The sequence below is a fragment of the Shewanella sp. 10N.286.54.B9 genome (assembly GCF_041468565.1).
In the GTDB taxonomy this organism is placed as follows: domain Bacteria; phylum Pseudomonadota; class Gammaproteobacteria; order Enterobacterales; family Shewanellaceae; genus Shewanella.
The window spans coordinates 1-57,671 of the sequence record NZ_JBFRIY010000022.1; the positions used below are offsets into that span (position 1 = coordinate 1).

Consider the following 57,671-nt stretch of genomic DNA (forward strand, 5'->3'; position numbering starts at 1 on the left):
GATGCAGAAGGTAGAGCGAAGCAGGATGCTAGAGCCGAGAATAACTATTAGCTACAACCCACGTGCTTGTCTAAAGTGATTTAAATTCCCGCTGAATGGTCAACTCTTTAATGGAATTGGTATTAATCCTGATGAAGCCAATTATGCTGAAAACAGTCTTTGCCAAAGCTGGTTTATTGTTGCAGTATTGTTAATAGGTGCTTGCGTATTGGTTTGTCGTCCATGAAATTAAGTTTTAGCGAATTTACCATCGATAGTGAAGCTGCAGAGTTACAGGTAAATGGCAATGTTTTTGCCCTTGATGAGCGTAACATTGCGCTTATCCAACTGCTTGCTAACCATTATCCTGAACACTGTTCAAAGCAGGATTGTTTAGATAATATTTGGGTCGGCACCGTAGTATCGGACATGTCTTTGTCAAAGTTGGTATCTGATACACGAAAAATGTTTAGTAAGGCTGGATATTCCGGGCCACTTATTCAAACGGTTCATGGTCGAGGGTATCGGCTTGAACATACATTGGGTAAACAGTTGTCAAAAGCACAACCTGCGGCCAAAGCTACAATCACACCTCAAGATAAAACATCATCAGCTCCTTTTGTAGAGCGCCGTAAAAGTCCGGTAGCAACTTCTTGGTGGGAAGTTTTTGCTAAGGTGTTGGTTGCACTACTTTTAGTGCTCGGCTTATTATTTCAGTTTTGGCAAGGTAATGACCATCAACATGAGACAACAGCCACGGCGCGCGATCTAAATTATAGCGAACCCAAAGCTGCGCTAGGTCGAGTATTGTGGGTTGACGATCATCCTGAGAATAATTTAGTTGAGAAGGCTTATTTGGAGTCTAAAAACGTTGGTGTTTATACCACTGTTACCTCAGAAGAAGCGCTCATGTTGCTATCGATGTATAACTATCAAGCGATCATTTCCGATATGGGGAGACATGGGGATTCGTTGGCTGGTTTGAAATTGTTACAAGCGGTTCGTGCGGCTGGTTACGACATCGACTTTTACCTATACACCTATGTTGATTCCCCTGGGGTCAGTGATGCTATTTTTAAAAGTGGCGGACAAGCTGTTGTTATCGATAGTGATACACTGTACCAATTGGTATTAGCTCACTTTTAGACCTCCTTGCTTCACTTTGTTGCACTATTCACTATTCACTATTCACTATTCACTATTCACTATGCATTAGTGCTACAAACTCGATGCTGTTAATCATTAGTACAAGCGATAATCATTAACTATCAAATGTTTAAAGCTCGATTCAGACCATTGAGTTTAGCTTTATAGCAATTCCATTAGGGCTATGCTCAGTTCAGAGCTTCCTCAGAGCTTTCAATTCAAGGCGCATTGTGTCGTTTATTCAACTTGAATTAGCTTGCCAAAAACACGCTGAGTCGATCAACTTCTTATTCTGATTGCTATTAAACAATAAATTATAAAAATACCTTGTTCTTATTTCTTTGAATTTAAACGGTTTAATATCAATTCATAATATTTCAAACAAATTCAAGTTATCTCAATGGGCAATCATCTAAGCCTATGCTATCTATATGTTTAACAAGTGATTAAAGCTTTAGCGCAAAACCTTCCTTGATAGTTTCGTACGCCAAAAGTGATGGTGTATCAGGTTAAACAGTATTAATAGTTCTTCGATTAGCCACCTACGCTTAGGTGGCCTTTTTTTGTGTCGAAATTGGCTGTGGTTGAATGGCTTTAATGGCGTTAACTAGAAAAGTCCATTAATGATTGTTAATCAGAAAAACCATCTTGGATAAATAGATGCTTAGTTTGATTAAAGTTTGCTTCGCTACAGTTTACAAAATCAATTGCATACTGTGCGTTGTCTAAGCGAAACTTCTCTATCTTTGCAATCTCATATTCGTTCATCACGATATTCATTGCTTCTTGTGTCCACTCAGGCTCACCTTTACCGATCACAACTTCAGGCGGATCGTAATGAGTCACCATCCAGTTTTGTAGCTCTTCTGCTGTGATCTTGCCCTGTTTCCAAGAGGATAAAAGCTCGGTTAATTGCAGTTTGGTAATCTCAGATGTTGTCATGACTTGTTCCTATCAGTGCTAATGCGGCATAGCTTAGCCTAATTTTACCGAGCTCAACAGCGGGCTTGGGCGTTATTATGTCAGTTGCCATGAGTGCAATATTGGATACTCTACGCCATGTTCGCCAGCAAACGACTCAAAAAGGTGTAACGCGCTAGGTTGTATAGCCAGAGGCTTATAATGAACATTGGAGACTGCAGCTTTGGCTTTTCGAGAAAGAGTTATATGCGGGTTATATTGATGTTCGCTCTGATGTAATTCAAGCTGTTGCGCAATTGCTTGTCCATCATTTGCCATCAATAACAGGTTTGGATCTGACGCCGTACCTTTAAGGCAGAGTATTTTTGGCTTTTGCCAGTGTTCAATGCAATCTAAATAGACTGTGAAACGCGGTTTATCCATTGCTTCAATTTGATTGATAAGTGCACCGATAGTCTCATTGCTGGCGTAGCCTAAAAATGCCAGTGTCATGTGTAAGTTTTGACTAGGTACCAGCCTAACACTTGCAGGAAGCTGCAGCTGAATGGCTTCAATTTGCTTGGTTTGTTCCGTGGTAAGTGAGAAGCCAAGAAAAACCCGCTTTCCTGCCGCAGTACTTATGTTGCGTGTGCTGTTAGTCATCAATCGGTACCACAATAAAGATAAACACCTTTGAGAGTTTAGCCTGTTAGCGCTTTTAGAGTACACTGCTTGGCAAACATTACTTTAGTATGGTGCGTTTTATACGGCCATAGCGAGCCCCACTACAAACAATGCCAGTGACCTCATTACCCATTCATACTCTATTAAAGCCTATTCGAAGTGCTTTTAAACAAGCTAACCAAGTGATACTTGAAGCGCCTACTGGTGCAGGCAAGTCGACGGCATTACCTTTGGCGATGCTGGATTGGGATGAAATAGACGGTAAGATCTTAATGCTTGAACCGCGCAGAGTTGCAGCCCGAAATGTTGCCCAGTTTATAGCAAAGCAGCGAGGTTGTACGTTAGGTTCTGAGGTGGGTTATCGAGTTCGAGGAGAATCAAAGGTTAGTGGTGATACCCGCCTCGAAATTGTGACTGAGGGGGTATTGACGCGAATGATCCAGCAAGACCCTGAGTTGACAGGTATTGCGCTAGTCATATTCGATGAGATCCATGAGCGTCATCTAACCACTGATTTGGGGCTAGCATTGGCTTTAGAGATCCAAGCTAGCTTTCGTGAAGATTTAAAATTACTAGCAATGTCAGCTACTTTATCAGGCTTACCATTAAGCGACTTAATGCCTGATGCACTCACTCTTAGTAGTGCAGGGCGTAGCTTCCCTGTTGAGCTAGATTATCGTGCTGCTCCCACACAATCATTGTGGCTCGATCATATGGCTAAAGTGATTATCGATGCGTTAAATAAGCAACAACAAGGTTCACTGTTAGCTTTCCTTCCGGGACAAGGGGAGATAAGACGGTTACAAACCCTACTAACGCCGCGTTTAGATCCCAATGCATTTGTTATCTGCCCGCTATATGGCAGTTTGCCGGCTAAGGCGCAGGATCAAGCTATTGCGCCGCCAGCAACAGGCATTCGTAAGGTGGTGCTCGCTACCAATGTTGCTGAGTCGAGTCTGACGATTGAGGGGATCACGCAGGTTATTGATTCGGGCTATAAGCGCCAAGCAAGCTTTAATCCAAGAACTGGGGGCACTCGGTTGTCACTCAAACGAATAAGTCAGGCTTCTGCAGCTCAACGCAGTGGTCGAGCTGGTCGCTTAATGGCTGGCTTTAGTACGCGATTGTGGAGTCAAGAGGAGCATGGTCGACTGATAAAAGCCGATGAACCCGAGGTTATGCATACCGACTTGATTTCGATGGTGTTAGATGGGGCGTACTGGGGGGTTAAATCTCTCAATGAGTTGCCTATGCTAACCCAGCCGTCAAAAGCCAATGAAGAGGTAAGCTGGCAGTTACTCCGTTCACTTGAAATGGTTGATGATAAACGGGTGATTACCGCCCACGGCCGAGCTGCTTATGAGTTAGGTTGTCAGCCACGAATCGCCCACATGTTGCTTAAAGCGCAGCGTTTATCAAAGCAAGAGCGTGATGACAATCTAGTGATCTTAGCTGCTATTTTAGCTGGCACTTTAGAGGCAAGAGGCCACAGCCGTAAAGGCTGTGAAATCAGTCACTATTTCCAAGAAGCATTAACGTCGGAGCCTGCCAAACAGATCCGCCAGTGGCTCAATAACTTAGGCATTCGCAGTAGTTCGTCACAAACATTATCAATGGTGGCAAGCAACGCTGCGGGTGATGATATTGCCATGCTGTTAGCTTTTGCCTATCCCGATCGTATTGCTAAACAGCGTGGAGCAAGTGGCTATCAGTTGGCTGGCGGTAGCGGTGTTGAATTAGCAAACGATGATAACTTGTCTGGGCAGCCTTGGTTAGTGATTGCTGACTTTCAAGAGAGTGAAGGGCGAAGCAATGGCAAGGTGTATCTTGCCGCGACACTCAATGAACAATTATTTACTGATCAGCTCTCAGGCTTAGTGGATACTATTGAGTATTGTGGTTGGGATGACGCAAAAGGGCGTTTTTTCGCTGAAGAGCAGCGAAAAGTTGGTCAAATCTTATTGAGCAAGCTCCCGCTGAAGCAGTTGGATAAAAAGCTAATCAAAAATGCGATTTTAGAACAGGTTGTGCTTAATGGTTTAGGTTTGTTGAAGTTTGATGAACGCACAGAGCAGTTACGTTATCGACTGGCGATTGCGGCTGATCTGGATAAGTCACATGACTGGCCAAGCCTGGATGATGCTAGCTTGATCAGCCAGTTAGACGAATGGCTTAAACCCTATCTGGATGATGTGCGCAGTTTGGCACAATTACAGCAATTAGATTGTTATACTCTGCTGCTTAATTTAATGCCTTGGGCTACCCAACAGCATCTTGAGAGTTTGTTACCAACGAGGTGGCTTATGGCCACCGGCACCCATGCAAAAATTGAGTACGATGCACAACAACGTGGGCGTTTAAGCGTAAGACTGCAAGAGGCTTTTGGTATGCAGCAGAGCCCTAAAATAGCTAATTGTAAGTTAGTGCTTACTATGGAACTGTTATCTCCAGCTAGGCGACCTTTAGCATTGACAGCGGATTTAGCGAGTTTCTGGCAAGGGCCATATGATCATGTAAAGAAAGAGATGAAAGGGCGTTACCCAAATCATCTATGGCCTGATGACCCAGCGAATACACAACCCACCAAATTTACTAAAAAGAAGACCTTTGGCGCACAATGATGTCGCGCTAGGCAGCGGAACAGTAATGACAGATAAAGCGGCACCTAAACCGAAAACTAAAAAAACCACCAAGCGTCCAGCGGTAAAAAGAGTATCGTCGGGCAAAGGCGGTAAAAAGCGAGCTAATAAGAAATCACCGAATAAATCGGGTTGGGGCCGTAAAATTTGGTCTATAACTTGGAAGCTTGGCGTTATCGCAGCAGTCGTTGTTGCCGCTTATGGCATCTATTTAGATCAAATTATTGCGCGCAAGTTTGAAGGGCAGAAGTGGCATCTGCCCGCCCAAGTATTTAGCCGTTCAATGGCGCTTTATCCTGGAGCCGCTGTTAGCCACGGTCAGTTGATGTCTGAGTTAAAACTACTTGGCTATCGTAAAGTGGCTAATCCGCGTCAAGTGGGTGAGTTTTCAGCATCGAAAACCAAAATAGATCTTTGGCGTCGACCGTTTTTACACCCTAAAGGTGATCAAACCGAACAAAGAGTGATGATCACCTTTGACTCTAACGGCATAAGTTCTGTGGCAAGAAGTAGCGACCAACGTCAGCTCGCGGTATTTCATTTGGAACCGGTATTATTGGACAGAATTATTACCGGCGATGGCGAAGATAGGTTATTTGTAGCGGCCGATAAGATGCCGCAAGCGATAATCGATGCGCTTATCTTGGTTGAAGATCGCAGTTTCTATGAGCATCATGGGGTTAATCCTTTTGCCATTTTGCGCGCGGCGATGGTCAATATCAGTGCTGGGCGGACAGTGCAGGGTGGCTCAACCTTGACTCAACAGCTTGCCAAGAACTTCTTCCTTTCAAGTGAGCGCTCCTTGACGCGTAAGCTGCGTGAAGCCTTGATGGCGATTATTATCGATTTTCGTTATGAAAAGGATGAGATCCTCGAAGCTTATTTAAATGAAGTCTATATGGGGCAAGACAAAGCACGTGGCGTTCATGGTATGGGGCTCGCTTCACAGTTTTATTTTGGTCGACCAATAGGCGAGTTAACCCTGCCGCAACAAGCATTTTTAGTGGCCGTTATTAAGGGCCCTTCCTACTATAATCCGTGGCGTTATGAAGAGCGTGCACAGAAGCGTCGTGATCTAGTGTTGAGATTGTTGATGGAGGCTGGAGAGCTGAATGTGGCTCAATATGAAGCTGCAGTTGAATCACCATTAGGGTTAAGAAAGTCCGATAAACCAGTACACCAAAAACTGCCGGCGTTTTTCGCTGTGGTTAAACACGAATTGGCAACACGCTATGGTGATGCTCTGCTACAACAGTCTGGCATTAAGGTTTATACCACACTCGATCCTATGGCACAGGAAGCTGCTGAAAAAGCGGTTAAGCAGACCCTTAAGCAGCTGGGTAAGAATGATGAATCCTTGCAAGTAGGCATGGTGCTGACCGATAAGTACTCAGCGGGTATTGCCGCAATGGTCGGAGATAAGGTGCCAAGTTATCAAGGCTTTAACCGCGCAGTAGAGATAAGACGACCTATTGGTTCGTTGATCAAACCGTTTGTGTATGCCACCGCGCTTAATCAACCGAAAAAGTACACCTTAGCAACGCCTTTAAAGGATGAACCTATCACCCTGAAAAATGGTCAAGGTAAAACCTGGTCACCGCAAAACGTAGATAGAAAATTCCGCGGTCAAGTGCCGCTATTGACCGCGTTTAAAAAGTCGATGAACGTGCCGACCGTTAATTTAGGTATGGCTATTGGCGTCAGTAGTGTGGCAACTACCTTAGATAAAGCGGGCTGGAAAGATAAGATCCCTGAGTATCCTTCAATGCTGTTAGGCGCTGTTAATGGCTCGCCGCTCATGGTGGCGCAGGTGTTCCAGACTGTAGCTGACAATGGTCGTTATCGTCATTTAAACTCTGTCACTACGGTACTTGATGGGGATAACCAACCGCTAGTTGCACCTAAGCGCACAGCGACGCAAGCGATCCCAGTAGCAAGTAATTACTTAGTCAAATATGCCATGACTCAAGTGGTCGACAATGGCACCGCTAAACGCTTAGGTAGTACTTTCCCAAGCACGACATTAGCGGGGAAAACCGGCACTAGCAATGATTCAAGAGACTCGTGGTTTGCCGGGTTTGATGAGCGAAACGTAGCGGCGATCTGGGTTGGGCGTGACGATAATGGCAAAACCGGGCTTTATGGCAGCAGTGGCGCAATGGCGGTGTATCAAGCCTTCTTAAAAAATCGCCCTCCACTCAGCCTACGTATGGCACCTGTCGATGGTACGGTGCAAGGTTACTTTGATCGTAATAGCGGCGCAGCCAAACAAGCGGATTGTGGCAATGTGGTCAAGGTACCTGCTTTAAGGGAAAGCTATCAGCCGGTTGCTAATTGTGGTGAGCCGCTGCCGTGGTGGAAAAAGCTGATCGGTGGATAACTAGCACTGGTGATAAGGCTTGTTATTTGCTTTTTGGAAGGTTCATTTAACGTGCTTTTTATTAATAGCTTGAGGCGATGTGAGTGTGCTTTCCATAGGCGTATTAAATTGATTTTTGACTACTTTGCAGATACTTTCTGGTTTGACGGTATTAAGCTTTACGAAGGTGTCAACGCTGTCACCTGCAATGGGATAAAACATTTGTTGGGTAAATGAAGCACTGGAATGAGTGATAAGACGATCTTTTATCACTTGATTTCGTTCGACAAAAGCCGACGTACTTTCTTGAACTGTAAGTATTATGTCCCCGCGTACAAGCGAGAAATCACTTAAGAAGTAATCAACTTCAATGTCTTTATTGTTGTTAAATTGGTAACGGATGCTGCATTTTTGCCCTTCTTTAGTAAAGCCAATATGGCTAAACCAGTAACTTCCTTGGTCGTTGTATAGCAGTTCCCATGTGCCTACTAAATCATCTTGAATCACTTTTTCAGTATTAGTTGAAGAGCAAGAACTAAGCAAAAGTGTAGCGATTAAAATAAATACTCTCATTGATCCCCCTTGTTAATCAGCTATCAGCTTTTAAGTTGATACTCCTTTCTCTGGTGGGGAAGGAAACCTAGAACCAGCTTTGCTCAATAGCGGTTGAAAAAGCGCTAGAGAAGTTAGATAAAATGGCGCTATGCCCGGTCGTGAACATGTCAAATGATGCATCAACAGGCACTGTTTGATCACTGCTCGTGACGCTAACAACAAGTACCGGAAATAACACTGTATTGGCGCTATTAACAATATCTTGTGCTTCAGTTATTGAATATTGGTCATTGTTAAGAGAGGCCGTTGAGACATTGGTTAACTTGGAGTTTGTCACTCGCTTTATCACTGCGGAATTCTCTAATTTGGTCAGTGATTCATTAGCGTCATTGACCACAATCGCTGTTGTTATATCAGTGGGTTCCACCCAAGTGTATTCATAGCCATCATTAAATTGGTAACTGCGGTTATTTTCAAACTCAATTCTGGCTGCGGTATTGTCGACAGACAGGTGAAAAATAATACGACTAGCATCGGTACTTTTGGCGTAATCATTATTCTGCGTCACATTATTATAAGTATATTCAAATCTGACTTCTTGTTGATTAGTTTCACTATTTAAGACGCTAATACACTTTACACTTATCTCCTTTGTTGCCGTGCAGAGTTGAGTCACAATCGCTTCTGATAAGCCCAATTGCAGCGCATCATTTTTGAATTTTTCATCAATTACGGTTTCATCAGTATCGTCTGGATGTAATATATTATCGACGTATTCACAGCCCGCAAGATGTAAACATAACAAACTTGCGGTTAGCATTTTAAGTGTTGAATTCATTATTTGACTACTCTCTCTCTATCTCATCCATTAGATCACCAACATAATTTAACATTGTTTTTATTGGTTTTAATAGTGGAATTTACCTTGTTGAGCCCTTGGCTTTGCACATTCGTGTCGAGCCTTAATGAATTGAAAGTTGCAAGGAGAAAGTCTCTTCGATACCGCTATTTTTCTAACTAGATTTAGATAATCTGCGTCTTTTTTTAATTGGCAGCGTCTTAAGGGGGAATTGAAAAACAATTAATTTCTTCGGAGTCAAAAATGATCAAACTGATTAGCTTTAAAAACTGTCCTTTCGTGCAACGTGTTATGGGCGCACTGGTCACTAAAAATGTGCCATTTGAAATTGAGTATATTGAACTGAGTGATAAACCGCAGTGGTTCTTAGATATTTCACCCAATGGCCAAGTACCTGTGTTGGTAACAGAAGACCAGACCGTACTGTTTGAGTCTGATGCGATTGTTGAGTATCTAGATGATAAATATTCCCCAATCGAGCAGGTATCAGCAGAGCAAAAAGCACTCGACCGAGCTTGGTCTTATCAGGCTAGCAAACACTATATGGCTCAATGCGGCACCATGGGCAGCAAAGATAAACAGACCTTTGAAACTCGTTTGGCTAACCTGTCAAAATCATTTGCTAAGGCTGAAGCCAAGCTTGGCGACAGCGCTTTCTTTAAAGGCGACGCTATCTCTAATGTGGATATTGCGTGGTTGCCGCTTTTGCACCGAGCGGCGGTTATCAAAAACTGCTCAGGCTTTGATATGCTTAATGGTTTTCCAAAAGTGCAGAAGTGGCAGGCAGCGCTGATTGAATCCGGTCTTGCAGATAAAACGGTACCGGATGATTTCGTGAAGACCTTCAGTAATTTCTATTTAAAGAATACGTATCTGGCGAGTTTAGTTGATGGGGCTGAAATCGATGGTAAGGCTAGTTGCTGTGTGACCAGCTCATGCTGTGGTTAGCTATTGAATAATATCGCCCTGTTATTAAACAGAGCGATATTTTTACTTCACAGTCTTGTTGCGCAGGAGTGTTGTTTGCTTCAGCATAGACCTTGTTTCGACAAGCTGTGTGGAGTCGCTAGTGGGTCTTTTGAATGAGTATGAAAAACAGCAACTGTGGCGAAATTGGCCGCAATATCTGCAGTTAATTCCGTTAACGCCTAGCGATTCGGTTGTCGATCTCGGTTGCTCTATTGGTGAGGTTTCGCGTCATTTTTCTCAGCGAGTTAGCCGTGTTGTAGGTATCGATATTAATGACGAGTTTGTACGGCCTTGTCAGGCTAAAAGCGCTGATAATGAATCGTTTATCCATAGCGACTTTTTGGCTGTCGATTATCCTTCTCTGGGGCAGATTAATGGCATTTGGGCGAGTTACTCACTCTCTTATTTAGTTCAGCCGCAAGCATATTTACAACAGCTACATTCAATATTACAACCTAATGGTTGGATTGCCTTATTGGATATTTCCTGCTTTATTTCTGGCAACCTCAGCCAAGGTAGCCGCTATTATGAAAGGGTACGACAGTTTGAGTTAGCTTCGGCACAAAATTGCAAATATGATTTTAATTTCGGCGCGAAAATGCAAACCATGTTGCAGAATATTGGTTTTGAAATCATCCATGTTGATAATGATGTCACCGACGCGGAACTTAATTTTTCTGGTGCTGCGCCAAAAGAGATTATTCAAGCTTGGTCAGCTAGGCTGAGCCGAATGACAAAACTCAAGGCGTTACTTGATAATGAGTACACGGATTTCTGTAGTGAGTTGTTATCTAATCTGGCGTTAGACAGTCACGAACAACGCGCTAGTGTGCGATTTGTTGTAGCCAAGAAAACGGCTCGATTGAGAGAGTTGCTCTAAAACCTGTAGATTCAAAATTGAGATAAAGCACAGAGCTGACAAGCTCTATGCTTTATTGCTGTGCCTCTGCCTGAATTAGGCGTCGACGAAAATCACTTCACCGTTGATAAAACCGTCGACTGAACGCTCAAAAGCTTTACCAACCAATGCGCTGGGCACTGGCTCAAAACCAGGCATCATTTCACCGTACACATCCCATGCTTCGGCCAGTACCGTGGGGTTAACCACGTTAATACGCTGATTTCTTGGCATTTCTAAAGCCACACATTTAACGAATGTGTCTATAGCACCACTGGTGGTAGCATCAGCAATGGCATAAGGGATCGGCTTAACATTTAAAATACCGCTAATGAGCGTAAACGAGCCGCCATCGGTAATATATTCTTGGCCAATACGCACCAAGTTAATTTGTCCCATCATCTTGCTCATTACTGTGCTCATCCACTGCGTTTGTGTCATCTCAGTGAAGTTGGCGTATTCGCAGGCTCCGACAGTGTTCACCACTGCATCAAATTCACCAACGCTTTCATATAGGGCTCTGATTGATTGCTCGTTGGTGATATCAACAATGTGGTCAACATCGCCAGATCGCCCTGCGGTAATCACCTTGTGGTTGCCAAGACCCATTAATGCCGCTTGACCCATTTTACCCAGTGCACCAATTAAAATTACTGTTTTCATATTGCTCTCCAACCATCTGTTCTGTTTCGATGCGGAAATAATAGAGAACAGGTAAAACAAATTGAAACAAAGCTTATTTGTTAGTGATACAAGTTATACTTGTTTTAGCAGCGCAGTGAGTACAGTTATTTTCGGCTAATGCAGCAAGCAGGGGGAGCTAATGAGTAAGCTAGATCGATTAGACATAAAGCAACTAAGGGTGTTTCAAGCGCTGATCCGCGAGCAGAATGCCTCGAAAGCGGCGAGTCAGTTAGGCATGACGCAGCAAGCGGTCAGTGAGCACCTTAAAAAGCTGCGTGATGTGTTTGATGACCGGCTATTTTTGCGAAAAACCAATGGATTTATCCCCACACCTTATGCAGAAGAGCTGGCTATAGGCGTGGATAAATTGCTAAGTGACTTCAAGGCGCTGTTGACGCCGAGCCGTTTTGACCCTAAAACTATCAGCGGCACCTTTGTGATTGCGGCCACTGACTATGCGCAGCAGGTGGTGTTGCCTGCACTCATCGCTAAGTTAAGGCTAGCGTCACCGAAGTTAAAGTTCATTGTTAGAGATTTTGAAATCGATAAGCTGCATGAGCTGATGCAGAGCGGTAAAGTGAATTTGGCAATTGCTTTTCCTGACTACATTCCAGATAGCTACCCAATAGTTAAACTGTTTGAAGAGCATCATGTTTGTGTGGCATCGCCGAATGCATCGATTGCCCAGTCTAAACCCTCATTAGCTGAGGTCGCGAGTTACCCAAGCATTATAGCCTCACCTTCTAGGCCCAATTTTAAAGGCTCAATCGATGATTGGTTTAAGCAGTTTGGCTTAAGCCGCAATATTGTGGTTTCAGCGCCGTGTTTTTCAATTGTGCCCATGTATCTTGAAACCACAGACTCCATCGCGTTTTTACCATCTCGAGCGATTAAGAGCTTGGATCTGGTGGAAATTGCATTAGCGCAGTCGCCGGATAAGTTTGACGTCATTGCCGCTTGGCATCCGCGTTATAGTGATGATGCATTGCAAAAGTGGGTACTGTCTTTATTAACGGCAGAGCGTTACTAGTCAGGATCTACGTCCTTGATTTCACTCTTATCTGCCAGAAAGCTTGAGCTATTTTTTGCGTTTTCTTACTTTAGCAGGCTTTTGCTGTAACCAGATATAACAGCCTGTTAAAGACATGATGATGAGTGACAGGGCTACAAGATCCATTAGCCATGGGCCGAAGCTGCCGAAGAAGCGACCACTGTGTAGATCGAGTAGCACTCTTTCCCAGTGCAGCCTGCTGCTACGAATTTGCTCAGCGACTTCAGCGTTATTGGCGTTGTCTAACGCTTTAACCCACGGAATGGCAGCCAGTGGTTGGGTTTCAGACCAGTCGATAAGATCGCTATCAGCGACAAATAATCCAGATTGAGTTTTAAGCCAAAGGTGCTGTTGTAAGCCTAATGATTGTATATGGGGTGGCAGACCGGTGGCACTGTCTTGAGTTTCAAGTAGATCTCCTTGGGCTGACATTAAATACAGATGACTGGCATCGACTGCAACAAGCATGTTGTTATAGGCGGTTACCGCTAGCACTAGGCTATTGGCTTCCAAGATAAGTTGTTCATCAAGCCAAACCTGATTACCAGCGCTAACGAGTTTGTGGGGCGATTGTTGGTAAATGCTTATCTCTGTCGGTGCTTTAATGCCGTAATAATCAAGCAACCAGCTTTGTTTTACTTGGGCTGAATCAAGAGCTAGATGATTACTGTGATTGATTAATACCCCAGATATGGCAATAAACATCACTAGCAGAGTGGAAAATATTCCAATTCTGCGGTGCCAAGGGCGTAATTGTCGTAACAGTTTGACTCTAAAGCTTGGATGTTTGCGCGTCATTCTTTGTCTTTATTTATCACATAATCGTCGAGATACAGGGCAATGCGCGATAACTTTGTTAACGCACGAACTGATAATGTCGCACCTGTAATGCCATCGATATGTGTATCGAGTTGTAAGTCTTGCTTGAGTTTGGCTGATTTAAACTGATCAGTAAAGAAGTCATGTCTGACTTCATCGCCGCGACTTTCTCGATATACCAACACTTTTGTCTGCGCTATTGCGCTGTCTTTTACGTGTATTGCCACTGTGATAGGAGATTCTTTACCAATCTCATCCATTATCCACACGCTTTCATTGGCTTGTTGCCAGTAACGCAGGCGCATCTTTTTAAAACTGTGGGCAAGAATAGATTCTATGGTTTGTTGTGCGGTCTCATCAATCCAGAATACTTTTGCTTTAGGCACATCAGCGTTGAAGGCTTGGCCGATAAACTCTTCTGGTGTTTGGTAGGTCCCTCTAGCGTTTACTGCAGCGCTCATCAATGAGCAACATATAAAGACTGGTAATATAACTAGGGGTAATTTCATCTTGAACAGACTCTTTATTGAGAAGTAGTGAGTGCTGCAAAATAAGCACTCACTAGCGTTTTTATTTAGCTATTTGAGCTTAGTTCAAATTAGAACTGGTACCCAACACCTAAGTTAAAGCCGTCAGCGTCTTTAGCGCCACCCACTTTTTCGTAGTCAGCTTTAAAGACAACGTTTTCGTGCAACCAGTAGTTAATACCTACATTAGTTTGCTCAACGTTAGTGTCATCGCTGTTACCAGCGTTGTTGTCGTATTCATTATAACGGGCGAATATACCGAAGCTGTCATTGAACTTGTATGAAGGCTCAATGTACCAACCATTTTGCTCGTCACGTCCTAAAGCTTCGGCTTCTTTACCATCGATATCCCACTGTGCGTACAATGCTTTAACAGTGAAACCTTGGATAGAATAGATCGCGTGTGCAGAAAGCAATGTTGCAGATGCTGTATCAACGCCACCAGTACTTTGAGTTAGATCAGCTTGATATTGTGCCGTTGCAGCAAGCTCAAGACCAGGTACCGCTGTGTACTTAACACGTGCAGTATAAGCTAGATCTGAGGCATCAGCTTTGGCTACCTTTTGACGGCCGCCACGAATGCTATAAGTTTCATCAACTTTAAGACCTGAAGTAATCGCACCATCGAAGGCTAAACCTGGAGCTGCTTTTAAGTTAAGTGCAGCACCCGCTTCCCACCAAGTTGCTGGGATGATGTTTTTCTCAACTGGGTTACGCTCAACACCGTAGAATGCTGGTGGCTCGTGAGTTTCATTAATGATACCGACTGGCATCAAAAATAGACCCGCTTTACCAACGAACATGTCGTTAAAGTCATGCTCAATATAAGCTTGCTCTAGCTCGACTTCACCTGGCTTGTCGTCACCTGAAAGGGCGTGTTCAATCTCTAATTCTGAGAAGAAACGGGTGCTTTCTGTGAATTCATGACCAAAGAAAAGTACGAAACGATGGAAATCGATAGCTTTCTTATCTTTACCTGACTTGTTGTCAGTGATGTTGTTGTAATGCAGCTCACCGTAACCACCGATTGTTGTGGCACTCTTTGACTCAGAAGCTGACTCTTCAACTACGTCTGCGGTTTTTTCTACACGTTTTTCAGTTTCATCAAGACGCTTTTCAAGATCTTGTAAAACTTTTTGCTGTTGCTCAATAATCTTACGTAGCTCAGCAGTTTCATCGGCTGCATAAGCTCCTTGAGTTGCAAACAAGCTAACTAGCGCAGTAGCAAGTAAGGTTTTCTTCATCATCATTCAGTCCCTTTGTTATAGCGGGTTGTAAAATTTGTGAGGAGTTTACCAATTGATTAACATAATGCAAATTATTCTCATTTAAATTATGATTTAGATCAACATTTGTAAAGCGTTTATGTTTTTTATATAACCGCATTTGGATGGTGGTTATTGTAATTTTCTTTTTAAACAAGTAGTTACCGATTTTGTTGGGGGTGTATATTGCGATTATTTTCTTTACATTTAAGTGGGTGAGAGGCGTTTTTATTTTATTCGCTCTAAAAAATAGCGATTTCAGCCATTTTTAATATGAATTGGCTTAGAACAAGTTATTTTTGGTGAGAGTTTTTGGTTATAGAATGTGACTTAAATGAGCGTAAAAATGACTCGTTGAAGTCATCGGGTGAGTCAAAATTCAATCATGGTATACAATGCTCGGCCACTTTGAAGGCTAACAAGATTGTTGAGTGATTATGTTCCTAAGTTCTTTCTTTAAAAAAGCAAACCAGTCTGTTGTGATTGCTCCAGAACAAGCGAGTGAGTTTGCTAAAAGCGTTGCCCATGATTTCAATCCAATCCATGACGTTGCCGCAAAGCGTTTTTGTGTACCGGGCGATCTGCTTTTCTCTTTAGTATTAAATGAATATGGTCTAAGCCAGAAAATGACCTTTAATTTTGCAGGTATGGTGGGTGATGGCGTTAAGCTGCAGTTCCCAGCAGCCGTTGAAGAAGATTTCGATATTAGAGATGACAAAGACAAATGCTACCTAAATGTGCACCGTAGTGGCGATGTCCGTCATTGTGATGTGCAAATAGAGTCTTTTATTCGCAAGTATGTGGCGTTTTCAGGCCTTAACTTTATGCATATTTTGGTGCCAATGATGAAGCAGCGCCAAATGATGATTAACCCTGCCAGACCATTAGTGATTTACGAGAGCATGTCTTTTGACTTAACGACTCTCGATTTTACCGAGGTTGAGTTGACCTTGGTTGAGCAAGACTTAAAAATTGAAGGTAAACGTGGTGATGTGACGCTAACTTTCGAATTACACAGTGGCGATAAGTTAGTGGGTACCGGCATTAAAACTTTGGTGATGAGTGGCCTACGCCCCTATGTTGATGATCAAGCGCAGCAGATGTTTGATAAATATGAAGAGCGTCGCCTCAGTTATGCTGGCTAAGCAATAGCGCTTAACTTCCCATCGGACAGTCGATAACGATTGCTGATAAACCGACTAATGACACTGGTGATTAGTCGGTTTTTTGTTTTTAAGCGATGATTAAAACAGCAGCCAATCCGATTTGATCTTATGAGTGAATAAACTGTGAGCTGGCTCACTTGAGGCTAGAGGATAGATAACGCATTCTGTTTGACCCATTAGCTTTTATATCAAAGCTAATGGGATCCGTTCGGATGAAGGTAGCAGGAGAGTGGGGAGTAACCCCACACCGACGAGGCAACTTTGATTTAGCTAATCATGCTAAGCAAAGCACTCTTTCAGGTGCCACTTAATACCCGTTCTACCTGGAGATGCAGGATTCAGTGGGAATTTAATGGACTTTAATCACGGCATTGATTGCCACTAATGGTTATTCCCTTGGTAAAATCAATAACACTGAGTAAAGTCCATTAAAGCCCATCGCAGAAGGCTTTGTGTCAGCCCACTTCGTTGTTGCACTAATTTAAAAGGGAATAACCATTTCTACATTAATGCGCCTAGAATTGAACTGGCACAATGCCTCTGAAACGAGCAGCTTCAAGTAGAACGGGTATATGTGGTGAGGACTGTTACTGGACGAGCCTCTGGAGAGACTGTGAGCAATTAAGCGTTTGTGAGCTTGATTGACGCACAGCGCCGAAGGCGAAAGTGTTAGCATTTTTTGTTAACGCGAAACGCTCAGGCAAAAGGACAGAGGAGAGGATGACTGTGTTAACTTTTATCAAATCGATATTAGTCACTGTCGTTTGCTGCTGCGCCTTTTCTGTCCTCATTCGAGGCAGATAAACCGTTTGCTGCGCTCGGCAGCACGCTACACTAGCCATTTCTTTTCCTCCTCCGATTATTAATAACTCCTATTTCAAACTGTTTGAATATAGCGAGTTCTGTTGTTTAATACTCGAGGAATACCATGAATTTTGAAGCACTTCTAGCTGATATCAACGCCATTGTTTGGGGGCCTGTCACCCTCTGTTTGCTGGTTGGTACCGGTCTTTACCTCACTATCCGATTAAAGCTGATCCAAGTTTTTAAACTGCCGTTAGCACTCAGTTTGCTGTTTAAGCCTGCAAGTGGCAAAGGTGACCTGTCCTCTTTTGCCGCGTTATGTACCGCGTTGTCGGCAACCATAGGTACCGGGAATATAGTCGGGGTTGCCACCGCGATAAAAATTGGTGGTCCAGGGGCACTATTTTGGATGTGGTTAGCCGCTTTCTTTGGTATGGCAACTAAATATGCAGAATGTATGTTGGCAGTTAAATATCGCACTACCGACGCCCGCGGTAATATTGCTGGCGGCCCGATGTACTACATTGAGCGCGGCCTTGGTCTTAAGTGGTTGGCAAAAATATTTGCTGTATTTGGCGTAGGGGTGGCATTTTTTGGTATCGGCACGTTTGCACAGGTTAACGCCATTAGTGATGCCATGACTATCGCCTTTGATGTACCTGCGTGGACTACAGCCATTGTGCTGACGTTAATGGTGGCGGCGGTGACGTTGGGCGGCGTCAAGCGGATTGCTAACGTAGCGCAAAAGTTAGTACCAACAATGGCGCTGGGCTACGTTTTAGCGTGTATTTGGATTTTGCTACTGTTTGCCGATCAAATATTGCCTGCATTACAACTTGTGCTGCACTCCGCTTTTACGCCGATATCAGCAGCGGGTGGCTTTTTAGGGGCAACGGTTGCTCAGGCACTACAAATTGGTATAGCACGAGGAGTATTCTCTAACGAATCGGGCTTAGGGAGTGCACCTATTGCCGCCGCTGCGGCCAAAACCAATGAGCCGGTTGAGCAGGGCATGGTCAGCATGACTGGCACATTTTTCGACACTATTCTCATCTGCACCATGACCGGACTTGTGCTGATTATTACTGGCGTTTGGAGTGGTGATACTGCGGGAGCTGCCATGACCAGCGCCGCATTTGCCGCCGGAGGCTCTGCGATTATCGGACAGTACGTGGTGACCATTGCCTTGGTTTGCTTCGCCTTTACCACTATTTTAGGTTGGCATTATTATGGCGAGCGTTGTTGGTACTACCTAACTGGTAAGCGCCTAGGAGAAAAAGGCATTAAGTTATATCAGCTGATGTTTCTTAGTTTGATTGCGGTGGGCGCCTTTATCAAACTTGATTTGATTTGGATGCTTGCCGATACGGTTAATGGTTTAATGGCGATCCCTAATTTGATCGCGCTTATCGGATTACGGCATGTGATCATGGCGGAAACCGACAAGTACTTTGCTAAACGGCGTGCAGCAGTACTTGATGAATTGCGCACTCAATAGCTTGCTGTGCGGTAGTCGATAACTGGTTATCACTGCCGCAAATTGATACCTCTTATATTGTTTTCAGTAAGGTGCTCAATTGCCGATTGATTGAGCACCTTCATCGCAGAAAGTGGCGTATGATCGCGCTTCCTTTATTTAGTCACTAAAGTCAGCAAAATAGCTACCTGGCGATGATTGCCAAGCGCGGCGCTTTCCTTTAATTTAGTGACCAGTTAATTTTATTATCAACCTCTTTATATGCGTGTTGCTATCAATGCGACACGTATCAGCTTGCTAGCCACTTTTGCCTAGCAAGTTGCGTTTGGATTAAGGAATGTAATGCCAAGCTTAAATCGCATCGTACTAATTGATACTCACTTGCCAGGCGTAGTTGAACTCGCCCTTGATGGCCATACCAACATATGCGGCACTAACGCATCGGGTAAAACCACGCTGCAACGCTTGGTGCCGGTTTTTTATGGTGAGTACCCAAGCCGAGTCGTCCCCTCTACTCGTGATAGCTTTGAGCGCTGGTACCTGCCGCATGAATCAAGCTTTATCATCTATGAATATATCAAGTCTGACGGACTCGCTTATCAAGCGGTATTGGCCTCTGCTGGTGACGGTAAAGGGGTTAATTACCGCTTTATCGGTAAAGGCTTTGAGCTCGATGATTATATTAAAACCCAGCAGGGCGACAATATTCAATGCTATACCATGGCTGAGCTTGGCCGTGAGATGAAACGCGCGGGCATTGCGGTCACTAATCTACTCAATACTCGTGAGTTTAGGGCGATTATTCAAAACGATAGAGCATTATTGAGCACAGGCAGTAACCGTACTGAGCTGCGCAATTACGCTCGTCAATTCTCGCTTTGTGAGGCGGAGCACTCGTTGCGTCATATTGAAAAACTGGCGAAAGCGGTGCATTCAAAAGAGGGCAAGATGGAGACGATCAAGTCGATGATCGCCGCCATCTTAGAAGAGGACGGTGTTAATCCGCCCAGCTCTCGCATTAACCCACAACATGTTGAGTCTTGGATTAAGGAGAGCCAACTTATTCAGGGCTTTGAGCTTATTCGTCCAGAATTTGAAAAGCTTGAGCAAGAATTTGACCAGCTATTAAGCACCGAGCAGCGACTCGCCAGCCTGCGCCGCGGTTACAGCAAAGATGAAAGTGATGAGGTCGAAAGACAAGAGCACCACCAAGATTTGTCAAAAGCACTCAACGCTAAACTCAGAGAGTTAGATGAAGAGTGGAAAGAGCAACGTGACGAGCTCAACCTAGACTTGTCGGCGGCTAAAGGCGATGTGGCTAAGTGTGAACAAGAGCTAGACTCAATTGAAGATCAACACGCCTCATTTCAAGACGCTGAGATTGAACAGGCCAAGCTAGATCTCGAGCAGCTACCAAGCTGGCGCGGTACTTTAGAGAACTTGTCGGAGCGGCATAAGTTACAAACTGAAAAACACCAAGATATTGAAGCGGCATACAACGCCCGACGCAGTAAAATTGGTGAAGGGCTTAACCGAGAGCTGGAAAACTTGCACCAAGAGCAAGACAGCTTAAGAGAGTCCCGTGATAAGCAGCGCGAGCAGGGCCGAACTGAATTAGCAGCATTGGAAGAGCAATGGCGTGATGCGACCGATAAAGGTCAGGCAAAATTTAGTGAGCAAGCCTATCAATTAAAGCTGTCTGCCGCAGAACTGAAAGTACGCGTTGATAGCGTGACCTATTCGGAAGAGGAAAAGCTAGCGTTAGCAGTGTTTGATGAGCGAATTACCCGCGCCGATGAGGAGCAAGAAGCCTGTAACGCCAAGGTTGATCGCTTTACAAGTGAAGAGCGTAAGCTGCGCGCCAAACGCGATCAAGCCAATGAAAGCTTGCGGGTTGCTGGTATTCGAGTCACAGAGCGCCAAAGCGAGCTTGAAGAGCTGCACCATATCCTGTTTCCGCAGTCGCACACTTTACTTGAGTTTTTGCGTAAAGAAGCCAACGGCTGGGAAAACACCTTAGGTAAGGTGATCAATTCAGATCTACTGCACCGTAGCGACTTGCATCCGACTATCAGTGGTGAAAATCTTGAAGCCCTATATGGCATAGCGCTCGATCTAAAAGCGATCGATTCTCCTGAGTACGCCGCCTCTGAGCAGGAGCTGCGCATCAAGCATGCTAATGCCGAGGAGATGCTAACCAGTGCTAAAGAGTTACAGGCAGAAGCTGAGTCCAAGTTAGTGGCCGTCAATAGCGAGCTCGATGCCATGGCACGTGAGCTAACATTTGCTCGCACCGCCTATAAAAATAGCCGCGACGATCTGCGCCGGCTGTTTGATGATAAACGCGCTGAGCAAGAGAAGATCAACCAAGCATTGAATGAGCGAAAGTCTGCATCGCAAAAGCAACTTGCCAGACTCGACAGCGAGCTGAAGCAATTAAAGCAACAGCAACAAGAGTGGCTTGAAGAGCAAAAAGAGCAGGCGTTAGAAGCGCGCATGGAGAAAAATGCATATTGGCAGGAGGTGGTTGGTGCGTTAGACAACCAGCTTGGTCAGGTTAAAGCGAATATTCAAAATCGCCGAGATCACGCTAAAAGTGAACAAAAAGCCTGTGAGCAATGGTACAAGAATGAGCTTAAATCTCGCGGTATCGATGAAGCTAAAATTGTCGCGCTAAAAAACGAGATCCGCACCCTTGAGGCTAATATCAGCAAAGCGGAACAACGCCGTAGTGAAGTGCTGCGTTATGACGACTGGTATCAGCATACTTGGTTGAAGCGTAAGCCTAAATTGCAAACTGAGTTAAGCACAGTAAAGCAAGCCAGCTTGACGTTAGAGCAGCAGCTTAAAGCAAAATCCAATGAGGTTAAATCACAGCGTAATGAACTCGACAGCGAACGCAAACGCTCTGATACTGTGCAAGTTGAAGCGTCAGAAAATCTAACTAAGCTGCGTAGCGTTATGCGTAAACTGACCGAGCTTAAACTGCCAGCTAATAATGAGGATGCTCAAGGCGGACTGAGCGAACGTCTACGTCAAGGTGAAGATCAGCTGCTAAAGCGTGACTCACTGCTGGGGTCGGTGAAGCAATATGTTGAACACTTTGATTCAGTCATTGCCAGTAAGTCAGGTTCTAGCTTGTCAGAGACGTGGGAGCGCGCACGCGAAGAAGCCAGTTTCGTGAATGATAAAGGCATTCGTATTCTCGACTACCGCAAGTTGGTACCACGCCTGGAGCAGTTACTGAACGTGATGGTGCCGCAATCTATGATGGCACTGCGTGAACAGGGACGGATCTTCGGTGTTGATCTCACCGCATTTTACGATGTACTTGCCGATATTGACCGCCGTATTGCCACCCAAAGTGCGCGTATTACTCGTGAAGTGGGTGAAGAGTTATTCCTTGATGGGGTATCGGAATCTGCGGTCAAGATCCGCTCGCGTATTAGCGAGTTAGAGTTTTGGCCAGAGCTTGAAGCTTTTGTTAAAGCGTTCCGTCAATGGAAAGCCGACGGCTTTAGCGAGCTACCGGGAGAGGATTACACCAATAGTATGCGCCGTGCGTTAGATATTATTGGCCGTGCAGCATTATCGGGCGGGATTTCTAAGTTACTTGAGATTGAACTGCGTTTGAAAGAGGGCAATAGCGACTTAATTATTCGTACCGATAGACAACTTAATGAGTCATCAAGTCATGGTATGGCTTACCTGATCCTGTGTAAGTTCCTGTTAGCCTTTACCCGTTTGTTGCGTGGTCGTGCAGAGGTGACTATTCATTGGCCTATCGATGAGTTGGGGACCTTGCATCACGGTAACGTGAAAAAGATTTTTGATGCGTGTGAAAACAACAATATTTCAGTACTTGGTGCATTCCCGAACCCTGAATCTGAGGTGCTTAGCTTGTTTGCTAACCGTTACATTATTAATAAACAAACCAAAAAACTGCAGGTGGTTAAACCGCAGGTTAACTCGATTGCCGAAAAGCTTAGTCAGCGACGTACTCAGGAGGCTGTATAATGAGCCAAGTAACAGAAACTACATTAGTGGGTACCAGTGCGCTGATTGAACGTTTATTAAAGGGCGAGTTTATTTGCCGTACCACCGATGAAGATGGCTGGCGCGCGCTGAAAAATCCAGATACCCGTGAGCGTGTTGAGGTCTACTTAAACCAGATAAACCGTACGATTGGATCGGCGGGCGAAGGTGAAGTGTTCTTTTGCGGTTATCAGCAACTAGGCGAAAGTGAGCGTAAGGTCATTTCGTCGCAGTTTAAAGATATCTGTAATGCGCTTATCCCGCTGGTGGAATGGCTGGTGTTAGTGCAAGAGGGCAGTGGTCAAGATGCGCCGTTATCTGAAGGCGCCGCAGTTAGACTGACAGAGCTACAGACTCGCATTGAAGATACGCCGGCTTTTCGTGAGCAATTAGCTAAAATCAGTCATTACCGTCTATTTGGTTCAACCAGTAGTAATGTTGATGCGCAGATAAAACTGGTGTTTAAGCGCTTAGTGGAGCTAGGGTATTTAACCAAACCCAACGCTGAGAAACAGATTTTCATCGCCACCGGCAAGCTCGATTACCTATATGAAGTGATCCGTTTTATTGATGAAACTGAAGGCTTAAGCTTAGAGGCACAAGCTGAAACGGCGACACAGAGGGATCTGGTTTGATGCGCAATCAACTGCAATACAAGGATGAACTAGGAGCTGGCGATGAGCAGTAACTTACATCAAGCAGGGGTTAAGCTGCTCAAACAGCTTGGGCGTCACGCTGAGCTGGTGATGGATGTTTATCTATCGGGCTCGGTGTCAGAAGATGAAACTAATGCAGCTGCCATAGAAAAGTTACGTAAAAGCGATATATTGTGGCGGCCTGAAGCGGAGCAAGAGCTGCGTTTAAAGCGCTCTGTGCGTGCTCTATTAGAGGAAGCGTTAAGTGATGAGCGAAACCGTCAGATAGATTCTAATGTTGGCAGTTCGCTGGCCAGTATTAAAACCTTGGCTGATCATTATAAGGAAGCGCGTCATAATGTTGATTACGCTGCCTCTGAGGCTTACCTTGCTGACTTAAGTGAGCATGTCTATAGCTTTGCTGATGGCCTACGTTATTCGATACGAGTGCTGTGGAGCCGTATTAACAACGAGTTTGGTTATGTCGGCACCATCAACGCTAAAATTCGTGAAAACGAATTGGCACAACAGCAAGTGACAGAGCTACTCAACGGCTTAGAGATGTTCAAGTTTAGCGAGCTTACCGAGATAGCGGGTGATATTCGTGAACTGAGAAAGTTACTGGTTACCACGTTACAAGATACGTTGAGCGATTGTACGCAAGAGTTGAGTGTGGTGCAGGGACGCCTGCTTGAGCTGCTTGGTCGTTTCCGTCAAATTCGAGGTCGTACTCGTTTACTTAAAGGCTGGCTGCTTTATACCGATCTTCATCCAGATTATCATCCAGCGGATCATGTTAGCCATAAACAACTGCCTGCATTGTTTAACTGCGCCGAAGCGTTACTTGCGCCTGCGGCGGTAGATGTTCACAGTACTTTGTATGAGCCTGAGCTGTTTGAAATTGTTTCCAATATTAAGCGTATCGACAGGCTTAATGCTGGACAGGTAACCGCCGAGCAAGATGTATCAGTGTCGCTTAGCCAAACTGAAGACTTTGATATTCCCGATAACCCGCTCAAGTTAGCGGTTGATGCATACTTCTGTGCGGTGATTGATTCAGGCAAGAGTCAATCAGCATTGGAGTACCTCGATGAGCAAGCGTTAAGCTGGGATCGTGAAAGTTGGTTGTATCAAGTCATTTGTGGTTATGAAGGCTTGCCTGAAGAGCATCGACAATACTTTGAGCTTGAAGCTATCGGTGAATCCGACCCTGTTTATACTGGTAACTTCGTGATTCGCGATGTTGAGCTATGGCTCGCCTAACAAAAGTCCATGCCAATTTGATTGCCAATGTGCTGCGAAAGCGCATTGGCAAGGTGCCCTTTAGCGCTAATTGGCAAAAGATATTTGCAGAGCTGGAAGTGGGTGATGTTGATGAGTCTAGCCGAGCGTTGCGATTTAGTGCTGAGCAGCTACATCAGCTGAACCAAATGTCGACGGTTTATTTTGGTAGCGAGCTACTCAAAGACTCCTTCGAGGGGGCTCGCGCTGAGGTCGCTAAGCATAGTCGCTATGAAAAGCTGGCGACAATATCTCCTGATGAGCAGTTTGTACTGCTCAAACCGCAACTTTTTTACGCGAATCTTCCACTAGAGTGCTCACTTAGAATACCGCTCGCTAAGGTTATTCAATTATTGGAGTCTCAGACTACACGGATTACTCACCTAGTGATTGTTGAAAACCTCGATGCCTTTGATTGTTGGCATCATTTTTCGGTCGATGAATCGCTCAATAATGTACTAGTGGTGTATAGAGGGCATAACGGATTGGCTAAAGGACTTAGCGCTTTGCTTGAACAGTTACCTGAAAGGATTACTGTTGTGGCGTTTGTTGATGTCGATCCTGCTGGTATACAAATCGCACTCACTACCCCCAGAGTCACACAACTGCTTGCTCCAAGCATTGAGGCTCTTTCATCATTAGTCGTTACCGCAAGCTCTACGGAAGACTACACAGCCCAATATAAGCAGCTTAAGTATATAAGCCAGCAAAGCAACGACTGGCAGGCAATGCAACAGTTTATTATCGAGTATCAAGTCAGCATTAAGCAGCAGCATCTGCTGGCTCATAAGCTAGGATTGATTACCCATTCACGAGCTTGTTAAGCGTAAATATTCAGCTGTTTCGCTTTAGATAACACTGCCTATTAAGTAAAGTTAGTGATACTGATTGTTTCGTAGTGTGTGTTTAGTTGTTTATTCTGTAATTCGGTTGTTCGGCAGTAATTATCACTGCCGTGTTTTTGCTTGTTTGTTTCAATAGGGTTGCCGCAGTGTTGCTGGTGTAAAAGTTGCTTAAGCTTGGTTTTCGGTAGTGCAACCAATTTTACTGGTTATACAGTGGCTTACTTTGTTCGTATTTAAATGTTGTTAGATTGTTTTATAAACTAATTCAGTAGTTTTGATTGAAATTTTTGCCAGCATGTTTCACTATCCCTGCACAAATAGGCGCTTCGTAGTAAGCTGCCAAGATTGAAGGCAATAGAAGACATGCGATAAGACGTGTCGAATATAAGGCAAGTTAATGACTAAATCACTTTCTACTCGGATCTTTATCGGTCTATTTTCAGGTTTGATCCTCGGCTCGATCATTCAATACTTCCTCGCAGATATCGGTTTCTTCAGCGGTACAGTGGTAGATATCGCCTCCGGCGCTGGCACCATGTTCGTTAATATGATCATGATGTTAGTGGTACCACTTGTGTTTGTTTCAATTGTATGTGGTGTTTGCGAGCTGAAAGATCTCAATAGTTTTGGCCGCTTAGGCGGTAAAACGTTTGGCTTCTACATCATTAATACCTTAGTAGCTATTTTTGCCGCATTAGCTGTCGCTTTGCTGTTAGCGCCGGGAAAAGGCGTTGATATGTCGAGCAGTGGTGGTGTTGATATCGTTGCTACAGAGCTACCAAACTTAGTACAACTTATTGTTGGTATCGTGCCTAGTAACCCTGTTGCCGCCTTTACATCGGGTAATATGCTACAAGTAATCTTTATGGCACTTTTGCTAGGCGGCGTGATTAAGTCACTTGGTGAAACAGCTAAAAGCGCAGTGAGCGGTTTTCAGGTTGCCAACAAAATCATGATGAAGCTTATTAGCGTGGTCATGCAGTTAGCGCCTATTGGTGTGTTCGCATTGATGCTGAAGCTAGGCGCAACCCTTGAAGCTGCGATATTTGGTAGCGTATTAGAATACCTTGTGGTCATTCTAAGCTTACTGCTGTTGTGGATATTTGTTGTTTATCCTTTTGCTGTAAGCATGTTTACTCCAGTATCTGCCAAAGAGTTCCGCGCAAAAACCCGTGAACAGATCCTATTTTCACTTTCAACCGCCAGCTCAAACGCTACTATCCCAGTAACAATGCGTACCTTAACTGAGAAGCTGGGTGTTAATCGCGCCGTAGCAGGTTTTGGCGTACCGCTGGGGGCAACGATGAATATGGGCGGCGTATCAATTTACATCACCATTGCTATCTTCTTTGTTGCGAATGCGTTTGGCGCGCCAATAGGCATGGATCAGTTACCTGCGCTACTGTTTAGCATCTTCCTACTGTCTGTTGGTGCTGGCGGTGTTCCAGGTGGCGGAATGGTGATGATTGGCGTGCTTATTCATCAGATGGGTCTACCGGTTGAAGCATTCGCTATTGTGGCCGCGCTTGACCGTCTCATCGATATGGTGCTGACATCATGTAACGTAGTCGGAGACGCTGCGGTATTGACCATTGTTGATGAAACAGAGAAGCGTGCAGAAGCTAAGCTAGTGACTGCATCAAATAGTGTTACCTCAAGCTAGCTTAAGGGCTGCTTAATCCTAAAAACTCGCCTAAATAGGCGAGTTTTTTGTAGGTATTCTCGAGCGTTATTTTTCTTGTTTTAGTCGACGACTGAGTGCGCTTTGGCTAATGCCGAGCATTCTTGCTGCTGCGGTTTGGCTGTTAGCGGTGCGGCTCATCGCCTCATTAATCAATGCATCTCCCATCTGTGCCAATGTCGGCAGTTCTTTTGGAAAGACTAACTGATCACTTTCCTCTGCAACTACCTTACTTAGGTTGATGGCTTCCATAAACGGGCTGATATTGAGTTGAATACCATCGCTTCTGCTGACAGCATCAAAAACCATCCCTTTTAACTCATGTAAATTGCCTGGAAACTCATAGTCTGCGAGTTGTGCGGCAAGGGTACTTGGCTGATCAGGCCTTGGTAGGTTCATCTCTTCAGCAGCTAAGCTGATGAAATGATTGATTAGCATGAATAGATCGAGCCTACGCTGCCTAAGCGGAGGCAGTTTAATGGTGTGAGAACGCAGACGATAAAGAAGGTCGTTACGGAATTTACCCGCTTTGCTTAAGGCTAGCAGGTCATGTTGCGTCGAGGTGATGATTTTACACAGCACAGGGTAGGCTTTATCGCTGCCAATGGGGTAATACTGTTTATGCTCAATTACATCCACTAGCTTTGCCTGTGCTTCTACTGGCAAATCACCAATCTCATTAAGATACAGTAAGCCTGATTGTACTTGATGTAACACGCCAGCTTGAGCGCTAACCTGGCCATTGTCTAAGGTTTTAATCTGGCCAAAAAGTTGTAGCTCAAAGGCGCTGGCACTGATCCCGGCAAGATTAACGTTGATAAAGGGAGCATCGGGACAACATAGTTGGTGCGCAGACTTAGCAAATTCATCTTTGCCTGTGCCACTCTCACCCTGAATCAAAATAGGTTCTGGACTAGGGGCAACCGCTTCAAAATAGCGAAATTGATCCAGCAATACAGGCTCACAAGTAAGGATGTTATTGAAGGCTTCAGGTTGGGAAAGCGTTTTGCTTAGAAAGCTCTCTTTAATTCTTAGGTAGTTCCGTTCAAGCCCTACGACTTCTAATGCGCGGCGCACTGTGCGGGCAAGGTCATCGACATTATCTGTTTTAATAAAGTAATCATAAGCGCCATGCTTAATACAGCGTACTGCAGTATCAACCTCGTTGACACCGGTGACGATAATGACCCTAGTATTGGGATGCGCATTACGGATCATATCCAATAGCTCTTCACCGGAGTGAAATGGCATGGTCAAGTCGAGCAATACCAATGCGTAATCAGTGACTTCAAGGCGATTCATTACCTGTCTGCTGTCGACACAGGTATCAATTTTGGCTTCAGGTACCAGTCTATTGAGGGTGATTGCAAGGGTGCGTAACCAGGAAGCCTCGTCATCGACAAGAAGAATATTTCTGGCTAATTTCATGCTTGAGTCTCCAATGGGAAGCGAAGGGTGATTACGGTACCTATACCGATACGCGACTTTATCTGCATATCAGCCTTATGTTCTTTAATGATGCGGCTACAAACTGACAGCCCAAGACCAGTGCCGCCACTTGAGCGTCTTGTGGTGAAAAATGGCTCGGTGATCCGTTGTAAAGTTGCTCTGTCCATACCTTGACCTTTATCGGTAATCGTCAAGTAAGCAAATTCTGCTTCAACGTGGGTTTTGAGCACTATATGCTGGTCATTGTCATAAGTGTCAGCATCCAATACGATGGCGTGGCAGGCGTTCTGAATTAAGTTGATTAGCACTTGGTTTAACTGCTGTGCATCGCCCTTAATAATGGGGCTTGGGCTGTATAAGTCAGTGACTACATTTAGGGTCTTTATCTGGTTGGCTGTTAAGCGCAAAGAGACTTGTACCACTTCATTAAGTGATATCGTTTGGTATTCATCAGCTATGGTCGGTAAGGCATAGCGCTTTAAGTCGTTAACGATACGGCTAATACGATCGGCACCTTCAACAATCGATTGGCTACTCAGATTGAGTTCAGTCAATGCGGAAGCAGGCGCTAGCCCTGCAATGTTCCAAAATGGATTCTGCTTCTGGTAGCTATCAGCAGCGATGGCGAGATCGGCAAGGGCATCATTGATAAACGCAATAGAGTGGATGATGATGCCTGTGGGGTTGTTGATCTCATGAGCAATACCAGCTGAAAGCTCCCCTAGAGAAGCCAAGCGACTGGCCTCGTCATTAGCTTGGCGAAGTAGTTGCTGCTCTGTGGTCTCTTCTAGCAGAATAACCGCTTGATCATCGCCAATGGGGTGCAGTTGCAGTTGCCAATGCTGGTTTCCAATAACCATATCAGCAATCGTGGAACGGTTGCAGTCTAAGGTTTCAATAAGGCTTGGCAATAGCTTAAATGGCTGTCCATCGATGTAGTGGAACTCAGGGTTTTTGAGTAGTTGGTTATTATCATTACTCCATAGGCATTCGCCTTGGCGGTTAAATAAGGTAACCCCATGAGGAATACCATCGAGTACAGACTGAAACTGTTTCGACAGGTTAGAGATAGCCGCTTCGGCTTTTTTGCGTTGAGCCAACTCTAGTTTTAATGCCTTGCTGCGTTTACGCAAGCTAAGGCTGACGTAACCTGTGAGCAGCATGCCAACAGCAGAGATCAAGCTAACAAAAATTGCCAGTGACAGCATACGTTGTTGCGCGGAGTTAAGGTCGACCTTCTCACGCCCTGTTCCAAACCACTTATTCACTAGACGGTCATATTCACCCGATAGTTTTAGCTGGCGTAGCGCATCATTAATATGCGCCATTAAGGCTTCATTTTTACGATTACTGACAAAGTTAAACGCGCCGTAGATTAGTGGGTCACTAGAGCTGCGAATTGAAGGGTATAAAGGCATTAATCGTCTGGCAACAAAGTTCTCGGCGATGACAACATCGACTTGATCCTTTATCAGAAGCTGAAAACCTGTTTCGTACAGATCAACATCAACTCTTTTAAAATCTTGCTGTTTACCAGAGATATACACATCGACGAAGGCCCCTTTTTTGATCGCTACGCGTTTACCTTTTAGATCGTCCCAGCCTTCGATAAAAGATTTACCTTGTAGAGTATAAGCTTTTGCATGAGTCGCGTAGATCGGATCGGACTGGCTAAGATCGCGATCGACTGTCACTGGGCTCACCACAGCGATGACATCAATCAAAGAGTCAGGGTTATGAACATCTGTCAGTAACTGCTGGAAGGTTTTGCGTCTCACCACTATCCGTTTTCCGGTGAGTTGGCCGATCCGATCAAGTAACTCTAAGTTGAAGCCTTGATCTACACCGTTATTACGCCATTCAAGCGGAGCGGTTTTAGAGTGAACGCCAAAGATAATGCTGCTACTTTCTTCAGCAACAGCAGTTTGAGTGACCAACACCGAAGTCATTATGAGCAGTGTTGATAAAAGTTTAGCGAGTATTTTCATAAGTTAATCTTAGCATGCACTTATACACGTTAACTGTGCAGTAATTCTCGATTTTTGACCGCTGAAGTTTCGATGTCATGGCGGTATATTCCAGCCTAGCAATCTCTTTGAAGAGCTAAATGATCTCTACAGGGGGTCTTATTTACCAATGTTAGCTAGCTCACACAGACTTATGCATTTTTGCATAACCCATCATGCAGTTATGCGTTAGTGCATGAGTAATTTGGCAAGCTGTGATCAAGTGTTCAGTTTGTTACGAGCGAATGCTCTGTTGGTTGAGACAAGCATATTTCAGGCTCAAAATGAGTTCGAACTTAACAATTGACGACAACATTAACGATTGTCGAAATTACCGTGATGACTTTTACAAGTAACGATAAGTGACTTGGTGAGAGTGAGGATTTGAGATGAAAAACTTTAAAAAAGCAGTGTGTATTGCAACTCTTCTAGGCTCTGCAGGCCTAATGGGTAACGCAATGGCAGCTGATAACTTAGCTGAATTCCATGGTGAAAACCAAGAGTGTGATAGCTGCCACATGCCTGATGGCGAGCTTTCAAATGACAACCTAAGTTACGAAAATGAGCAGTGTGTATCATGTCATGGCACTATGGAAGAGGTGGCAGAAGAGACTGAACACGAACACTACAACGCACACGCATCTCACTTCCCTGGCGAAATAGCTTGTACTTCTTGTCACAGCGCCCATGAAAAATCAATGGTTTACTGTGACTCTTGCCATAGCTTCGACTTTGACATGCCGTACACTAAAAAGTGGGAACGTCATGAGCCAAGCATTGATGAATTACTAAAAGACAAATCAGATCGCCAAGCTGCATTAGCGGCAGCGCCACGCGACACCACAGATGTTGTGGTTATTGGTTCTGGCGGCGCAGGCTTCTCTGCCGCTGTGTCTGCACATGACAATGGCGCTAAAGTCATTCTTGTCGAAAAAGAGCCTGTAATTGGTGGTAACGCTAAGCTGGCTGCAGGTGGTATGAACGCTGCTTGGACTGATCAACAAAAAGCCAAAGGCATTGAAGATAGCGTTGAGTCAATGGTGAAAGACACCATGAAAGGCGGCCGTAACTTAAATGACCCTGCTCTTGTCGATGTATTGGCATCTCACTCAAAAGGTTCAGTTGATTGGTTAACTGCAATGGGTGCAGATTTAACTGACATCGGTCGTATGGGTGGCGCTTCAGTCAACCGTTCTCACCGTCCAACCGGTGGTGCTGGTGTTGGTGCTCACGTGATTCAAGTGCTTTATGACAACGCGGTTAAGCGTGACATCGATATGCGCATGAACACCCGTGGTATCGAAATTCTAAAAGACGACAAAGGCAATGTTAAAGGTCTACTCGTTAAAGGCATGTATAAAGGTTACTACTGGATTAAAGCTGATGCTGTTGTATTGGCAACAGGTGGTTTCGGTAAGAACAATGACCGCGTAGCGAAACTTGATCCAAAACTAAAAGGCTTTGTATCAACTAACCAACCCGGTGCGACAGGCGACGGTATCGATGTAGCGGGTAATGCTGGCGCAGCGATGCAAGATCTACAGTACATCCAAGCTCACCCAACCTTATCTGTTAAAGGTGGTGTAATGGTAACTGAAGCGGTACGTGGTAACGGTGCCATCTTGGTTAACCGTGAAGGTAAGCGTTTCGTCAACGAAATTACTACTCGTGACAAAGCTGCTGCAGCTATCTTAGAGCAAACAGGTAAAACGGCTTACCTAATCTTTGATGATTCAGTACGTAAGTCACTAAGCAAAATCGATAAATACATCGGTCTAGGTGTTGCCCCAACGGCAGATTCACTGGTTAAGCTTGGTAAGCTAGAGAACATCGATGGCAAAGCACTGACTGAAACAGTAGCGCGCTACAACAGCTTCGTGACCGCTGGTAAAGACGCTGACTTTGAACGTCCAAACTTACCGCGTGCTCTTAACGAAGGTAACTACTTCGCGATTGAAGTCACTCCTGGTGTTCACCACACTATGGGCGGCGTGATGATTGACTCTAAGTCTGAAATTCTAAACGCTAAGAAACAGGTTATTCCTGGTCTATACGGTGCGGGTGAAGTGACTGGTGGTGTTCACGGTGCTAACCGTCTAGGTGGTAACGCGATTTCTGACATCGTCACCTTCGGTAGAATGGCGGGTGAAAATGCAGCGGTTTATTCTAAAAAGAATTAGTCTAAGAAAAACTAATCTTAGATTGTTAGTTAGCTAAAGGTTAACTCCAGAGTTTCTCTCTAAGTTAACCTTTAAATTGAAAGCCTTTATCTTATAGATGGAGGCTTTTTTGTATCTGCAACTTTTACGCTTAGTTGCTTAATGTTTAATGCAATCAAACTTTGTTTGATAAAAGGTCATGGCGTTGCCACTTATGAGCACTGGCATTTAGTTAGACAGGGTCTAACAACTAGCGAGCTGAGCTTACAACTCATACTGCTACGGTCTATCGTTCGAGGAAAGTCGTGGCGCTTCGCCCACACCCGAGCCAGTGGGGAAAGCGCTTGTCCCCCTTAACAAACCCTTAGCGCCCCAGACGAAGTTGTCTTCCTCGTACTTATGGATAAATCACTACCGCTTCCGATGGGGCATCCTGCTCCGCGAAAGCTACGCCGACATCCCTGTCGGCATCACGCGATTTATTCCAACGTACTTCGGCAACTCCGGTGGGGGAATGGGGGTTTTCTGTGATTTATACGAAATAGATACTTTTGTATTCTTAAATTGAAAACTCAATAGCCGAATGACTGTGCTTGTCCAGCCCAGAGTTGATGCGGCTGAGGTTTTCGAAAATAGGGCTTTTCGTTGAGTCCATAAGGCCAATTCTGTTCCATACAGAATTTGGCATTCCCTCCGTCCTTGGAAGTCTGGCATGCTTGCGGCGAGTGTCAGTAGCGACTGCACATACGCTGACCGCAGCTCATTGGAACTACTTAGCCTAAATCTAACTTTTCCTTTCCTTAAATATGGTGTTTAAGTCAACGCGCATCTGTTCCTTTAAGCATTCTCGCTTTTGCTACTACAGCAATGAAAAGGTACGCCTTTCCTCTTTGTTTGCTCATAAAAATACACTAAAGAAAGCTACTGTTGCTTTAACTTTTATCAGGCTGAGCTGCAAGGTTATGCATCATTTTATCTGTCACTGCCATAAAACTTTCTAACTGCTGCTCTGATATGCCTGCTGCCATCTGTGAAAAAATCTGCTTGTTTATCTCAGTTATTTGATTGGTGATCTCTTTTCCTGTGGCAGTCACTTCCAAGCATTGGCTGCGCTTATCTTCAGGGTTTGGCTGTTTAATAATAAGTTCTTGGGCAATTAATGTATTAAGCAAACGGGTGACTTGAGCTTTATCCCGATCGAGAAAATTCGCAATGTCGACGGCAGTGCAGGGCGTTTTGGCATTGATGATTTTCAGTACCCGCACATGCATAGGTGCAATCCCGAGTTGCATTTCCTCTAGGTGGTCATGAATCTTTCGTTTCAATGTATGCGCTAAATTAAACAAGCTATCTAATGGTTTTTGACCTGACATAGCGTTCCCCTTTTGAATTTAGTTGACACTGTCAACTAGTTTGATGTATAGTTGACATTATCAACTTGATTGAATGTAATTACAAGCTTGGAGAACGAGTATGAATGTAGAAGCTGCGATATCCCCAGCGATTGCCGCTCCAAATGGCACCCCTTTAATTTATAAAATTCTGTTACTGCTAGCACTGATGAGCGTCATGGGAGGATTGTTTACAGGCATTATGACCTATTCGAGTATTGGTTATACGGACACTTTTTTAACTGATTGGCTCAGTGCCTTCTTACTTGCGGCTGTTACCGTGATGCCGGCTGGTTTCTTTATCATGACACTATTAACTGCTTTGGCAGCCAAGCTCTTACCAGGGCTTAACGAGCAACAACGTAATCTCGTTATCGGTGTGTCGATGGCTGTGATTATGGAGTCACTTTTGGCACTCACAACGGCATTTCATCATGTTGGCTTTATTGAGCCAGCAGCATTTTTTAACGCTTGGTTTAATGGACTTATTGCAGCATTACCAGTGGCATTGCTGGCGATGGTCACTATTACAATGACAATTAAGCCGAAAATTGAACGGTTTTTAAAACGCTGAGTTCGACGATAACGACGAGTAAACATTAACTTAGCGTTAATGGTTTGGAGTATTTATACCGATTGGTATGAGAGTATTTATGAGGTTTATATGAGAAAAGACAATTGCTATCGCATCACCGTAGAGCAAGTTAACCCGGAGTCTGCAGGCGTAAAAAGCTTACAGTTTGATTTTCAAGACCGAGAAGATCTGTTTAATATCGTTGAGCAGTTAAAGCAAAGCAGTGGTTTAGAACAAGCTGCAGCGACCAAGGTGGGCCTAGCTTTACGTCTACTTGGCCCAGTGATGATGCAAAATCGCAAACATCCTCTGTTTGTTGATTTTATGCCTCATTTCAAAAATTTTATGCATAACTTGAAGAGCAAAGTAAAAGCGGCTGTTAAGCCAGAATAGACGCTTCATATTTGATTGCTCTTAGACAAAAAAAGCGCAATTCCTAAAGGAACTGCGCTTTTCTCATTTACTCACGCTGTCTTAAAGCAACGTCAGTTTAGATTGACGGCTCTTCTGAGTAATCAACTTGATGATATTCAAGGCAAGCGTCAACTTCATTGGCAGAACCTAATATCACTGCCACTCGTTGATGAATTTCAGTTGGCTCAATATCCATGATGGTCTCGTAACCGGTTGAGGCTTTACCACCTGCTTGCTCTACAAGAAACGACATTGGGTTTGCTTCGTACATCAAGCGCAATTTGAACGGCTTGTTTGGGTTCTTGTTGTCTGTTGGGTAAGTGAATATGCCGCCGCGGCAAAGTACCCGGTGAACATCGCCCACCATGGCGGCAATCCAGCGCATGTTAAAGGCTTTTTCACGTGGACCAATAGTGCCCAGTAGCAGATCATTAATGTATGTCTGCATTGGCGCTTCCCAGAAGCGTTGGTTCGACATGTTAATGGCAAACTCAGCGGTGTCTTTGCTGATGCTCATTGCTGGATCAGTTAATAGATACTGGTTAGTTTCTGGGTTAAGGGTGAACAGTTGTACGCCTTTGCCTGTGGTCAGTGCCAACATCGTTGATGGACCGTAAAGGACATAACCTGCAGCAACTTGATTACGACCCGCTTGGAGGAAGCTCTTTTCTGATAGTTCGCCTGCTGGCGCTGGCAGTACTGAAAAAATCGTACCGACGAGTGAGTTAATGTCGATATTAGATGAGCCATCTAATGGATCAAAACAGACAAGAAACTCGCCGTTAGCATCGGCGTCAACCACGTAGTCTTCCTCTTCAGAGGCAATACCGCGGACCGTACCGTCAGCTTTTAATGCATCTTTGAGCATATCATTGGTGATGATATCCAGTTTCTTTTGGGTTTCACCTTGAACGTTTTCTTGCTCTGTTGCGCCCAAAATACCCGCTAAGGCACCATGGCGAACGGCATGGCTGATCTCGATAGAGGTGTCAGCTAAGGTCAGGATCAGTTTTTCAAGAGAGGGAGAAATTGCTTGCGATGTCAGGTTTTCAGCCAGAGTCTGCATGTTGTTTCCTATGACAATTTAAGTGTATTAAATTGAGTTAGAGATTTGAGGGTTTAAACTTTTTATTGTCGGCGATGATACCTGAGAATGGCAGTTTTTTCAGCTGTAAAGCGCACAGGCCAGTGCATATTGTCTGCATTGTTTTTGTTTTGCTTATGTTTGAGGCACAATGTAGACCAATTTTCAGCCAAAACACGTTTTAACAACGTGTTATCCAAGGAATAATAATGAAAAAAAATTGGATGAATTTGCTGCTAGCCACGTTTCCAATGATGATGGCATCTCCAGCAATTGCACAATCTCCAGCAAATAAGGGCGGCGATGAGCCGCTAACTATCGAACGTATGTACGCCTCCCCAGCTTTAGCTGGCACCAGCCCGCGGGGACTTAAGCTTTCACCTGATGGTAAGCGAGTGACCTATCTGGCTGGCCGTAAAGATGATCAACATTTTTACGACCTCTGGCAGATGGATGTAGCAACGGGCAAACAGAGTTTGTTGCTTGACGCTGATAAGTTAACGATTGGTGAGCTATCCGATGAGGAAAAAGCGCGCCGCGAACGTCAGCGTATTTATGGTCAAGGCATTATGGAGTATTTCTGGGCCGATGATAGCCAGGCTATGCTTATCCCTGCCTCTGGCCAGCTGTATTACTTTTCGGTGAAAACCAACCAAGTAAAACTGCTTAGAACAGGTGAGGGCTTTGCGACCGATGCAAGACTGTCTCCTAAGGGCAATTACGTCTCTTTCGTACGTGAACAGAACCTATATGTGCTGGATTTAAAAACTGAGAAGGTGACGCCATTAACCACTGATGGCGGCGGTGCGATTAAAAACGCCATGGCTGAGTTTGTTGCCCAAGAAGAGATGGGCCGTATGACTGGCTACTGGTGGTCGCCTGATGAGTCTGCAATCGCTTACACTCGCATTGATGAATCAGCTGTTGAGTTGGTCACCCGTAACGAAATTTATGCTGATGGCATTAAACTTACCGAGCAACGCTATCCATATGCAGGCAAAAATAACGTAAAAATCGCGTTAGGTGTGGTGTCGCTTAGTGATAGTAAAGTCGCCTGGGTTGATCTAGGCAAAGAAACCGATATCTATATCCCTCGGGTTAAGTGGCTGCCTAACAGTAAACAGCTCTCTTACCAGTGGCAAAGCCGCGATCAGCAATCGCTCGACTTAAGAGTGGTTAATATTGATGATATTAAGCGCAATAAAGACTTGGTACAGGAACGAAGCGAAGCATGGGTTAACTTAAATAATGACCTGCATTTTTTAAAGAAACAGGAATCGTTTATTTGGGCATCAGAGCGTGACGGTTTCAACCACCTTTATCTCATCGGGCTTGACGGCAAGGTTATTCGTCAGCTAACCCAAGGCGATTGGGCGGTTGATGCTGTTGAATATATCGATGAAAAAGCAGGGGAAGTTTACTTCACTGGACGTAAAACCAAGGTCACTGAAAAGCAGTTATATCGAGTTGCTATCACAGGTGGCAAGGTTGAATCTATTAGCCGTCGTTCTGGCATGCATTCAACGGTATTTGCCGACAATCAACCTGTCTATTTGGACTATTTCAGTAGCTTGTCGCAACCACCACAGGTGAGTTTACACAGTGAGTCTGGCAAGCGGCTAGCCTGGGTTGAGCAGAATGAAGTCAAAAAAGGCCATCCACTATTTGATTACTTTGGACTTTGGCAAGTCCCTGAGTTTGGCGAGTTAACCGCTGAAGACGGCCAAGCATTACAGTACCGTATATTTAAGCCTACAAACTTTGATGCTAGCAAGAAGTACCCGGTGGTTGTTCGAGTATATGGTGGTCCACATGCTCAGTTGGTGACAAATAGCTGGAGCCATCAAGACTACTTTACTCAACATCTATTGCAGCAAGGCTTTATCGTTTATCAATTAGATAACCGTGGTTCTGCTCATCGCGGTACTCAGTTTGAGTATGTGATCTACAAGCAGTTGGGCGATGCTGAAGTTAACGACCAAAAAGTGGGCGTCGATTACTTGCGTAGCTTACCTTATGTCGATGGCGATAATATTGCTATCTACGGGCACAGTTATGGCGGTTACATGGCGTTAATGAGCCTGTTTAAAGCCCCTGACTATTTCAAGGCTGCAATCTCTGGTGCACCCGTATCGGACTGGTCACTATATGATACCCATTACACAGAGCGTTACCTGAGCCACCCTGAGACTAATGCTAAGGGTTATGAGGCGAGCAGTGTGTTGCCGTATGTCAAAGGCTATCAGTCAGGGTTGTTGATGTACCACGGTATGGCTGATGACAATGTGCTATTTGAAAACAGCACGCGAGTGTACAAAGCTTTGCAAGGCGAGGGAAAGTTATTCCAGATGATAGATTACCCTGGTTCTAAGCACTCAATGCGTGGTGAGAAAGTACGAGTTCATTTATACCGTTCGTTAGCCGACTTTTTAGATCGCGAACTTAAATCGCATTAGATATTTCAAAATAGGTATAAAGGAAATTTAAATTTATGCCTATTTTTGATTAACTCAAGATTAAATATCGTTAATACGATAACGTATTTACTCTTAAAGTTAAAAAGCTCCTATATAGGGCAAGGTAATATTTATAATGATTGTTGGCTTATTTGACAAATGAGGATTATCTGCTAGCGGAATTTAACTTGTTGTAGAGTTATTTTAAGGTTTAATTAAGGCTAGCTTCTCAAGGTTAATAGGTAAGGAATTTGACTTTTTTCTCGAAATTTAGCTACAAAAAAGCCAGTCAAATGACTGGCTTTTATTTTATTCGAATATCGAATTAGTCTTCTAAGTTACCACAAAAACGGTAACCTTCGCCGTGAATAGTCGCGATGATTTCTGGCGTATCAGGTAAGCTTTCGAAGTGCTTACGGATACGACGAATCGTTACATCAACGGTACGGTCATGTGGCTTAAGCTCACGACCAGTCATCTTCATCAGTAGGTCAGCACGGCTTAGGATTTTTCCTGGGTTCTCTACAAAGTGCAGCATAGCGCGGAATTCACTACGTGGCAGCTTGTAAGACTCACCTTGTGGGCTAACGAGAGAACGACTGTTGATTTCTAAGCTCCAACCGTTGAAACGGTAGAATTCAACTGCGCTTTTCTCTTCAGACTCAGCACCAGTGCTATTTACTCGAGTCAGTAAGTTACGGGCACGGATAGTCAATTCACGTGGATTGAATGGTTTAGTGATGTAATCATCAGCGCCAATTTCAAGTCCAAGGATCTTGTCTACTTCGTTATCACGGCCAGTAAGGAAGATAAGGCCAATGTTATTAATTTCACGAAGTTCACGTGCTAATAAAAGTCCGTTTTTGCCGGGCAGATTAATATCCATCACGACTAAGTTAACTTTATTATCTTGCATAGCTTTATGCATTTCAGCGCCATCATTGGCTTCAGATACCACATATCCTTCTGCTTCAAAAATACTTCTAAGTGTGTTTCTGGTAACTGCTTCATCTTCAACAATCAGAATGTGCGGGTTTTGCATATTAATTACCTAATCTCTGTCAATTCTATTCTAACCATGAGTATAAATAATTTTATACTCCATAAAGTCATGCTGATATTTCACTGATACACGCTGGTGTTTTCAAATTCTATTCTGAAACAGCAACACACTCCATGATAAGTAAAGTATGGGTATCTCACATATGGAAAACGTAAACTGTATTTTCTTCGATAAACAATAGGGACAAGAAGTTCCTTAACGATTGTTTTTTTTTGAAGTTTAAATGTTAAATCAAACATAGATCACATTTGGTACAGCCGTGTGGATTACTCTTCTATCTGTTTCAGATATGTGTAACAAAATATGTCATCACATGTATATCAGTGCGAGTTAATCAACAGGACCTATTGTACTCGTTTTAGGCATTTGTTAACAAATGAAATGTTAACAAATTTACTGTAAGGCATGATTTAGATCACGTTAGTGCACCTAAGTTACTGATATTTAAAATAAGTGAAATTTTATTTACTGTGATCGATATCACGTGCCTAGGCAGCCCTAACGATTTTGCTATAATAAAATCACTTCAATTGGAGGATTTGTTAGCAATGAACCACTCAGTAGAAAGACTTTGGCATGAATATCAGCAAACGGAATTCTTGTTCACTCAAGGTTTGTCTCCTAAAATTTCATTCGCAATCATCACAGCCCATAATCCCAAAGGTGAAACTCTGACCCCTAGTCAGAATCGATTGCTTGATCGAAAGTTACTGCAAGAGATCCTCGGTTTACGTCGTCCTTATCGGGCGATGGTGGGTGCCTCTCAAGATCGTAACCATATGGAAAAAAGCTGGGCTGTCGCGACGGATAAAGCTTCGGCGATTAAACTTGGCTGTAAGTTTAATCAAAATGCTATCTATTATGTCGAGTCAGATAAACTACAGTTGATCCCTTGTTTATTATCACAACAGGAAACTGCTCTCGGTGCTTTCTCTCCTAGAGTCAACGTAGTACATGAACTCCCTGATAGCGTGTAATACCAACTCGATTAAAGAGTTGCTCATTCTGCGGGAAGTAAAATCACTTTAGACCAGTCAGTGGATTATCGCTTATCGTTATTCTCGGCTCTAGCATCCTCGGTAATCGCTCCATGCATTGCTCTCGATAATAGCTCCTGCATTATTCTACCTTCGACCATCCTTGGTCTCGTACCTCCTAAATCTGACTGCCAGGAGGGCGGGAATGTCTCATTTTGTATGGAACAAAATAGACCATTTAGTCGTGCTTCGCTCTACCTTCTGCATCTGACCACCATGGAAGGAGGAAATGTCTTATTTTATATGGAACAAAATAGACCATGCAGGCGTATATCGAAAGCCACTTGCGCCGTATTAAGTGATTTCTCCGATGCCTTAAATATCAGCCGTACGTTGTGAACGGTTCAGGACTTTCACTGTTACGTTGCATTGCCTCAAAAAGGAATAACCATTCATTCCACAGTGCGCCTTGAATGGAAAGCCCTGAGAAAGCTCTGCATTGAGTATATTCTTAATGGAATTGGTATAATTCTAAAGTTGTACAGATTTTGTTTGACTTGCAGGCGCTAATTATATATTTTTCACTTTCTTGATTTGTATACAAATTGAGTACAGAAGAGGAGCGTTAACTAGGTAGTGAATGAAAGGGGACCAAGACCCCGAAGACCATTCATGAGGGAGATTAGCGCCGAGATATTAAAAGCTTTTTGGGATTGCTTTAAGTATCGGTCGTTCAGGTTGAATCCTGTCGATTGTCACCTATTTATTATGGTGGAGAGCTTCTGGTGACGATCGCTGTTTCCCATCAATGGGGTGCATATCTTAGCACCAGGCTCTTCGAACGAAGTTAGTTCGGAGCTTATTCATGTTAGTTTTTCAAAATACCTATTCTATGCAGATTCCATTTATGGTGGAGGCTGACTTATGTCTATAACCAATGGTTTAACGGTCGCCAAGTTTGGTGGAACCTCTGTTGCTGATTATGATGCAATGCATCGCTGTGCCGATATTATTATTAATAACCCAGCCACAAAAGTGGTGGTGGTGAGCGCTTCAAGTGGCGTAACCAATAAGCTTGTAGCATTAACTCAAGCAACAACTACTCCAGAGCAGAGCAAACAGCTTATCAAGCAGATTGCTTCAATTCAGTATCAGATCCTCGACAGACTGGGTCATCCAAGTGATGTTGCAGCAAAAATTGACGCAGTGATTAGCAATATATCGGTTCTAGCAGAACGCCTAGTACTGAGCCGCAGTAAAGCAGTTATGGATGAAATACTATCTCAAGGGGAGATGTGCTCGTCGGTATTCTTTGCTGCTGTATTACGTGAAAAAGGTGCTTCAGCTGCTGCATTCGATGTGCGACAAGTGATGCGAACCGATAGCCATCATGGCCGCGCTGAGCCGCAAATAGAAGCTATTGCCCAACTTGCAGAAATGCATCTTACGCCACTGTTGAGTACTCAAGTGATTGTCACCCAGGGTTTTATTGGCGCTGATGAAGAGGGTGCTACAACCACTTTGGGGCGCGGAGGCAGTGACTATTCAGCTGCACTGTTAGCTGAAGCACTACGGGCAACAGCGGTTGAGATCTGGACTGATGTCGCAGGGATCTACACCACTGATCCTAGACTGGCACCGAACGCTAAACCTATTGCTGAAATTAGCTTTAATGAAGCTGCTGAGATGGCGACTTTCGGCGCTAAAGTATTACATCCTGCCACTATCCTTCCAGCGGTTAGACAAAAAATACAAGTGTTTGTTGGCTCGAGTTGGGCACCAGAACAAGGCGGGACTTGGATCCGTCATCAGGTGTCTGATGAGCCTGTTTATCGCGCCGTAGCGGTAAGAAGAGATCAAACTTTGCTAAACCTCCACAGCCTTCAAATGCTTCATGCTCAGGGTTTTTTGGCTGAAACTTTTGCTACCTTGGCAAAGCATAAGATCAGTGTCGATTTAATTACTACTTCTGAAGTGAATGTGGCATTAACTTTAGATAAAACTGGCTCTGATTCTAGTGGTCATGGTTTGTTAAGTGAGTCGCTATTACAAGAGTTGTCACTGCACTGCCGAGTTCGCGTAGAAGATGGTTTAGCACTTGTTGCTGTTATTGGTAATCGAATTGCTTCAACTGCGGGTGTATGTCGCAGGGTGTTTGAAGTGCTAGAGCCACATAATGTACGCATGATCTGCCAAGGTGCTAGCCCACACAACCTATGTGTATTAGTAGAGGAAGCGCAAGCTGCTGATGTGGTCCGCGCATTACATGAAAATTTGTTTGAATCATAATAGCTGTTGAATATTAATCGCTATTGAAGCAAGGAACCGAGTACACATGATGCATTTCACCCAATCTAGCCTTAATGTTGGCGAACTTGCAACTGGGCAAGAACTAAGCATACCTGTGTACCATCTTGCTGCTAAAGACCCTGCTGCACCGAGTGTATTTGTACAAGCAAATGTCCACGGTGCAGAAGTGCAGGGAAACGCCGTTATTTTCCAGTTAATGAAACAATTGGAAGCTATGGATGTGCGCGGGGAGGTGACTCTGTTACCACTTGCAAACCCATTGGGGATTAATCAAAAGAGTGGTGAGTTTACCCTTGGGCGCTTTGATCCGATTACAGGGGTTAACTGGAACCGAGAGTATCTGGAACACTCAATTGATATCTCTGCATTTTATCAGCAGCATTGCCAATTAGACGATGCACAGCTAAAGCAGCAATTTAGGCTGGCTTTGTTGGCATCATGTGAGGCGCATTTAGCAAATCCATGGGGAGTGACGACAGGGAAAAGACTCGCTGTCACTTTGCAAACTTTAGCGCATCAGGCCGATATTGTGATTGACCTGCATACGGGGCCAAAATCTTGTAAACATCTTTATTGCCCTGAATACGATAGAGACTCTGCAAAGTTTTTTTCTATTCCCTATAGCTTAATCATTCCCAATGATTTTGGCGGCGCGATGGATGAAGCGGCATTTTGTCCTTGGTGGACACTGGCTGAGCATGCTGCGAGTCAAGGGCGAGAGATGACCGTTCCTGTTGCGGCTTTTACACTTGAGCTGGCTAGCCAAGAGCGCATTGATATGCAAGATGCCTTGGTCGATGCTCAAGGGATTTTGGCTTATCTCAGTTATCGCGGAGTCATCTCTGAAAAAGTAGCTCCAGCGGATATGCCTCGCTTTGGTTGTCTACTCAAAGACTACAAGAAGTATCATGCACCTAAAGGCGGGTTAGTGGAGTACTTAGCTCAGCCTGGTAGACCGCTAAAGGCAGGTGAACCGCTGGCTAATATTCTTAGGCTTGACTGCTATGGCACCGAAGATGAGTTAACTTCGCTGCAGCTTGAACAAGATTGTGTGCCCATTCTTCATTTTGCTTCAGCCTCTGTTTATCAAGGTACTGAACTGTATAAGCTGATGACTAATGTGTTCACTATAAGCTGAAGAGTAACAGCTGTGGGTCAACTTTTATCATCGATTAAAATCCTGCTTGAAATAAGTTTGCCCACCAAGAGCTAACCTGCTTCTAGTTTGCAAAATTCGCCTAGGTGATACTTTAGTTGTGTTGCTGGCAGCTTAAAAGCTGCTTACAAGTTTAGGCTGGAAAGTGGCCATTTCGTATTTTTAACAAGCTTATTGTTTGTATTTTTTTGTTAATTTTCCCTCGCTTTATATATCATCGGTTATAAGCGGTTTTTATTTTTGATTATAGCTTCCTCGTCAACGGTAAGTCTTTGTTTTGTTTGTGTTTATCGTCATAGGAATGAGTCCCGCCTTTCCTTTTGATAACTCTACAGTTATTTTTTCTGCATATTTATTCAGTATAGTTACCTTTACAAACGTGTCGTTTTGTATCTTTTTGTATTCACTTTGTTAAATCCTTGTTTGCTGACTTGTTTTTATTGTGTTAATAATGCCCTCCCTCAGTCAAATGTGCTACGGAAAGTCATTTTACTTTAGCTTTCTTCTTGTAGAGATGCCGAGGTTACAACAAAGCAGGATAAAACAAAAAAATACTATAAAGTATTAAGGAATTGACAAGTGAAAACAAAAATCGCAATTGCAGTCTCTACTGCATTAGTCACCATGTCAGCAAGTGCGCTAAGTGCTCAGTCTGATCATGATATTACCCTAGTAACTTCAACAGAAGCTAATGTTCAGATCAAAAAGGTAGACTCAAAGTCATACGCTGATAATCAAGTTATTCGCAATAACGCTATCTTCACACCAGAAGCTAATTTGGGGGCTGGTAACTATAGATATTTTGTACGTTTGATTGAGAGCCCTGTCGCGCTTTATCAAGGTGGGATTGAAGGCTATAAAGCTACGTCAGTTGAGAAAATTCAGGGAAAGAGCCGTAAACTTGATGTAACCAGCTCGAATGTGAAGTCATACCGTTCGTTTCTAAATTCACGTCAAGATAATGTGATTCAAAAAGCTACAGCGGCATTAGGCGAGCTAAATGTTAAGCAAAGAACAACACTTGCTTATAACGGTTTAGTTGTGGAAATGACTCAAGCTGAAGCGACTAAGCTAGCTAAAGTTGCTGGAATTGCCAATATCCAGCGCGAGATTTTGCGTAAGCCAATGACAGACTCTGGTCCTGCTATCATCAAAGCACCTGCTGTTTGGAGTGGTGAAGCGACAGGCACTGAAAGCAAAGGTGAAGGTATGGTTGTCGGTATTATTGATACCGGTATTAATACTGACCACCCATCATTTGCTGATGTTGGTGGGGATAAATATGACCACACAAACCCATGGGGACCAGGTGTTTATTCTGGAAACTGTGCTGGTGATTTCCCTGAACTTTGTAATGATAAGCTCATTGGGGTTCATAGTTGGCCTGCAGTGACGGATCAATATTTAGATTATGACATTGATGTGCCAGCAAATGGTGAAGATCACAATGGTCATGGTTCACACACTGCTGGTACTACAGCGGGCAACGTGCTTGTTGATACTAACGTACCAAACGTTGATGGCGGCGATACAGGTGTTGTATTTGCATCTATGTCAGGTGTTGCACCGCATGCAAATATTGTTTCATATCAGGTTTGTTTACCGGGTGAAGATGACGATATTGGTTTTGCTGGGTGTTTACCATCGTTAACTGTTCTAGCGGTTGAGCATGCAATTGAAAACGGTGTTGATGCACTTAACTACTCTATTGGTGGCGGTTCAAGTAATCCATGGAATGATGCCGATGCATTAGCTTTCCTATCTGCACGTAAAGCTGGTATCCATGTTGCTACTTCTGCGGGTAACTCTGGCCCAGGTCCTGAAACTGTGGGCTCACCAGGAGATGCGCCATGGTTGACTACTGTTGCTGCTTATACTCATGACCGAGACTTTTCCGAAAAGAGTATCGGTGAGTTTACTGGTGGTGATACAGCAGCTCCGAGTGAACTGACTGGTAAGTCAATGACAGGTGGCTTTACTGGAACTATCGTTTACGCTGGTGATTTTAAAAACAGCAATGATCCAGATGGCGATCCTGCTCAGTGTTTAGAGCCGTTCCCAGCTGATACTTTTGCTGAAAACTCTATCGTTGTTTGTGACCGTGGTGCTATTGCTCGTGTAGATAAAGGGCGAAATGTATTGGCTGGGGGAGCGGACGCATTAGTTTTAACAAACCTGCAAGGCGGAGCTACTAGTGTTGTCGCTGATGCTCATGTATTACCAGCAATTCAAGTTGATGCTGATCAAGGTGATAAGCTTAAAGCTTGGCTAGCATCTGGTGCTGAACACATGGGAACTATCACTGGTACTGAGGTGATTCAAGATGAGAAGCTAGCTCGTATCGCTGCAGGCTTTACCTCTCGTGGCCCAAACAAGTCAGTACCTGATGTTATCGCGCCATCAATTGCTGCTCCAGGTGTAAGTATTTTTGCGGCTTACGCGAATGATCAGTCTGATGCATTTAAGCAAAATCCAGATCCAAGTGATTATGGCTTCCTTAGTGGTACTTCAATGGCTAGCCCGCATATTGCTGGCGCGCTGACATTGCTTGCAAGCATCCATCCTGAGTGGACTCCTGCTGAAATTCAATCTGCTTTGATGATGACTGCTAACCAAGCAACTTTCAAAGACGATGGTGTTACACCTTCTGACTTCTTTGATATGGGCGCTGGTTATGCAAATGTAGAAGCAGCAGCGAAAGCTGGTCTTGTAATGGATGAGAGCTATGTTGATTATGTTAAAGCTGACCCTGCATTAGGCGGTCAACCTTCGCAAATCAACTTACCAACAATAGCAAATGCTAAATGTGTTGAAGAATGTACCTGGACTCGTACTGTCAAAGCGACTAAAGATGGCACTTGGACTGCAAGTACTATGGGTGTAACTGACGGCTTAGTATTGTCTGTAATGCCAGCCTCTTTTGAGCTGAAAGCGGGCGAGACGCAAGAGCTAACCGTTAAAGCTAACGTGTCAGCTGCTAGCGCAGGTTGGAATTTTGCAAACATCAAGCTAATGTCAGAAGATATGCCTGAAGCCAAACTACCTGTCGCAGTTAAAGCACATGGTGACAATCTTCCTACAGCCCTAGCTATTACTGCTGGCCGTACAGAAGGCAGTATGACTTATTCAGGTTTTGTGTCTAAAGACCTAACGAATATCAAAGCGGGTGTTTACGATAAGTCAACAGATCTAATCGCTCCGGCAACTTTGAGCGTTGCTGAAGATGGTCTTGATTATGTAGTGGTAACATTCCCTGAAATGATGGCGAATGTTATTTTTGCAACGTCTTCAGAGACGGCGCCAGACGTTGATTTACGTATCTTGGATGCAACTTTTACCAAGATCGGTAGCAGCGCAGGGCCAGATTCAGATGAAGCGGTAGCCTTCACTAATCTTCCTGCTGGTTCATACTACATGGTTGTTGATGGTTATAAAGCTTCTACACCAGGGGGCACTGACGAAGTTACTGCTAGGGTGACATCTGTTCTTGCTGATGAAGATTCATTGAGTGATGATGTATCGGTATCAGTTGATGAAGCCGATGGTGAGTTTAGCCTAACATTTGATTGGAATACCGATACTAACTCCGCAGGTATCTTGATTCTTGAGTCTGGTGACAATACAAACTCAGTTCAACTACCGTATAGCATCACTCGTAAGAATGATGTTAGCCACATGACTAACCTTTCTGATGCAATGCCTGCCGGCGTTCCAAGCCGTGTTAGCTTTGATGTAGCACCTAACTTTAGTGATGAAGATAAGGAATATACATTTACTGCACAGATGTCAGCTGGTCATAAGGTTGCTAATATTTCGAACGATGGCACACAAGAAGGTAATACTATTTCTTGGACAGTCGTTCAGGAAGCTGCTTCTGGCGAAAATATGTCAGTAGGCTTTGATCTTATCCCAACTAAAGCGGGCTCGGCTTATGCACTTAAATTAACAAACTCGTTTGATGGCGATGAAGTTGAAGAGATGTTTAAGTTTGGTGTGACTGAAGTTGCTCCAGTAGCAGTGCTAGATGCTCCTAACTCAGCGATTGCTCGTCGCAGTGTAACTGTTGATGGTTCTGGTTCATATGATGGTAATGATGATGAACTGACTTATCAGTGGGTGCAGTTAAGTGGAACACCAATTACATTTGATGCTTCGGCATCATCAATAAGCTTCTTGGCTCCTGATGTAGATGAAAGTGGCGACACTCTCGGGTTCGAGCTTACCGTTTCTGATGTAAATGGTAATTCAGACACGACTTCTGCAAGCTTCAATGTAGTGTATCAACGTCCATACGAGCAGAGTAGTGGTGGTAGTGCTGGTTGGTTGACTACACTTTTATTGCCGCTAGTTTGGCTGAGACGTAAAAAGAAAACTTAATCTGAGTTTCTCTTAATAAAAAGCCAACAATCTGATTGTTGGCTTTTTTTCTGATTAAGGGCTCAATTCTAAAACATAACTAATGTAATGTTAGTCGAAGCGTTCTAAGGCTTAACCGCTCTTACAATTGGGTTTTGCAGACTGATAAGGGTTTCGGTAGATTGGATCTCATCAATTGACTGAATGCGGTTAATCAGTACATGTTGCAGACCATCAATTGATTGGCACATCACTTTAACAAACACGCTGTAATTACCAGTGGTGTAGTAAGCTTCTACAACCTCTTCAAGCGCATTGAGTTTAGACAGTGCTGCAGGGTAATCACCTGCACTTTTTAGGTTAATGCCGATAAAGCAGCACACATCATAGCCAAGTGCTTTTGGGTTTACGGTTATTTGAGCACCAGTGATAATCCCCGCTTGCTTCATTTTCTCGACACGGACGTGAATGGTTCCTGCGCTAACACCAAAACGTTTCGCCAGTTCAGCGAAAGGTGTACGTGCTTCCTGCATGAGTGCTGAAAGAATTTGATTATCGAGTGAATCTCGTTGAAATGAAGTTTCCATAATAAATACGCAGATTAGCTAAGGGAGTGCTTGGTAATCTACGTATTTTTGTAGCGATAATCTAGTCAATTATGCTTTTAGGGGTATTACTGTTCGCCTTCAGCATCCATAAAGGGTGCCTCACAACTAAAGGTCATTGGCTCTTTAGTAAATGGGTGCGTAATGGTTAGTGATTGAGCATGCAGCAGTAATCGCGGAGCTAAACGTTTGGCCAATGGATCTGCATAAAAGTTGTCACCGAGAATAGGGTGACCCAGCGCCATCATATGCACCCGCAGCTGATGTGAACGCCCGGTTATCGGTGTTAACTTGACCAAAGTAGAGCGCTTTGCTCGGCTAACCACATCATAATGAGTCTGTGAGGCTTTACCTATTTGATGATCGACCTTTTGCTTTGGTCGGTTAGGCCAGTCACAGATTAGCGGTAGATTAACGGTGCCACTTTCAGCTTTGACATGGCCAGCAACACGGGCGTAATAGGTCTTAGCCGTTTCTCGGTCCCTGAACTGTCTTTTTAACTCAGATTCGGCGCTGCGTAGCAGGGCGACGACGATGACACCAGAGGTCGCCATATCAAGTCGATGCACGATCTTTGCGTCTGGGTATTCGGCTAACACACGGCTATAAGTACTATCATTATGCGCAGGCGCTCGACCTGGCACAGACAATAAGCCAGAAGGCTTATTGAGCACCATGATGTCTTGGTCTTGATGCAAAATATCGAGCCAAGGTTTGGTAGGCGGCGAATATACGAAATCAGTCATGATAGAACCTTATTAAAAATGCGCCGCAAAGATACCTCTTTGGCGGTTATTGATGCAAGTAGATTATAGCTATTAGACAAACTAATGACGGCCGTGTGAAATACCACATAGCTTGAAAGCTGAGTGACTGTCTATATAAGCTGGGAAATATGAAACAGGAAGGTTATAACGCTTACTAATGGCACTCATTAGTACCATTAGTACTGTGAGGACTATTTACGAAAACCCATTACCATTGACATGCATAATACAGAAGGTCCATACCACAAAGGCTAAGCAGCAATGTATTAGCGCGTAAAAGGCTTGATCGAGCCGGCCCATATTTCTCGCATCCCAAATAAGCACTAAATGCAATAACACAACAAGTGGGAACAGTGCCAATAATGGGTAAAGGCTAAAGCTACTGGCGTCGCCAAATACTAAGCGGCTGATGAGCGCCCATACAACCATACCACCAGTGATGATGGGCGGAGCTGCAACGCGGTATTGTTCAGGGTATGGAAACATAATTACGCTATTAATCCTTTAGCCGTTTTCACAATGGTTTTTGAGCAATGATTTGTGCTTTGTAGCTTGCGCTAGTTAATTCGCCAAGCAGACCTTCAGAGTAATGTAGGCAGCGCCAGTTAGCAAATAAAGCTTTTAACTCGGTCTCTTTTAAAAGGAAATTGGGGTTGCGCGGCCGACCTATGGTGGCTTGTTGGCGGGTAAAGGTTTCATAAATAATCAGCCCACCAGGTTTAACCGCTTCGATGATTTGTGCAAAGAGTGGTCGATGTAAGTAGTTGAAAACGACAACGACATCATAGCGGTTTACGGGGAGTTTTGGTGGGTTTTCGGTTTCGAGATCCCATTCCAAAAGTTCTACCTTGTCGTTAGTTTGGTATAACTCAAGCTTACTCAAATCACGATCAATATAAGTGACATGGCAACCTTGTTGTAAGAACCAGTTGCCATTTCGCCCTGTTCCGCAGGCTAAATCCAGAACGTGACTATCTGGAGTGATCAAATCTTTTAGTGCGGTAAACTCACTGATTAGCGCCGCTGTTTTAGCCTTTAACTTCTTTTCTGCCATCTATTCTGCGTCCATGTACGATTGAAAAGTGTCTCAGGCCAGCAGGCCCATGAGAGACTATCACCGACAGTAACACAATCGTGATCAGCAGTTCAGGTTTATAGCTTGCTAAAGGAATAAACAGTGCAAGTAGGCCTAACTTAACGAGCGTTAACACGCCTTTTAGCTGGATCAGCCAGCGCCAATCTCTGACCACTTCCCAAAGCATCATTGCAGCACCGGTGCTCATGGCCATGATCCAGTAGATCTGCCATTGATCTTTAGGTACGTGCATTAGAATGCCACCGCCAGCGCCGGTAATACCTAATATGTGCAAAGCACGCAAACTGGTTTTTGAGAAGCGTTGGATCCAAAACTGCTTTTCGCTGAGCTCTTTTCTAGCCATAGTAAAATGAATCTTCCTATCAATTTGGGTAAAGCTTATCAGTAATCGTTGTAAAGGTAAGCGGAGATTGATCACAGCTTGCTTATCTATCCTGAGAGCGCAATTACAGTGTGCAAGACAAACTTACTAATATCACATAAACTTACTCCCCATATTATCTACTTATTTTGGATAAGGTTCTGCAATGAAAATCGGTTTTTTTAGCGCCAAGCATTACGATATGCAGCATTTTGATCGCACCAATAGCGCATTCGGTGCTGATATTGAATATTTTGATTACCGTCTATGTATGCAAACGGTAAAACTAGCAGCGGGCTTTGAAGTCATCTGTGCATTTGTGAATGACTCTCTTTGTGAAGAGGTATTAGTGGAGCTTGCTAAAGGCGGCACTAAGATCATTGCTATGCGCTGTGCGGGCTTTAATAACGTTGGCCTAGAAGCTGCCGAACGCTTGGGGATGAAAGTAGTCAATGTTCCCGCATACTCGCCAGAGTCTGTCGCCGAACATACAGTCGCCTTGATGTTGACTTTGAATCGTAAAATCCATAAAGCCTATCAGCGTACCCGTGACGCTAACTTCTCACTTGAAGGGTTGGTGGGCTTTAATATGCACGGCCGCACTGTGGGCGTAATTGGTACAGGTAAAATTGGTTTAGCCACTATTAAGGTTTTGCAAGGTTTTGGTTGCAAGGTGATTGCGCATGACCCTTACCCAAGCCAAGCGGTAGCCGATTTAGGACTTGAGTATGTCAGCCTTGAGCAGATGTACCCAATCTGCGATGTGATTAGCCTACACTGCCCATTAACGGCTGATAACCATCACCTGTTGAGCGAAAAAAGCTTTGCTAAAATGAAACCAGGCGTGATGGTGATTAACACCAGTCGTGGTGGCTTATTAAATGCTCTTGATGCGATGGAAGCCCTTAAAACTGGGCAGTTAGGCTCTTTAGGGCTTGACGTATATGAGAATGAAAAAGAGCTATTTTTCGAAGACAAATCGAGTGAAATTATTCAAGATGATGTGTTTAGGCGTTTATCAGCCTGTCACAACGTTATTTTCACTGGCCACCAAGCTTTCTTAACAGAAGAAGCGCTTGGAGCGATTGCGGCGACGACTTTGACTAATGTGCAGCAACTACTCGCTGGAGAAAAGTGTCCTAACGAACTTTACTAGCATGATTAGTGGTGAGAAGAAGTAGATGCAACGGGTAACGCGGTATCTGCTTTTTTGTGGCTAAAAGTGGCTGGCTGATTTAGGCTAGGGAAGTACTGATTGCTATATCTTCAATCTGCCTCTATGACTGAATCTAAGGAAAGAAAGCCGATGATCATCACCCAAGAAACCCATGATATTTCGACAGCCACCGGCATCATGCGTACTTACCTTTACCGCCCGGATAGCGAAGGTCAGTTCGCAACCATCATCTTCTATTCAGAAATTTTTCAACAAACTGCACCAATTGCACGCGCCGCGGCGTTACTTGCAGGTCATGGCTTTGTGGTATTGGTACCGGAAGTATTCCATGAGCTAAACCCGATTGGTACTGTGTTAGCTTATGACGATGATGGTAAAGATAAAGGCAATGCCGATAAGTTCACCAAGCCACTGGAACATCATGATAGTGATACCGAAGCTTTGGTTGATTTCGCTCGTAGCTTGAGCTTTTGTACGAGTCAAGTTGGCAGTATGGGAGTGTGTATTGGCGGCCATTTAGCATATCGTGCTGCGTTAAACCCAGACATTCTTGGCGCATTTTGCTTATACCCAACCGATATCCATTCTAATACCCTACCTTGTGAAAAGGATAATGATTCACTGTCTCGTACTGGCGATATATCTGGCGAGTTGCTGATGGTGTTTGGCAAGCAAGATCCCCATGTTTCCAGTGAGGGCCGTAAACTTATCTATGCCAAACTAGAAGCGACTGAGCGCAACTTTAGTTGGCATGAGGTCAATGCTCAGCACGCCTTTATGCGTGATGAAGGTGAGCGTTATGACGCGGCGATTGCATTGCAGGTGTACCTACAAGCGGTAGCGTTTTTCCAGCGTACGTTGAAATAGTCTACAGAAAGGACAGCAGTAAAAAGGGCGATATTTATCGCCCTTTTTTCTTTATGATCAAAATTTTAATGCAATTGGTATTATTAGCTTTGCTGATATTTCACCAGTTCATCAACATCTACGCGTGCGATAAAGGTATCATCTAAGTAAAAGTCGACATGCTTATCTTGCTTGAGACCTGACATCAACTGCTGGCTGCCATCTTCATAGGTCAGTACCATCAGCACTGTATTTTCATCTTTTGCTTCAATGGTTGCTTGGGTCAATTTTATCTCTGGCAGTGGCGCTTTAGTCAAATCATCATCTAGATGCTGATTGACTTTGAATATTGCTTCTACTGGCATATCGACCACAGCCGGAGAGCGACCTGTCACCGGGTTGGTGCCAGTCCAAAATTCAACGCTATTGATGATGAACAAGTCGGCTGTTGCCGCTAGGCCATAAATAGGGCTCATTAATACAAATAAGCCAGCACGACCATAACGATTATCAACGGCACTTAAGTTACCTTTGGTGACCATAGCACTGAGTCCCATTTGCCCCATGCAGCCAGTCAGTTGAGTGGTCAATAAACCCGTTATTAGCAGCGCAGATATTTTCTTTTTCATCGTTATATTTAGATTTTTCTATGTCATTTAAGCGGGACGCTGATTGTAAGTATTAGCGTAAAATGAATTGCGATCGCGTTCTCATTATTAGGTTGATATTTGGCTGGAAAGGTTGTGTAGTTGTGCGGTTTGATAAAGATTTTGTTTAGTCGTGTATCAGCAGATAATTATTACCTTTATTGGTAAGTATAGTGTTATGCAGTAGTGGGCTTTCAAGTGGCTTCACTCGTTAGTTTGAGACTATTTACATTCCGTTCAATTGTGGTTCAATTTAACGCATAATAGCGGCCGCGATTACTGGAGAGCACATGTCAGAATACCAAGTATTACATCAAACTGAAGATCAATACGGCCCACTTATTGTATTGGATGATAAAGAGAGCAGAATTTTAGCCTTCGCTGAAAATGATGAGCAAAGCAAGCTACTTAAAGCGGCGCCGCACATCCCGCAGCACACCTATGTGCAAGCGATGTTATTGGTCTTGCTGTACAGCCAACCTAAAAGTGCCATCGTACTTGGCTTGGGTGGCGGTGGATTGATCCACGCTTTGCGTCATTTCGATGCTGGCATAAAGCTGACAGCCGTTGAGCTGCGAGCCGAGGTTATCGAAATAGCCAAGCGTTACTTTCAACTGCCAATGAGCAAAAAACTGAAACTGATCAACCAGGATGCCACTCAGTTTTTGGCTGGCGGCGATCATAAACGTGTCGATATTATATTTACTGACATATACAGCGCCGAAGGCGTCGATGCAGCGCAGGTATCAGAAGCATTTATCGCCCAGTGTGCAGCGCTAATCAAAGCCGATGGCTACTTGGTACTAAACTGCTGGAAAGAGCACAGTAAAAATCGCGAGTTATTGGCATATCTGCAGCAGCACTTTGTTGAAGTACGAGCTTGTTTGACAGGAAGCGCAAACTGGGTGGTGATTGCGGGGAAGGCTAAGCGAGATATCAGCGCCACTGGGCTCAAGCAACAAGCACAAGTTTTGTCACAAAAGCTCGATTTCCAGTTAGGTAGATCGCTTACCCGTTTTGATATTTGGCAGTAGCTGAAGCCTCTTCGCTATTCAGAATAAGCAAATTAGCACAAACAAACTTTCCACTGAGGAAAGCTGTTGTAATTTGCTACTTGCGAACTGCATCTATAACAACGTCTGTTCACGACGATATAAGCGCTGTCGCTGACATCGCTTTTTCATTTCGCTCTTCCATTCGGAAAAACAGATTAAGATAATAGTTTTTATCCGTTATCTTAATTTTTAGTCCTGGGCTAATATTCTCCCATCGAAAACGAACTGGCTTAAGAGACTCATCATCACTCACCCTAGTTTGTTGAATTATAAAGACTCATCATCTTATTTTTAATTTTGAATATTTAAAACGGAGCTTCACATGACTCAATCAATCATCAACTCAACTATCAAGCCTTTTTCAGCAACTGCTTTTCATAAAGGTGATTTCCACCCAGTGACTGAGCAAGACCTATTGGGTAAGTGGTCAGTGGTATTCTTCTACCCAGCTGACTTTACTTTTGTTTGCCCGACAGAGCTAGGCGATATGGCTGACCATTACGAAAAGCTACAATCTATGGGTGTTGAAGTTTACTCAGTCTCAACTGACACTCACTTTACTCACAAAGCATGGCATGCAAGCTCTGACACTATCAACAAAATCCAGTATCCAATGATTGGTGACCCAACGGGTGCAATCACGCGTAACTTTGGTGTGATGATTGAAGAAGACGGCTTAGCACTTCGCGGTACTTTCGTTATCAATCCAGAAGGCGAAATCAAAGTGGCTGAAGTACATGACCTCGGTATTGGTCGTAGCGCATCTGAACTTGTGCGTAAGATTCAAGCTGCACAGTATGTTGCTACTCACGACGGCGAAGTATGCCCAGCAGCATGGCAGCCAGGTGAAGACACACTAGCACCATCAATCGACCTAGTGGGTAAGATTTAACTCAGAGACAATGGATATTAGTGTGCTAACAAGCCCCATCTCTTGTTATCACACTTGATGTTCATCATTGAGTTACATCTCCATTGTTCAGCTTAGCGCCCCCCTGCAGTCTAAGCTGAACAACCCTTAGATATTAAATGCTAGTCGCTTTACCTTTTTTTATTCTCGATTCATTTTTATTTTCTTTCTTATATTTAATTGCGACCACGGCTGTCTGTAAAACCAAACCGAATTGCTTTACCTATTTAGGAGTCATCATGCTAGATGCAAACGTTAAAAATCAATTGAATACCTACCTGCAGAACCTCAAACACCCAGTTGAGCTTGTTGTGTCTATTGATGACAGTCCCAAAGCTCAAGAGTTAAAGTCATTAGCTGAAGATATCGATGGCTTATCAAGCCTAATTTCAGTAACTGAAAAAGTTGGCAAACGTACGCCCTCTATGGCAGTGATAAACCCGCAGCTTGCTAGTCAAATTACCTTTGCAGGTTTGCCAATGGGGCATGAGTTTACATCCTTAGTGTTAGCACTGCTGCACAGCGGTGGGCATCCAATCAAGCTTGATGACGATGTGATTGCGCAGATCCGCGATCTGCCCGGTGAATACCAGTTTGAAACTTATGTATCGCTTAGCTGCCAAACCTGTCCTGAAGTCGTGCAAGCATTAAATATGATGGCGGCAATCAATCCCAATATTACCAACGTGATGATTGATGGTTCCTTATTCCAAGACGAAGTTAATGATCGCAATGTGATGGCGGTGCCTTCGGTGTTTCTTAATGGCGAGCAGTTTTCTATGGGGGCGATTAGCACGGTAGAGATCCTTAACAAACTAGACGTTAATGCCGCAGGTCGCAAAGCTGAGCAACTTAATGACAAAGAACCATTCGAAGTGTTAGTCGTCGGTGGTGGACCAGCTGGTGCATCGGCTGCGATTTACGCTGCTCGCAAAGGTCTGCGTACCGGCATTGTTGCCGATAAGTTTGGTGGTCAAGTGGCTGAAACGGTAGGTATCGAAAACTTTATCTCTGTTAAAGCGACGGAAGGACCTAAGTTGGTGGCAAATCTTGAAGCACATGTTCACGAATATGATGTAGATATTATGGATAGTCAGCGCGCATTGAGCTTAAAGTCAGGTGAGCTGTTTGAACTTGAGCTTGAAAGTGGCGCCGTTCTGCGCAGTAAAACTATATTGCTCGCTACCGGTGCACGCTGGCGTGAAATGAACGTCCCTGGCGAGCAAGAGTACCGTGGCAGTGGTGTAGCATATTGCCCTCATTGTGACGGCCCACTATTTAAAGGTAAACGTGTGGCGGTTATCGGTGGCGGTAACTCAGGTATCGAAGCTGCAATCGATTTAGCGAACATCGTTGAGCATGTCACTGTGCTGGAATTTGATAATAGCTTACGTGCAGATGACGTTCTGCAGCGCAAAGCCAAATCAATGGGCAACATTGAAATCATCACTCAGGCGATGACCACTGAAGTGACTGGTGATGGCAAGCGAGTTAATGGCCTTAACTACACCAATAGAGCCACAGGCGAATCCCACCACGTTGAACTGGCTGGAA

46 protein-coding genes and 2 riboswitches (1 of these 48 running past the window's edge) are annotated in these 57,671 nt (G+C 44.2%); of the genes, 26 read left to right on the forward strand and 20 right to left on the reverse strand.

Features of this window, described 5'->3' with window-relative positions; all coding sequences use genetic code 11:
- The first annotated feature begins 222 nt into the window (after positions 1–222).
- Entirely contained in the window at positions 223–1,125 is a 903-nt protein-coding gene (locus AB4135_RS08320) for a winged helix-turn-helix domain-containing protein (protein ID WP_371991955.1), read from the forward strand.
- 630 nt (positions 1,126–1,755) lie between these two features.
- Here AB4135_RS08320 and AB4135_RS08325 read toward each other — a convergent pair.
- Entirely contained in the window at positions 1,756–2,067 is a 312-nt protein-coding gene (locus AB4135_RS08325) for a hypothetical protein (protein WP_371991957.1), read from the reverse strand.
- Positions 2,068–2,142: 75 nt separating this feature from the next.
- Positions 2,143–2,688, reverse strand: a complete 546-nt coding sequence (gene thpR / locus AB4135_RS08330; RefSeq protein WP_371991959.1) for an RNA 2',3'-cyclic phosphodiesterase — start codon at positions 2,686–2,688, stop codon at positions 2,143–2,145.
- A 131-nt stretch (positions 2,689–2,819) separates the two neighbouring features.
- On the opposite strand from thpR, the gene hrpB reads away from it, so the two are divergent.
- Together hrpB and mrcB are read left to right on the forward strand one after the other, a co-directional pair.
- The gene (hrpB, locus tag AB4135_RS08335) at positions 2,820–5,330 is read left to right on the forward strand and encodes an ATP-dependent helicase HrpB (RefSeq protein ID WP_371991961.1); all 2,511 of its coding nucleotides are present in this window, start codon (positions 2,820–2,822) and stop codon (positions 5,328–5,330) included.
- Positions 5,331–5,355: 25 nt separating this feature from the next.
- Positions 5,356–7,728, forward strand: a complete 2,373-nt coding sequence (mrcB, locus tag AB4135_RS08340; protein ID WP_371991962.1) for a penicillin-binding protein 1B — start codon at positions 5,356–5,358, stop codon at positions 7,726–7,728.
- A gap of 42 nt (positions 7,729–7,770) precedes the next feature.
- Here mrcB and AB4135_RS08345 read toward each other — a convergent pair whose 3' ends face one another.
- Both AB4135_RS08345 and AB4135_RS08350 read right to left on the reverse strand, forming a co-directional pair.
- Positions 7,771–8,280: a hypothetical protein gene (locus AB4135_RS08345; RefSeq protein WP_371991964.1), complete on the reverse strand. Its 510-nt coding sequence runs from the start codon at positions 8,278–8,280 to the stop codon at positions 7,771–7,773.
- 67 nt (positions 8,281–8,347) lie between these two features.
- A complete protein-coding gene (locus AB4135_RS08350; protein ID WP_371991966.1) occupies positions 8,348–9,100 on the reverse strand; it encodes a hypothetical protein in 753 nt (250 codons plus the stop codon).
- Positions 9,101–9,364: 264 nt separating this feature from the next.
- On the opposite strand from AB4135_RS08350, the gene AB4135_RS08355 reads away from it, so the two are divergent.
- Positions 9,365–10,069, forward strand: a complete 705-nt coding sequence (locus tag AB4135_RS08355) for a glutathione S-transferase family protein (RefSeq protein ID WP_371991968.1) — start codon at positions 9,365–9,367, stop codon at positions 10,067–10,069.
- 121 nt (positions 10,070–10,190) lie between these two features.
- Positions 10,191–10,970: a class I SAM-dependent methyltransferase gene (locus AB4135_RS08360; protein ID WP_371991970.1), complete on the forward strand. Its 780-nt coding sequence runs from the start codon at positions 10,191–10,193 to the stop codon at positions 10,968–10,970.
- 75 nt (positions 10,971–11,045) lie between these two features.
- On the opposite strand, the gene AB4135_RS08365 is transcribed toward AB4135_RS08360, so the two are convergent.
- Complete coding sequence (locus AB4135_RS08365; protein ID WP_371991972.1) at positions 11,046–11,651, reverse strand: short chain dehydrogenase; 606 nt, start codon at positions 11,649–11,651, stop codon at positions 11,046–11,048.
- A gap of 160 nt (positions 11,652–11,811) precedes the next feature.
- On the opposite strand from AB4135_RS08365, the gene AB4135_RS08370 reads away from it, so the two are divergent.
- Entirely contained in the window at positions 11,812–12,702 is an 891-nt protein-coding gene (locus AB4135_RS08370) for a LysR family transcriptional regulator (RefSeq protein WP_371991973.1), read from the forward strand.
- A gap of 48 nt (positions 12,703–12,750) precedes the next feature.
- On the opposite strand, the gene AB4135_RS08375 is transcribed toward AB4135_RS08370, so the two are convergent.
- From AB4135_RS08375 to AB4135_RS08385, 3 genes are all read right to left on the reverse strand, one after another.
- Positions 12,751–13,521, reverse strand: coding sequence for a PepSY-associated TM helix domain-containing protein (locus tag AB4135_RS08375; RefSeq protein WP_371991974.1), 771 nt, complete (start codon positions 13,519–13,521; stop codon positions 12,751–12,753).
- A complete protein-coding gene (locus AB4135_RS08380; RefSeq protein WP_371991976.1) occupies positions 13,518–14,051 on the reverse strand; it encodes an FMN-binding protein in 534 nt (177 codons plus the stop codon). The genes AB4135_RS08375 and AB4135_RS08380 overlap by 4 nt, the downstream gene beginning before the upstream one ends.
- Before the next feature lie 89 nt (positions 14,052–14,140).
- Complete coding sequence (locus AB4135_RS08385) at positions 14,141–15,319, reverse strand: porin (protein WP_371991978.1); 1,179 nt, start codon at positions 15,317–15,319, stop codon at positions 14,141–14,143.
- 452 nt (positions 15,320–15,771) lie between these two features.
- Here AB4135_RS08385 and AB4135_RS08390 point away from each other — a divergent pair, with 452 nt between their 5' ends.
- From AB4135_RS08390 to AB4135_RS08420, 7 genes are all read left to right on the forward strand, one after another.
- Entirely contained in the window at positions 15,772–16,479 is a 708-nt protein-coding gene (locus AB4135_RS08390; protein ID WP_220735784.1) for a DUF3581 domain-containing protein, read from the forward strand.
- A gap of 613 nt (positions 16,480–17,092) precedes the next feature.
- A riboswitch (glycine riboswitch) is annotated at positions 17,093–17,222 on the forward strand.
- A gap of 206 nt (positions 17,223–17,428) precedes the next feature.
- A complete protein-coding gene (locus AB4135_RS08395) occupies positions 17,429–18,802 on the forward strand; it encodes an alanine/glycine:cation symporter family protein (protein WP_371991980.1) in 1,374 nt (457 codons plus the stop codon).
- Positions 18,803–19,123: 321 nt separating this feature from the next.
- Positions 19,124–22,798, forward strand: coding sequence for an ATP-binding protein (locus tag AB4135_RS08400; RefSeq protein ID WP_371991982.1), 3,675 nt, complete (start codon positions 19,124–19,126; stop codon positions 22,796–22,798).
- On the forward strand, positions 22,798–23,451 hold the full coding sequence (locus AB4135_RS08405; protein ID WP_371991984.1) for a hypothetical protein: 654 nt from the start codon (positions 22,798–22,800) through the stop codon (positions 23,449–23,451). The genes AB4135_RS08400 and AB4135_RS08405 overlap by 1 nt, the downstream gene beginning before the upstream one ends.
- Positions 23,452–23,493: 42 nt before the next feature.
- The gene (locus AB4135_RS08410) at positions 23,494–24,714 is read left to right on the forward strand and encodes a phosphoenolpyruvate carboxylase (RefSeq protein WP_371991986.1); all 1,221 of its coding nucleotides are present in this window, start codon (positions 23,494–23,496) and stop codon (positions 24,712–24,714) included.
- Complete coding sequence (locus tag AB4135_RS08415) at positions 24,702–25,556, forward strand: hypothetical protein (RefSeq protein WP_371991987.1); 855 nt, start codon at positions 24,702–24,704, stop codon at positions 25,554–25,556. Before AB4135_RS08410 ends, AB4135_RS08415 begins: the two co-directional genes overlap by 13 nt.
- A 418-nt stretch (positions 25,557–25,974) precedes the next feature.
- Positions 25,975–27,240 carry a dicarboxylate/amino acid:cation symporter gene (locus AB4135_RS08420; RefSeq protein WP_220735790.1) on the forward strand — a complete coding sequence of 422 codons (1,266 nt, stop codon included), beginning with the start codon at positions 25,975–25,977 and terminating at the stop codon, positions 27,238–27,240.
- Positions 27,241–27,306: 66 nt separating this feature from the next.
- Here AB4135_RS08420 and AB4135_RS08425 read toward each other — a convergent pair whose 3' ends face one another.
- Positions 27,307–28,686 (reverse strand): sigma-54-dependent transcriptional regulator, encoded by a 1,380-nt coding sequence (locus AB4135_RS08425; protein WP_371991989.1) that lies wholly within the window; start codon positions 28,684–28,686, stop codon positions 27,307–27,309.
- Positions 28,683–30,656: an ATP-binding protein gene (locus AB4135_RS08430; protein ID WP_371992121.1), complete on the reverse strand. Its 1,974-nt coding sequence runs from the start codon at positions 30,654–30,656 to the stop codon at positions 28,683–28,685. Before AB4135_RS08430 ends, AB4135_RS08425 begins: the two co-directional genes overlap by 4 nt.
- Positions 30,657–31,102: 446 nt before the next feature.
- On the opposite strand from AB4135_RS08430, the gene AB4135_RS08435 reads away from it, so the two are divergent.
- The gene (locus AB4135_RS08435; RefSeq protein ID WP_371991991.1) at positions 31,103–32,893 is read left to right on the forward strand and encodes a flavocytochrome c; all 1,791 of its coding nucleotides are present in this window, start codon (positions 31,103–31,105) and stop codon (positions 32,891–32,893) included.
- 538 nt (positions 32,894–33,431) lie between these two features.
- Here AB4135_RS08435 and AB4135_RS08440 read toward each other — a convergent pair.
- Positions 33,432–33,560, reverse strand: coding sequence for a hypothetical protein (locus AB4135_RS08440; RefSeq protein WP_371991993.1), 129 nt, complete (start codon positions 33,558–33,560; stop codon positions 33,432–33,434).
- A gap of 244 nt (positions 33,561–33,804) precedes the next feature.
- Positions 33,805–34,245 (reverse strand): MarR family winged helix-turn-helix transcriptional regulator, encoded by a 441-nt coding sequence (locus AB4135_RS08445; RefSeq protein ID WP_371991995.1) that lies wholly within the window; start codon positions 34,243–34,245, stop codon positions 33,805–33,807.
- 100 nt (positions 34,246–34,345) lie between these two features.
- Here AB4135_RS08445 and AB4135_RS08450 point away from each other — a divergent pair, with 100 nt between their 5' ends.
- Positions 34,346–34,837 carry a DUF2798 domain-containing protein gene (locus AB4135_RS08450; RefSeq protein WP_371991997.1) on the forward strand — a complete coding sequence of 164 codons (492 nt, stop codon included), beginning with the start codon at positions 34,346–34,348 and terminating at the stop codon, positions 34,835–34,837.
- A 90-nt stretch (positions 34,838–34,927) separates the two neighbouring features.
- Complete coding sequence (locus AB4135_RS08455; protein WP_371991999.1) at positions 34,928–35,230, forward strand: DUF3861 domain-containing protein; 303 nt, start codon at positions 34,928–34,930, stop codon at positions 35,228–35,230.
- A gap of 97 nt (positions 35,231–35,327) precedes the next feature.
- On the opposite strand, the gene AB4135_RS08460 is transcribed toward AB4135_RS08455, so the two are convergent.
- A complete protein-coding gene (locus AB4135_RS08460) occupies positions 35,328–36,317 on the reverse strand; it encodes a class 1 fructose-bisphosphatase (RefSeq protein WP_371992001.1) in 990 nt (329 codons plus the stop codon).
- 269 nt (positions 36,318–36,586) lie between these two features.
- Between AB4135_RS08460 and AB4135_RS08465 the strand changes: the two genes are divergently transcribed.
- The gene (locus tag AB4135_RS08465; RefSeq protein ID WP_371992123.1) at positions 36,587–38,791 is read left to right on the forward strand and encodes a DPP IV N-terminal domain-containing protein; all 2,205 of its coding nucleotides are present in this window, start codon (positions 36,587–36,589) and stop codon (positions 38,789–38,791) included.
- A gap of 325 nt (positions 38,792–39,116) precedes the next feature.
- Here the strand turns inward: AB4135_RS08465 and arcA are convergent, their stop codons facing one another.
- Positions 39,117–39,833, reverse strand: coding sequence for a two-component system response regulator ArcA (arcA, locus tag AB4135_RS08470; protein WP_020914329.1), 717 nt, complete (start codon positions 39,831–39,833; stop codon positions 39,117–39,119).
- Between the two features lie 569 nt (positions 39,834–40,402).
- Here arcA and AB4135_RS08475 point away from each other — a divergent pair.
- The 4 genes from AB4135_RS08475 (at position 40,403) to AB4135_RS08490 (ending at position 48,674) form a co-directional block, all read left to right on the forward strand.
- Positions 40,403–40,831 (forward strand): DUF3293 domain-containing protein, encoded by a 429-nt coding sequence (locus tag AB4135_RS08475; protein ID WP_371992003.1) that lies wholly within the window; start codon positions 40,403–40,405, stop codon positions 40,829–40,831.
- A gap of 607 nt (positions 40,832–41,438) precedes the next feature.
- Positions 41,439–41,621, forward strand: a riboswitch (Lysine riboswitch).
- A 134-nt stretch (positions 41,622–41,755) separates the two neighbouring features.
- Positions 41,756–43,120 (forward strand): lysine-sensitive aspartokinase 3, encoded by a 1,365-nt coding sequence (gene lysC, locus AB4135_RS08480; RefSeq protein WP_371992005.1) that lies wholly within the window; start codon positions 41,756–41,758, stop codon positions 43,118–43,120.
- A 49-nt stretch (positions 43,121–43,169) separates the two neighbouring features.
- Positions 43,170–44,279, forward strand: a complete 1,110-nt coding sequence (locus AB4135_RS08485; RefSeq protein WP_371992124.1) for a succinylglutamate desuccinylase/aspartoacylase family protein — start codon at positions 43,170–43,172, stop codon at positions 44,277–44,279.
- Positions 44,280–44,876: 597 nt separating this feature from the next.
- Entirely contained in the window at positions 44,877–48,674 is a 3,798-nt protein-coding gene (locus AB4135_RS08490; RefSeq protein ID WP_371992007.1) for a S8 family serine peptidase, read from the forward strand.
- A gap of 104 nt (positions 48,675–48,778) precedes the next feature.
- Here the strand turns inward: AB4135_RS08490 and asnC are convergent, their stop codons facing one another.
- The 5 genes from asnC to AB4135_RS08515 form a co-directional block, all read right to left on the reverse strand.
- The gene (asnC, locus tag AB4135_RS08495; protein WP_220735810.1) at positions 48,779–49,240 is read right to left on the reverse strand and encodes a transcriptional regulator AsnC; all 462 of its coding nucleotides are present in this window, start codon (positions 49,238–49,240) and stop codon (positions 48,779–48,781) included.
- Positions 49,241–49,326: 86 nt separating this feature from the next.
- On the reverse strand, positions 49,327–50,004 hold the full coding sequence (rluA, locus tag AB4135_RS08500) for a bifunctional tRNA pseudouridine(32) synthase/23S rRNA pseudouridine(746) synthase RluA (RefSeq protein ID WP_371992009.1): 678 nt from the start codon (positions 50,002–50,004) through the stop codon (positions 49,327–49,329).
- Between the two features lie 216 nt (positions 50,005–50,220).
- Positions 50,221–50,511: a hypothetical protein gene (locus AB4135_RS08505; protein WP_371992011.1), complete on the reverse strand. Its 291-nt coding sequence runs from the start codon at positions 50,509–50,511 to the stop codon at positions 50,221–50,223.
- A gap of 28 nt (positions 50,512–50,539) precedes the next feature.
- Positions 50,540–51,079, reverse strand: coding sequence for a class I SAM-dependent methyltransferase (locus AB4135_RS08510; RefSeq protein WP_371992012.1), 540 nt, complete (start codon positions 51,077–51,079; stop codon positions 50,540–50,542).
- The gene (locus AB4135_RS08515) at positions 51,054–51,464 is read right to left on the reverse strand and encodes a hypothetical protein (protein WP_371992014.1); all 411 of its coding nucleotides are present in this window, start codon (positions 51,462–51,464) and stop codon (positions 51,054–51,056) included. Before AB4135_RS08515 ends, AB4135_RS08510 begins: the two co-directional genes overlap by 26 nt.
- A gap of 184 nt (positions 51,465–51,648) precedes the next feature.
- On the opposite strand from AB4135_RS08515, the gene AB4135_RS08520 reads away from it, so the two are divergent.
- Both AB4135_RS08520 and AB4135_RS08525 read left to right on the forward strand, forming a co-directional pair.
- Positions 51,649–52,638: a 2-hydroxyacid dehydrogenase gene (locus AB4135_RS08520; RefSeq protein WP_371992016.1), complete on the forward strand. Its 990-nt coding sequence runs from the start codon at positions 51,649–51,651 to the stop codon at positions 52,636–52,638.
- A 150-nt stretch (positions 52,639–52,788) separates the two neighbouring features.
- Entirely contained in the window at positions 52,789–53,526 is a 738-nt protein-coding gene (locus AB4135_RS08525) for a dienelactone hydrolase family protein (RefSeq protein ID WP_371992126.1), read from the forward strand.
- An 83-nt stretch (positions 53,527–53,609) separates the two neighbouring features.
- On the opposite strand, the gene AB4135_RS08530 is transcribed toward AB4135_RS08525, so the two are convergent.
- Positions 53,610–54,134 carry a DUF3332 domain-containing protein gene (locus AB4135_RS08530; RefSeq protein WP_371992017.1) on the reverse strand — a complete coding sequence of 175 codons (525 nt, stop codon included), beginning with the start codon at positions 54,132–54,134 and terminating at the stop codon, positions 53,610–53,612.
- Between the two features lie 308 nt (positions 54,135–54,442).
- On the opposite strand from AB4135_RS08530, the gene AB4135_RS08535 reads away from it, so the two are divergent.
- The 3 genes from AB4135_RS08535 to ahpF all read left to right on the forward strand — a co-directional run.
- Positions 54,443–55,186 carry a spermidine synthase gene (locus tag AB4135_RS08535; RefSeq protein WP_371992019.1) on the forward strand — a complete coding sequence of 248 codons (744 nt, stop codon included), beginning with the start codon at positions 54,443–54,445 and terminating at the stop codon, positions 55,184–55,186.
- 343 nt (positions 55,187–55,529) lie between these two features.
- Complete coding sequence (ahpC, locus tag AB4135_RS08540) at positions 55,530–56,099, forward strand: alkyl hydroperoxide reductase subunit C (RefSeq protein ID WP_371992021.1); 570 nt, start codon at positions 55,530–55,532, stop codon at positions 56,097–56,099.
- 257 nt (positions 56,100–56,356) lie between these two features.
- On the forward strand, positions 56,357–57,671 hold the 5' portion of the coding sequence (gene ahpF, locus AB4135_RS08545; protein ID WP_371992023.1) for an alkyl hydroperoxide reductase subunit F. Its footprint extends 248 nt past the window's final position; 1,315 of the gene's 1,563 nt are visible here — the first part of the coding sequence; it begins with the start codon at positions 56,357–56,359; its stop codon lies off the right edge, out of view.

What these genes read in the sequence shown, in the direction of transcription:
- AB4135_RS08320 (WP_371991955.1), top strand. Translation starts at nt 223, where the DNA reads ATGAAATTAAGTTTTAGCGAATTTACCATCGATAGTGAAGCTGCAGAG.
- AB4135_RS08325 (WP_371991957.1), bottom strand. Translation starts at nt 2,067, where the DNA reads ATGACAACATCTGAGATTACCAAACTGCAATTAACCGAGCTTTTATCC.
- thpR (WP_371991959.1), bottom strand. Translation starts at nt 2,688, where the DNA reads ATGACTAACAGCACACGCAACATAAGTACTGCGGCAGGAAAGCGGGTT.
- hrpB (WP_371991961.1), top strand. Translation starts at nt 2,820, where the DNA reads ATGCCAGTGACCTCATTACCCATTCATACTCTATTAAAGCCTATTCGA.
- mrcB (WP_371991962.1), top strand. Translation starts at nt 5,356, where the DNA reads ATGACAGATAAAGCGGCACCTAAACCGAAAACTAAAAAAACCACCAAG.
- AB4135_RS08345 (WP_371991964.1), bottom strand. Translation starts at nt 8,280, where the DNA reads ATGAGAGTATTTATTTTAATCGCTACACTTTTGCTTAGTTCTTGCTCT.
- AB4135_RS08350 (WP_371991966.1), bottom strand. Translation starts at nt 9,100, where the DNA reads ATGAATTCAACACTTAAAATGCTAACCGCAAGTTTGTTATGTTTACAT.
- AB4135_RS08355 (WP_371991968.1), top strand. Translation starts at nt 9,365, where the DNA reads ATGATCAAACTGATTAGCTTTAAAAACTGTCCTTTCGTGCAACGTGTT.
- AB4135_RS08365 (WP_371991972.1), bottom strand. Translation starts at nt 11,651, where the DNA reads ATGAAAACAGTAATTTTAATTGGTGCACTGGGTAAAATGGGTCAAGCG.
- AB4135_RS08370 (WP_371991973.1), top strand. Translation starts at nt 11,812, where the DNA reads ATGAGTAAGCTAGATCGATTAGACATAAAGCAACTAAGGGTGTTTCAA.
- AB4135_RS08375 (WP_371991974.1), bottom strand. Translation starts at nt 13,521, where the DNA reads ATGACGCGCAAACATCCAAGCTTTAGAGTCAAACTGTTACGACAATTA.
- AB4135_RS08380 (WP_371991976.1), bottom strand. Translation starts at nt 14,051, where the DNA reads ATGAAATTACCCCTAGTTATATTACCAGTCTTTATATGTTGCTCATTG.
- AB4135_RS08385 (WP_371991978.1), bottom strand. Translation starts at nt 15,319, where the DNA reads ATGATGATGAAGAAAACCTTACTTGCTACTGCGCTAGTTAGCTTGTTT.
- AB4135_RS08390 (WP_220735784.1), top strand. Translation starts at nt 15,772, where the DNA reads ATGTTCCTAAGTTCTTTCTTTAAAAAAGCAAACCAGTCTGTTGTGATT.
- AB4135_RS08395 (WP_371991980.1), top strand. Translation starts at nt 17,429, where the DNA reads ATGAATTTTGAAGCACTTCTAGCTGATATCAACGCCATTGTTTGGGGG.
- AB4135_RS08400 (WP_371991982.1), top strand. Translation starts at nt 19,124, where the DNA reads ATGCCAAGCTTAAATCGCATCGTACTAATTGATACTCACTTGCCAGGC.
- AB4135_RS08405 (WP_371991984.1), top strand. Translation starts at nt 22,798, where the DNA reads ATGAGCCAAGTAACAGAAACTACATTAGTGGGTACCAGTGCGCTGATT.
- AB4135_RS08410 (WP_371991986.1), top strand. Translation starts at nt 23,494, where the DNA reads ATGAGCAGTAACTTACATCAAGCAGGGGTTAAGCTGCTCAAACAGCTT.
- AB4135_RS08415 (WP_371991987.1), top strand. Translation starts at nt 24,702, where the DNA reads ATGGCTCGCCTAACAAAAGTCCATGCCAATTTGATTGCCAATGTGCTG.
- AB4135_RS08420 (WP_220735790.1), top strand. Translation starts at nt 25,975, where the DNA reads ATGACTAAATCACTTTCTACTCGGATCTTTATCGGTCTATTTTCAGGT.
- AB4135_RS08425 (WP_371991989.1), bottom strand. Translation starts at nt 28,686, where the DNA reads ATGAAATTAGCCAGAAATATTCTTCTTGTCGATGACGAGGCTTCCTGG.
- AB4135_RS08430 (WP_371992121.1), bottom strand. Translation starts at nt 30,656, where the DNA reads ATGACTTCGGTGTTGGTCACTCAAACTGCTGTTGCTGAAGAAAGTAGC.
- AB4135_RS08435 (WP_371991991.1), top strand. Translation starts at nt 31,103, where the DNA reads ATGAAAAACTTTAAAAAAGCAGTGTGTATTGCAACTCTTCTAGGCTCT.
- AB4135_RS08440 (WP_371991993.1), bottom strand. Translation starts at nt 33,560, where the DNA reads ATGCCAAATTCTGTATGGAACAGAATTGGCCTTATGGACTCAACGAAA.
- AB4135_RS08445 (WP_371991995.1), bottom strand. Translation starts at nt 34,245, where the DNA reads ATGTCAGGTCAAAAACCATTAGATAGCTTGTTTAATTTAGCGCATACA.
- AB4135_RS08450 (WP_371991997.1), top strand. Translation starts at nt 34,346, where the DNA reads ATGAATGTAGAAGCTGCGATATCCCCAGCGATTGCCGCTCCAAATGGC.
- AB4135_RS08455 (WP_371991999.1), top strand. Translation starts at nt 34,928, where the DNA reads ATGAGAAAAGACAATTGCTATCGCATCACCGTAGAGCAAGTTAACCCG.
- AB4135_RS08460 (WP_371992001.1), bottom strand. Translation starts at nt 36,317, where the DNA reads ATGCAGACTCTGGCTGAAAACCTGACATCGCAAGCAATTTCTCCCTCT.
- AB4135_RS08465 (WP_371992123.1), top strand. Translation starts at nt 36,587, where the DNA reads ATGATGATGGCATCTCCAGCAATTGCACAATCTCCAGCAAATAAGGGC.
- arcA (WP_020914329.1), bottom strand. Translation starts at nt 39,833, where the DNA reads ATGCAAAACCCGCACATTCTGATTGTTGAAGATGAAGCAGTTACCAGA.
- AB4135_RS08475 (WP_371992003.1), top strand. Translation starts at nt 40,403, where the DNA reads ATGAACCACTCAGTAGAAAGACTTTGGCATGAATATCAGCAAACGGAA.
- lysC (WP_371992005.1), top strand. Translation starts at nt 41,756, where the DNA reads ATGTCTATAACCAATGGTTTAACGGTCGCCAAGTTTGGTGGAACCTCT.
- AB4135_RS08485 (WP_371992124.1), top strand. Translation starts at nt 43,170, where the DNA reads ATGCATTTCACCCAATCTAGCCTTAATGTTGGCGAACTTGCAACTGGG.
- asnC (WP_220735810.1), bottom strand. Translation starts at nt 49,240, where the DNA reads ATGGAAACTTCATTTCAACGAGATTCACTCGATAATCAAATTCTTTCA.
- rluA (WP_371992009.1), bottom strand. Translation starts at nt 50,004, where the DNA reads ATGACTGATTTCGTATATTCGCCGCCTACCAAACCTTGGCTCGATATT.
- AB4135_RS08505 (WP_371992011.1), bottom strand. Translation starts at nt 50,511, where the DNA reads ATGTTTCCATACCCTGAACAATACCGCGTTGCAGCTCCGCCCATCATC.
- AB4135_RS08510 (WP_371992012.1), bottom strand. Translation starts at nt 51,079, where the DNA reads ATGGCAGAAAAGAAGTTAAAGGCTAAAACAGCGGCGCTAATCAGTGAG.
- AB4135_RS08515 (WP_371992014.1), bottom strand. Translation starts at nt 51,464, where the DNA reads ATGGCTAGAAAAGAGCTCAGCGAAAAGCAGTTTTGGATCCAACGCTTC.
- AB4135_RS08520 (WP_371992016.1), top strand. Translation starts at nt 51,649, where the DNA reads ATGAAAATCGGTTTTTTTAGCGCCAAGCATTACGATATGCAGCATTTT.
- AB4135_RS08525 (WP_371992126.1), top strand. Translation starts at nt 52,789, where the DNA reads ATGATCATCACCCAAGAAACCCATGATATTTCGACAGCCACCGGCATC.
- AB4135_RS08530 (WP_371992017.1), bottom strand. Translation starts at nt 54,134, where the DNA reads ATGAAAAAGAAAATATCTGCGCTGCTAATAACGGGTTTATTGACCACT.
- AB4135_RS08535 (WP_371992019.1), top strand. Translation starts at nt 54,443, where the DNA reads ATGTCAGAATACCAAGTATTACATCAAACTGAAGATCAATACGGCCCA.
- ahpC (WP_371992021.1), top strand. Translation starts at nt 55,530, where the DNA reads ATGACTCAATCAATCATCAACTCAACTATCAAGCCTTTTTCAGCAACT.